Genomic DNA, 56,888 nt, shown 5'->3' on the forward strand with positions numbered 1-56,888 from the left:
TATGTGTTTTGCAAGTTTTCTACATTCATAATAATGTCCTCCTTTTAACCTGAAGACATTATTAACAAAATCCAAACCTTTTATTCATAAGAATCTTCTCTTATACCGATTCAGAAAAAAGGTTTGGATTTAAAAATAGTTGGGATAAGCCAACTCATGTATCAAAGTCTTTACATTTTGACGTTCAGAGTTACGGGGATTTAACGCAACTTCTTTTGTTAGAGTATAAGAAACTCCCTTTGCGGAACCTAGTTCTTCTTGATAGGAGATCCCCTTAAGTTCTTCTAATTCTTGTTCATACCAAGGTTCTTCTAAATCCACAAAAAGCTTCTGTGTTTTAATATTCATTGGCACCAATATATTCTCTTGATGCACCACATATTGATGGAATTTCTTCGCTTCTTCTGGACTTAAATTCACCTCTACCTCTTTGTCTTGATACTGTACAATGGCATGATCCTCTCCTACAGCTTTAATCGAAGCTAACACTAAATCTTTGTTAAAAAATATATTTCATTCCTCCTCTACATTTTTAAAACTATCTTTATATAAATCGATCATTAAGATGGTTGTTTCCCTTTGGACTCTTCCCAATCAATCCGTTTTTGGCGTTGATTTGCAATACGCTTCTCAACTGCTTCCTTCGCAACCTTCGTACTATCTAACTCTTGTAAACCCGTTGTCATTAATCCATCAAAGCCGTGATGGAAGAAAAGACCGTTCATATATTCAATTAAAATTTGTGAGTTTTTATCGGCACTGTTTGCTCCAAGACGAATCTTCGTTAATTCATCTTTTAAAACCTGATGTAAGTTGTTGCTCACCACTTCTGAAATGTATTTCAATGACCACTCATTACTCTTAGCTTCTTTATGTTCCTTACAAATTTGAGCAATAGCTTTACCCGTAAACCTAATACTATTTTCTTCCATATACGCTTGAATATATCGTTTTGTTTCTTCATTTCTAAATATTGAAGCTCTTTTAATTTCTTTCGCAAGAAAAGAAGGGATAATGCATTTTTTGCTTTTCAAATCTTCTTTTCAAGATATTGTTGTTGCTTTTGTGTCGAAACGGGTAAGTTTAACGAGATAATTTTAAACGGATCTTTATCGCCCTGGTACGTTTTGGCCAGTGTATAAATATTGCATCCTACCTCTTGGTCATGCATAGCATTGATATCAGTACTTTAAGCTGCCAGATCCCAAAAAAGCTTCCCTCATCTTTTAGCTGAAATAGCCCACTATCTGTTTGATCGATGATGGGAATAATATCAGCCACACTTTTCTTTACCTCCGGTAGTTTTTCTTTCTTTTTTTCCTTTTCAGCCTTTGGAGGTTGTAACAGAGAAAAAGGATTCTTTTTCTTTGTTTGAGCAATCCGTTTATCCATTTCCTTTTCATCAAAGAGAAGGGATTTACTTGTCTTTTTTTTCTTTAAAATAGGTTTCTCTTTTTCTAAGATTCTTTCATCAAATAATGCCATCTATCATACCCTCCTTGTAACTTTTAAATAATCTCTACTCAAAATATTAGTACCACTTACAAATAATCAAAAAGAAAGAGCATGTTTCGAAAAATATAAACGAAAACATGCTCTTAATTAAATAAAGTAAGGATTTAAATAAAATATGGATCATTTAAATCATTATTGTTAATCACTACATCTGCGCTTAATTGTGGTTGATGTTCATCTAAATAGATTTTTGACGCTGCATGATACCTTTTAATAAACATTTTCTCGGCTTTTTCATAGCTTCCAAAAGTTTGCTCTTCTCGTTTGGCCCCCCTTTTCCTAGCTAATTCAAAGTCAGTACTAACGAATATTTTAAAATCATATAGGTTGCATAATTGCTTTTTAAATAGAAAAGTTCCATCTGCAATTAAAATCATGTCCTTAGTTGCTAGTTGAATATTGGGTTTAACATATTGATCTGTCGCTAAATCTAAAGAAGCTGCTTGATAATGACCGTTACCCTTAGGTCCTAAAGGAATTAAAAGCTTATGCTTAAATGATTCATAATCATGGGCATCTTGGTAATAGCCAAGAGCTGACTCTTTTCCCTGACGGTAACGAATAGATCTCGAGTTATGAAAATGATCTATACTTGTTCTAATCACATTCTTTCCCCTATTTTGAAGTTCCTCAGTGAGTTCATTAGCAAGTGTTGTCTTTCCTGAGGATGTAATTCCACTAATTCCTACTCGTATGGGGTGTCTTGTCTTTAAGTTCAATACTTCATTAGCTAATTCAGAAATAAGTTTTTTTCTTAACATGTGATCTCCTTTCCAAACACTGATACCTTTATTTTTCTATCTATAATATGAATAACCTCTTATTATTCATCTCGGTCAATAGCACAATATGTGCTCTTTTTCCTTACCAATGTAAGTAACAGTGCCTCATACATTCGTTTTTTAGGGTTCAGTTCAGGAAGAAGGGTTCTCAGTAGGGTGGGTGCCTTTTATCGGATATGCAGCTTTTTATACATCCTTGATTTCTCAACGTTCTTTTCAAATGCATTAGCAAAATATATGAATAAAAAGTACACTTTTTATTCATATACTAAACAGCTTAAATAGTTAATTTTATATTTGGAATAGCTTCTTTTCCCCTGCTAAAATTGAGTACAGTTGCAAGGTCCCAATGAATAAAGTAATTTTCGACTTACATTTAAAGTTACTTATATATAAGGAATTGTTATAATTTCATAGGCAACGAACGCATTGAAGACATAAATTTCTATGATAATCAGTTCGGTTACTTCAAGTCGCTTCGAATAGAAGGCTTACGTTGTCTTCAACAGGAGCATAAGGCTCTGATAATAATAAAGTGGTTACTATATTTTCTTTCTTTCGAACATTTAATGTACAGTAAAAAAACCGCGGATATAATCCACGGATTTTTTTATAGCTCTTTTTCCAAGCAGTTAACTTGATTATGATGCAGCGGCTTAGTGGCATACTGTGTAAAACCAAGGCGCTCCCAAAACAGCTTGGCTCTAGGATTTTGAGACAGGACACCAAGGCGTAGAACAGAAATTCCTTCTTCTTTTAGCTTGTCTTCGAATGCTAGATACGCTTGCGTTCCGAAACTGAAATTGTGATAGGCGCTATGAATAATAAAAGCTCCAATCCACGGATGATCATCGTTAGGATTTTGCTTCATGTAATCAATAACCCCTACGTATGTATCGTCGGCTTTTATAAAATAACTGTCTGTTTTTTCGTTCACGTATTCTTTAAAAAGCTCTTCTTCCCTCCGCTCTTTCTTGCCGTTTTCTAACACGTTATAAGCTTCGTTTGAATTGATAATCTCTGACACAATATACATCGTGTCAGCTGTAACGGGTTCAAATGAAATCATATGTCTTCCCTTCTTTCTCTGTAAAGTAGCTGTATATCGTTGCTTTGTCAATTTTACCATTTTTCATTCGGGGAAAGGACGTTAAAACTCTCCATACGCGCGGGATTTTATAAGAGGATACTCGTTTTGTCAGCGCTTGTCTTACATCAGAAAGAGAAATGTTCTCTAAGACAATTGCTGCACCTACGACTTCTGAACGTTCAGCATCTGCTACGCTAAAAACGGCTGCTTCGCTAACGCCCGGTATTTGTAGTAGCAGCTCTTCAATTTCTTCAGCATATACTAAGCTTCCGCTGCTTTTGATTACATTTTTGTCTCTTCCTACGATGGTAATGTTTCCGTCTGGAAGCTGAACCGCAATATCATGCGATGTAACATATCCGTTAAAAAATGAGCGGTTCGTTTCTTCGCTGTCATTAGCAAACCCTTCAAATGCTTGAGTTGTTTTCACAAACAGTATTCCTTTGTCTCCTTTTTCTACTTCTTTTCCACGTTCGTTCAGGATTAAAACGTCTACACTGTCAACAGGATAGCCTACTGTATGAGGCAGCGTTTCAGCGGTATCTGGTGAAAGTACCGTAACAAATCCCATTTCAGAAGATCCGTAATATTCATAAAGAGAGGAGTTAGGAAACGCTTGTGAAAATTTCTTTCGAACGGAAGGCGATAATTTATTTCCTACTGAAATCACGGTCTGTGGCAAAAGTCGTTTTTCTTTCGGTCTGCTTTTTATGTACCGAAGCAAAGGAGAAATTAACGCGGGTGTAATAGACATACAGCTAGCTTCCTTGTTAAAAACAGCAGAAGGTGTAAACGCTTCTAGCATGATAGCGTGCATGCCGCTGCAAAGCGCATGCAAAACCGGATAAAGCTGCGCGGAATACGAAATATGTAAGGGGATAAGTACTTTTTCATGTTTCTGTAAAGAAAATACGTCCGACCACTCTTGAAATGATGAAGACCAAGAATGATGCGATTTTACAAATCCTTTCGGTCTCCCTGTTGACCCAGAGGTAAATCCAAATAAAAATAGATCGGACAGTGCATTCACTTGCCGTATAGGCAGGATTGGTTTTTCTTTTGTTATGTTAGTTAAAGAAGACGTTTTCCATAGCCAATTCGGGGACTGAATAGAAAAATAGGTATCTACTTCAGCCTCTGTTAGCTCATTATGTAAAAGCATCACAATTCCACCAGCTTTTAAAATCGCTAAAAATGACACAACAGCTTCTGCATTGTTTGGCATGCTTAAAGCAACGAGCTCTCCTTTTTCCATCCCTTTTTCTTTCAGCCGCTTTTCGGCTTTACATACACGATCCCACATTTGACCGTAGCTTAGCTTATTAACAGAATCCGATAGTGCGAGTCTGTCCGGCGTTTGTTGACACTGATTAAAAACTAGTTCTTCAATTCGATTCATTACTCCGTAAGCTCCTTTTTATTTTACTTTTAGTGTACCGTAAATACGGGTTTGAGAAAAGAAAAATGTAAACTTTAATAAAAATTAAGTTGACTAATTTAAGTTTAATAAGATACGATAGTCATGTTTTATCCTACATAGCGGAGGTTTACGATGAAAACAAAAGATATGACGTACGTTGCTTTATTCACAGCTATAATGGGAGCTCTAGGACTCGTCCCTCCTATTTTTTTATCTTTTACACCTGTTCCAATTACTCTTCAGCCTATGGGTGTTATGCTGTCGGGAGGAATTCTTGGCGCTAGATTAGGAGCTTTAAGTCAATTTCTTTTTTTATGTTTGCTAGCAGCTGGCGTTCCTTTACTTGCTGGAGGACGCGGAGGAATTGGGGTATTTTTGAGTCCGAGTGCTGGATATATCATTGGCTATGTGTTTGCCGCTTTCTTTATTGGCTGGACGTTAACAAAGTTAAAAAATGTAACGGTTGCAAAAGTTTTTGCTGTCAATGTGTTATTTGGGATTGTGTTAGTATACGCATGTGGCATTCCTATACAGGCAATGCAGCTTCACATTCCATTTCTAAAATCCCTTCAGCTAAGCTTCGTTTACCTTCCAGGTGACTGTATAAAAGCAGTGGTCGCGGCTTATTTAATTACAAAAGTTCGAAAAGCAGTAGCGGTACCTGGCCGTTCGAACACGGCTTCTATGTAAGGAAGTGATGACTTATCTATCAAGCAGCAATTGTAAAAGCGAAGCGTACGGTCATTGGAAAAGAAAACGGTCTACTGAAAGATTTTCATGTTCAAGAGCTAGCAGCTCCTTTATTAAAACAGCTTAGCGCTGGAATTGAACATGAAATTGATGACGTTATTTTAGGAAATGTTGTAGGTCCAGGAGGAAATGTAGCCAGGTTATCCGCTTTAGAAGCGGACCTCCCTTTTTCTATCCCGGGAATGACCATTGATCGTCAGTGCGGAGCTGGCTTAGAGGCGATTCGAATGGCCAGCTATTTGATAAAAGCAGGTGCAGGAACGTGCTATTTAGCTGGAGGCGTTGAAAGTACAAGTACTGCTCCATTTGAAAAACGAGCACGTTTTTCTCCTGATAAAATTGGTGACCCTGACATGGGAATTGCAGCAGAAAACGTAGCTCAGCGATACAATATATCTAAAGATCAGCAGGACAGATATGCTCTTTTAAGTCATAAAAGAAGCTGGGAGGCTTTTGAAAAAAGATGGTTTGAAGAAGAAACGCTTCCTCTTCCAAACGTGATGCACGATGAAGCATTTATTAAAAAACGAAACCTAACAAAGCTGCTGCAAAAAGCCAGCCCCGTCTTTTTAAAAAATGAAGGCACCGTCACCGCAGCCAACAGCTGTGGAATTAACGACGGAGCCTGCATTGCGCTTGTGATGGAAGAGCAAAAAGCACGCGCTTTAGGCTTTCAGCCCGTTTTGCGTTTTATTGACGCTGATATTTCAGGAGTGTCACCTCTTTACCCTGCTATTGCACCAGTTTCTGCGATTAAAAATATCTTGAAGCGAAATTCTCTTACGGTAGATGATATTGATTTATTTGAAATCAATGAAGCATTTGCTGTTAAAGTTGTCGCTTGCATGCAAGAACTGGGAATATCAGAAGAAAAAGTGAATATTCGCGGAGGAGCATTGACCCTAGGACACCCTTATGGAGCATCAGGAGCTATTTTAGCTACGCGTCTTTTTTATGAGAGCAAGCGCCGTGACGTGCGATATGTCATAGCAGCTTTAGGAAGCGGAGGCGGAATAGGAACAGCGGTATTATTTGAAGTCATCAAATAATACCGCTGTTTTTATGACTTTTTTATTACATTATGTTGCATCAAATATTGCTCAATATCTTTAAATGTCTCAACCGGAACAAATGAAACGTTTTGTTCGCGCAGTAAATCTTGCAAAGAATCTTTCGCAAAGGTAACATCTGCATGTTTTGCGGGATGTGAATCCGGTTCGCTGTCTCCAGCAAAATAAATCGTTTCGTATGCCTCTTTTAGTTCTTGAATAACAACAGATTTATCAATGCCGTAGCGTTCTGAATGCCATCTGTGAGCAAGATCTAGACGCAAGTGAACGTTGTTTTGATGGAAATATCCTTCATTCGAATAAACTTTCACTTTTTCAACACCGTATTTATCTAACAGCGGTTTAATATAGTACGTTGTTCCAGCGCTTAAAATATAAAAATCCCCGCCGTTTTTCTGAACAGCTTTAATAAAAGCGGGCACGTATTTATCAATTGGAATATTCGCTACTTCTTCTAAAATTTTCGGTTCTTCTTGGTGAATGGATTGAAAAACAGTAGATAAAAAATCAATATCTTTCATTTCTCCTGCTTTCCACCGGCGGAAAAGCTCTTCACCTTCTGGAAAATACTTTTCAATCACAATCCAGTAAAAATCTTTTTTTGAAATCGTTCCATCAAAATCTGATACAAACGCCCATTTTTTCATTCCTCACACATCCTTTGCTACATACTAAGCAGTTCTCGGAGCTCTTCTTCTGTCAAACTAGAAAGCATTGTTTCTCCCGGTTGAATAACCTGTTCGATGAGTTCTTTTTTCTTTTGCTGCAAGGCGTAAATTTTTTCTTCGATGGTTCCTTGAGAAATAAGCTTGATGACCTGCACAACATTTTTTTGTCCAATGCGGTGTGCACGGCCTGCCGCTTGTTCTTCAATCGCGGGGTTCCACCATAAGTCGTATAAAATAACCGTATCGGCTCCCGTTAAATTTAAACCCGTGCCTCCGGCTTTTAATGAAATTAAGAAAATGTCTTGTTCTCCATTATTAAACCGATCCGCCATTTCCACTCGTTCTTTTGATGGCGTTTGACCGTCTAAATAAAAGTATGAGAGATTTTCTTTTTGAAGCTCTTCTCGAATAATATGAAGCATGCTTGTAAACTGAGAAAAGATTAACAAGCGTTTTCCGTTGGCAACCGCATTTCTTGTAATCTCAAGCAGCTGCTCTAATTTGCTTGAATACCCTTCGTAATTTTCAACGAATAAAGACGGATGACAGCAAATCTGGCGAAGTCTTGTTAATCCCGCCAAGATCTTCATTCGGTTTTTATTAAAATCTTCACCGGCTAAAGATGATTTTAACTGCTCTAAATAGCCTACATACAACTCTTTTTGTTCTTTAGTTAGCTCAGATAAATGAGTGGTTTCAATTTTATCAGGCAGTTCTTTTAACACATCTTTTTTTACTCGTCGCAGTAAAAATGGTCTTACAATTCGGCTGACCTGCTCCGATGACATGTTTTTAAATTGGCGAAGCCCTGGAAATAAACCCGGAAGAATAGTCTGGAAAATTGACCAAAGCTCGTCAAGTGAGTTTTCAATAGGCGTACCGCTCAGCGCAAAACGTTTTTTAGCTGAAATAGTCCTAACAGCTACTGCTGTCTTTGTTGTATGATTTTTAATACTCTGAGCCTCATCTAGAATTAAAGCATGAAAATGAAGGTGCTGATACAAATCAATATCTTGACGCAGCGTTGGATAAGATGTGATCCATACGTCAGCTGTGCGTTTTAGCTTCTCCTCACGCTCACTCGGCGTTCCTGTAATGGTTTGAACCGTTAAATTCGGTGCAAATCTCTCCAATTCGTTGCGCCAGTTATAAATCAAGGAAGCCGGCACAACAATTAAAAAGGCATTGCTGTCTTCATCAAGCTCTTTTTCAGATAAGATATAGGCAATGCTTTGAAGCGTTTTTCCAAGCCCCATATCATCAGCCAGTACGCCTCCTAAAGAGTAGTGAGACAGAGATTTAAACCACTTAAATCCATTACGCTGATAATCACGCAGGGATGCCTGTAAGGATTCCGGTACTTCCCAATCCATTTCCTCTGGAGATTTGAGCTGTGTAAGTAATGTTTTAAATGCTGAGCCAAACTTAGCCGCTGATTTATCACCTGCACTCATAATTTCTTCCACTTGCATTCCTCTGTATAAAGGTACTTGCAATGAGTTATCCTTTAAATCTTTTTCCGTTACGTTCAGCTCCCGAAACAGATTTTGAATATGTTCAAAGCCCTCATTTTCAAGAGGGATAAACGCACCGTTATCTAGACGATGATAGCTTTTCTTTTCTAAGACAGATTTTAAAACATCTTGAACGGTCTGATGATCAATGTCTCCTAAATCAAAATTAATTTCTAATAGCCCATTGCTATTTTGAATGTCAACCGTTGTTACTGGCGCAGAAAAATCCGTATAAGCATAATCTTTCATCTCATCCGTAATATACACATCCGCTATTTCATCAAGCTTTGGAACAATATGAAACAAAAATTCATATAGAGAGTATTCGTCTTGATTTAAGTACAGCTGGTTTTTATAAATATTTAAAGGAGCCGTTTCAATTAAGTCCATAACGCGGTCTTCTTTTTCTAAATCTCGTATCAAGATTTTATCGTATTTTTCAGACTGGGGTGAAAATGGATTAATCGAAATCTCTCCGTAGTTGTACCGAAGCGTCACAAACAGCTGTTCATCCTCACGGTCAATAAATACTTTTGCTTTTAGTTCAGGTGCAATAATTTGATGGGATACTTCTTTTGCGATATCCACTTTCCCCACTTTTTTCAGTCCCGGAACGACGTGCGATAAAAAATTGCCCATCTGCTCTTCTGCTATAGGTACGACTGGCTTCAAAGGAGCCGTTTTCCGAAGGCCTTCAAGAAGCATACGCTGATCTTGAGATAGCTCATAAAACGTCCCTTTTAAAAATAGCCAACCGTATCGATCAAAAAATGAAGCTTGATGAAGTTCCGTAAAGTCTAGCTCAAAACCAGCTGCCGAGTGCTTATTTATTTGAAATGAAAAAGGAGCTGAACTTTCAGCAAAGATAATATTTTTATATGAATGCCCTTCATGAATAAATGTAAAGTTCCGATCTTTAAGGAGTTGAAATAACTCTTTGGCTACGATAGATGGAATGATTAGTTCTCTGTTATTTGCGGACGAACGATACATAGAATAGGAATTTTTATAAAATGATTCATTCGTCATAATATCCATCAGCAGCTCAATGATTTTCTTATCTTCTTCTATAAAAAAATGTTCTGCAGGATCATATTCGAAGCGCTTGGTAAATTCGTGAGTTTGGAATTCTTTAGCGTCTGTTAAAAATTCTTGAATGTTTTTTACTACATACGTCCGGTCGACGCCTACTTTCATTTCAAGCGCTACGTACATTCCTTCTGAACGTAAAAATTCTTCTGAGTAAGACTTGCAAATAAATTCTACTTTCAACGGATCTTTATCTGCATATTTCTTATGGTCGCTTATGGTTTGCTGATAGCTCGAAAATAAGTCGATAAAATGATTTACATTTTCGTATTCTTTGCTTTGGCGAAAAGGCTTTGTTTTAATTGGCTGCGGCTTTGCGCGCTCATCGCAAATCGTTAATAAAACAGCTACTTCGTGTTTGCATTCTGAAAACTCGTGATAAGCAGGACAATCGCAGAATGAATAAAAAGAATTTCCTTTTTGTTCAACCATTACCGTATACATTTCTGCACCTCGAACGGATGCTGTCCACGTAGTGGTCTGTTCATTGTATTCCAAATCAAGCACACGCCCCTGCTTGTAATACGTGTGTCCTCTATAGTACGTTCTGCTTGAGTACGAATCTTTTAATTGTTCTTTGTTTAATGTTTTATTTATCATCGCTTCACAATCTTCCAATCGCATAACAGTCAATGCTGTTGCTGTTTAATTTCTATTCAGAACAAATAATGTCCAACGTCATAAACGTTGAACATTATTTGTCAATTCTTCTATTATAACATGCAACAGACATTATAAAACACTCTTAAGCAGTGCAGACTGTTTTCGTTGTTTTCTTTTGTAGAGCGTCCAGCCTGCCACAGCGGTTGATAATAAAAGCAGGCTAAGTCCTAAAAAAGCAAGTCCTATACGATCATTAGCCGTAACGTACGTAAAGAAGAAAATCAATAAAATACGAATCCCTAACGTGATAAAGCGAAAACAGCTGTCGACTCTTCCCACGATAATATTCGGTATTTTTTGCATCATAAACGTATTTCGAGCTACTCTTGTACCTGCATTTGCAAAAGCAAGAAGAAACACAATAGAAAAGTAAACGGGCAGAAGCTTCATAAAGAAGATGATCGATATTCCAAGTGCAAAAAGGCTTATATTAAGCATAATGGCTAGCTCAGTGCCTGTTCTTTTCATAATAGATACAATCAATATCCCTGCCGTTAACGCCCCGAAACCATATACAGCACTTTCAATCCCGTATGCTGCTGGACTTGCGTTCAATTCTTGAGTCAGATAAATAGGAAACAAATAGTTCGTCATCATCACAGCAATGAAAGGCATAAAAGAAAGCAGTAAAAAAAGAGATACCGAGCGATTTTCTTTTATGAATGCTAATCCCTCTTTCATCGCAGTGTGTTTTTTATCGCTTCTTTCACTACTTTGTTTATATGGAATACTCAATAGAAAAAGGAATGCAGCTATATACGTAGCTGCATCTACTGTTAAAATCCATTGAAGCGACCACCGGGTAATGACTAGACTCGCTGCAGCCCCTGCAAGCATACTCGATAGCTGGCCTTGTATTTCCATAATACTGTTTAATGATTGAAACACATCTTTTGAAAAAACTTCTTGATTTAACGCAAAAATCGTTGGATAAAAAAACGTGTAGTAAAGGTTTCCGGTTCCGTACAAAATGATGTAGTGAATCGTTGAATAATCTGTAACAAAACCAACGATCACAAATAGCATGACCGTGATAAAACCTATCAATTCTACGGTTAACAACATTTTCTTTCGTGACATTCGATCAATAAGAACACCTATATACGGAGTAGCCACAAAGCTAATCACCGTCATAATCAGCATAATCGTGCCAAATAGTTTATTTCCATCTGGAGATGCAACTAACAGTAAAGGAATGGCAATCATCGTAATACCGGAACCAATAGAGGATAAAACGTTCGCAGCAACTACGGCTTGAAAGCGACGGTCCTTATAAAGCGCCTTCATCAAACATTTTGCTTAGCTTCTAAAATTTGCTTAGACACTTGTGTATACAGAGTCAGCTCATTAACTAATTCATGAATTCCATCAGCGGCGTTTTTTCGTAAAGTTCCTTTTTCCACGATGTCTGCAGGGTCTAATACCAACTGCTTAGATAGAACATTCGCATACAAAGCGCGTGTAACGGTTCTAAGGTTGTTTAAAGCATTGATACCTCCTTTTCCTCCTCCTGATACGGCTACAAGTGCGACGGGCTTATGTGCAAAATACGCACTGTTTAAAAAGTCAAACGCGTTTTTTAATGCTCCGCTCATAGCGCCGTGGTACTCAGGCGTCGCAAGTAAGATACCATCCGCTTTTTCTATTGCTTCAGTTAGCACTTTCACTTCTTCTATTTCATACTGATGAGGTTCACCGGTGAATATAGGAAGTGATAATTGACTTAAATCTAGAAAAGAACTTTGATAGCTTTTGTGAAGTTCTCTCGTTACTTGTGTTGTTCGGCCTGTTTCTCTAGGACTTCCGTTAATAATAAGTATATTCATATTTATCTACCCCTCTGTCGTTTGGTTATATGTATAGTATAGGGATGATTGAACTTTTCTTCGTCATGCTATTGATAGAAAGAAAGCTACCAATATAGACTGAGGTGAACAGAGAAAAACCTACAACTAAAGTCGTAGGTTAGGAAATTCCATGCTGAACAGCATATAGAGCAGCTTGCGTGCGGTCTTGAACCCCAAGCTTCGATAAAATATTAGACACATGTGTTTTTACTGTTTTTTCTGTAATATGTAAGGCAGCACCAATTTCTTTGTTGCTTTTGCCTTTTGCAATTTCTTTTAATACGTCTTTTTCTCGTTTTGTTAAGTGATCAATAAAATTGACTTTCTTTTCGCTGCTTTTGGTTAACCGTGTTAGCAAGTGCGTAGTGACTTTGGGATGAAGCTGATTTTCTCCGTTCATTAGCTTTCGAATAGCCGCTACAAGTTCATCTGGATCGCTTTCTTTTAGCTGATAGCCTGAAGCTCCTGCTTCTAATGCCGGTATCACGTGATCTTGATCTGAAAAGCTTGTTAGAATCATGACTTGTATATGCGGTGCTTGTTTTTTTAGTTCTTTTGTTGCTTCGATTCCATCGAGAACCGGCATCGATAAATCCATTAACACAATATGAGGCTCTAGAGATGTCGCTAACTTTATAGCTTCTTCCCCGTTAGAAGCTTCTCCTACAACTTCTAAATCAGGCTGCGTTTGTAAGAAAAAGACAAGTCCTTTTCGGACAACGTGGTGATCATCTGCAATTAAAATCTTTATTTTCATGTGCGCTCCTTTCCGTTATGAAAGAGGAATAGATACTTCCACAATCGTTCCGTTTCCTATGCTGCTTGTAAGAGATAGTTTTCCATTTAATCTTTTTATTCGCTCGTGCATAGTTTTTAGCCCAAGCGTCGGCAATTCTGCTGAAGGGCTATACATAAACCCATTGCCGCTATCCCGGACTTTCATAATTACTTGGTCTTTGCTTATATTTACGTTTAGATGTACCTCTGCCGTACCCGCATGCTTTCGGCAATTATTAAAAGCTTCTTGTCCGACTCTCCACAGTGTCTCTTCAATCACAGCAGGCAAAACGGACACTCCTTTAATTTGTTCTTTTACGTTAAGCCCTAGCATTTGACCATAGCTTTTTAACGCACTGACAATGCCGTTTTCTAATCCTTGAGGACGAAGCTGCCAAATTAAAGCTTTCATTTCCACTTGAGCATGCTGAGCGGTTTCTTGGATTAAGGAAAAAGTCTCTTTTAACTGCACATCTTTTGCTAAGCTGCTTCCGGCTTTGGCTGTGACATTAATTGAAAACAACAGCTGATTAACAGAATCGTGAAGGTCTTTTGCCAGCCTGTTTCTTTCTTCAATAAGTTTTACTTCCTGCTGAGATTGAGTCAGCTTAATCCGCTTGATAGCCGTGCCAATTTGAAGAGCAACGGATCCTAATAAATCAAGCTCTCGCTGTTCAAAATGAATTTTATGAGGGGCAGCTACATTTAATAATCCAAAGCGTTCATCCCCTGCTTGTAAAGGAACCGTTGCATGATGAGTAATGTCATGTGTATCTCCCCACTCATGAATGACGGAATCTTCAAGTCTCTTACACTCCATAATATTAGACGCTTTTTGAAGCCGGCCATCCATATACCGGTCAACACACCAGCAGCTTCCATTACACATAGGCTGAGCGGTTTTATTTAATAAAGCCGGCGGCAAATGCTGAGCGGCAATCATCTCATGCTTTCCATTTTCATCAATAAAAAAGATCCATCCTGTTTGTAAATCTGTGATTTGCAGCAGTTTTAAAAGCGCATCATGAAGCATGGTATGTAAATTAGTGCCTTCATTTAAAATCTCGGCAATGTCTTTTAAAATCTTCAGCTCTGAAATATGATCTTTTTCCATAGCCTCTCTCCTATATTATATGATGTATTTTCCATTTTTTATTTTATCACAATTAAAGCTGGTTCCGACTCACAGAACGGTATTTTTAAAGCATTTCCGCTTAGATATGTAAGACCTTTTAACATCAATAATAAAATTTTCAAAAAGTATGTCAGGTAGTTTAACAATTAGCTAGAGTCTTTACGTAAAACGAACTATACTACAGATAATTCAAGTAAGAACAGAAAAAATGAAGGGAAATGAGAAGAAAAAAATATTAAAATTAATACATTGAAAACGCTTCCAAATATGAAGGCATAGTGCTATTATATAATTATTAACAGAATAGGGATGTGAGAAAGATGAATAAATTATTTTTAGAAGAGTTACGATACATTATCTTGTGTGAAGTGCCTATGACAAAGTACCGAGTAGAGCAGCTTCAAGACAAATTTGATCAAAGCCCATACTTAATTAATGAACTTTATCAACTCCTATTCGAAAAGCGTCACATTTTAGCTTTTGTTGATGATATTGAATCATCCCTGTATGACTATATTGTGAATAAAGAAATGATGGATGCTAAAACGTATTACGGAGCTATTGCACATGCAGCAAATCTTTTCAGCGAAACGCCTACATATATAAAATGCAAAATAAAAAAATATAGAGAGTCTTCGATTTCAAGTATCAGTGCCTAAAAGTTGCGCACAGCTGATTCAAATAAAAAGCAAAAAAGAAATCCTAGCACAAGGGTTTCTTTTTTGTACCACTAACATATAGGGAGGAAAATAAGATGAAGACATTTTTTATCACGAATCGCTATTCGTTTCTTGAAACGCAAGTAAATGAATACATGCAATCTTTACTGGTGAAAACGCCTGAACAAGTTATTTTATATTTCGAAAGACAAATTCGAAAGTATAAAGTATATTTACAGAAAAAACATCATTATCCAGAGTGTATGGTTCAATCTATCCACCGTTTAATTGAAGAATATTCATTAAGTATCATTAAAGTAAAAAAATATATTAGCTACCAAAACAAGCTGATGAATAAACAGCTATTAGAGCCGCAGTAAAACGAATCATTTTTTATGGTTCGTTTTACTGCGGCTCTGCCGTTTTATTCCTCATATTTTAGCAGTAAATGCAGAACAGCGGGACGATCTTCAAGATTTTTGTATGAGTGTACATGACTTCCTTCAAATTTTATAGAGTCAAATTGTTTTAGTTCGTATAGCTCTTCTTCTATTTTCATTTCAATTCTGCCTTCCATTACCGTTGCTACTTCAATTAATCCTTTATGATGAGGTTCAGGACAGTATGTAGCAAGAGGTGAAAGAAATGCTCGGTACATTTCAATCGTCGAATCCATTTGATTTTGAAACATAAACTCAATTTTCCAAGCTTCATCTGGTCCTTTGAGAGAAAACCCCTCTCCGCACTTAGATAGAGATACTGAGGGTTCTACTGACACTAATTTGGTTAAAGGAATATTTAAACCTGTGGTTATTTTCCACATCACCCCTAAAGTAGGATTGGTCTCTCCTCTTTCAATTTTTCCTAATGTGAGTTTGCTGACTCCTGTCTTGTCAGCAAGTTCATCCAGCGTCAAATGATTTTGCACCCTGATTTTTCGTAATTCACTGCCTACTTTTTTAATCATCTCTTCTGTATGCATTTCTTCCTTCCTTTCTTATGTATATTATGATAAACTTTTTTAGGTAATTAACATATTATAATATATTTAATAAGGAGGGTAAACAATGAAAGCAATAATATGGGGACTATTATCTTCTATGTTCTTTTCCGCTACGTTTATTGTCAACCGAGCAATGAATGTATCTGGAACGAGTTGGGCATGGACTGCATCCCTCCGCTTTTTATTCGCTATTCCTATTTTACTCATTTTAGTGCTGATGCAAAAGAAATTTACGCCTCTGTGGAAGGAAATGAAAAAACATCCGTGGGCTTGGCTTGGCTGGGGTACACTTGCAGGAGTAGGCTTTTATTCTCTCTTAAGTTTTTCCTCACTTTTCGGACCATCATGGCTAGTGGCGGGAACGTGGCAAGTGACCATTCTAGCAGGAGCTCTTCTTTCTCCGTTGTTTTTTATAAAAGTTCAAACTGCAGAAGGATATAAAAAAGTAAGAGGGAAAATTCCGCTAAAAACGCTTAGTGTTTCAGCGTTTATTTTAGTAGGCGTGATTCTTATGCAGGTAAAAGAAGCAGAAAATATTACGGCTATGCAGTTTATTCTAGGGTTTCTACCTGTTGTTGTCGCTGCATTTTTATATCCGCTTGGAAACCGAAAAATGATGGAAATATGCAGCGGAAAGCTCGATACGTTCCAACGTGTATTGGGAATGGCATTAGGAAGCATTCCGCTAAGCATTATTTATGCAATATACGGCTTCTTTGCTACAGGTATTCCGAGTGCTCCTCAATTTTCTCAAGCCTTCATCTTGGCAATGAGTTCAGGTGTAATTGCTACGATGACGTTCTTTTACGCAACAGACTTGGCAAAAGAAAATTTAGGTTTGCTTGGAGCGGTCGAAGCAACTCAATCGGGCAGCATGATTTTTACCGTTCTTGGCGAAGTGTTTTTATTAAATGGCCGTATGCCAACAGGGATCGCGTTAGCTGGTATGACGATAATTGTAATGGGAATGATCATAAATAGTATGTTAAACAAAAAAACAAAACTATCTCAGACCGCGTCGTCACCCACTCTATCAAAATAAGAAAAGAAGAGATGAAAGTCTGTAAACAGATTTTCATCTCTTTTTTTAGTATTCGAGGTGATTGTTCCAATAGCGACTCCAAAGCATAGGGAATCGCATCTGTAAACCGTCCTCATCATCTTCATCCCAATCAAGATCCAAATCTTGCTCATCGTACCACATTGGGTCAAACTGGTCATATTTATCATAATAATAGTCGTTATCTAAACCTGTCTTTTCTTCGTAAGCTTCGCACGCTACAGCAAGTAATTCTTCTAATTGAGGAGCATAGCCTTCTGCTTCTAGTGGTTGAAGAACAGAAATCATGGTCTCAGGAGATTCAATTGCTTTATAATATATGTCTTTTCCTTGATATAAAAGCCAGGCTCTAAAATAATCAAAACAATCATCTGAACAACCGCCCATTACAATATAAGCTGCTGCCCACAAGGAAGAATTAAAGGATTGATCAAAATGCTGATTTAATAGCTGATCAAAGCGGAAAATGTCTTTTTCAGAACGCTTTGCTAGCGTTGAGCGGAGCCATTCCATTTGCTCGTCGACATCTAATTTTGTCTTCGCCTTTTTTATCAGTTCCCAAAAGAGAGCCTCTGACATCGTACTGTTTTTCATTACTTGCATTGAACAAGTTAAAGGCTTATATCCTTTCTTCAATTTTGCACGAATCAGCTTTTCAGCTTCCGCTTCACAAGCTTCTGCGGAAGCAAACTCTTTCACTTGCATGCGACCGGCTGTATCAACTTTTCCAAAGTGAATGATTAACTTGCTGTCTCTTCTTTCAACTTTCCAAAATTTATTCGATTGCTCATCTTTATACACTAAGGTTATTTGCATGATACATTCCCCTTTTTCATCCTACTACTATTGTGAATATTTCTCTTTTTACAAGTTATGTAGAGCCATGGCGCTTCATAATCCCTTTTCTTTGCTTTTTTAACATGTTTCAGTTGATTTTACTATTGCTGAGGTTGTTTAAACAGTGAGCAATGACTACAAATTTGTGTAATATGTTCATTAGTTGTTTTTTTGTTGCATTTACAACATTTTGTTTTTCCTTTATACTCTTTTATATCAGATATCTTTATTATACAAAAAAGAATCATAAATTCGCAGCAAAGGAAGGATTTTCGATGAAAATTAAGCAAGTTACAACAAAAGAGCAGCTTGAAGAAGTATTTCATATACGTAAAACAGTCTTTGTTGAAGAACAAGGCGTGCCATTAAAAGATGAATTTGATGAACATGAGCAAACGGCAAAACATATGTTGATTTACTATAACAATGAACCGGCAGCTTCTGGTAGATTCCGCATAGTAGACGATTACGCCAAAATAGAGCGGATATGCGTATTAAAGGAATTTAGAAAATACGGGCTCGGAAAAGAAGTGGTGGCCAGCTTAGAAGAAGCAGCGAAAAAAGAAGGATTAACTCAAGCTAAGCTTCACGGTCAAGTTCAGGCTGAACCTTTTTACCATAAATTAGGCTATAAGACTGTTTCAGATGTCTTTATGGAAGACGGTATCCCACACGTTATCATGAAAAAAGAATTTTCGTGTTAAAAATGCTTCTTTGCACAGTTACTTTAGTAAAGAAAAAGGCTCTCTGCTGAGAGCCTTTTTTTGCTATTAGATTTTCATAATTCCGCCCGTGCTTGCAGAAGTTACAAGTTTAGAATATCTTGCAAGATAGCCTTTTTTCACTTTTGGCTCAAAGCCTTTCCAGTTTGCTTTTCGTTCTGCCCAAACATCTGGAGAAACTTGAACATTCATCGAACGATCTTCAATGTCAATCACGATGTGATCGCCATCTTCGACAAATGCTAGCGGTCCGCCTTCAGCAGCTTCTGGAGACGCGTGGCCGATTGATAATCCACGTGAAGCGCCAGAGAAGCGTCCGTCTGTTAATAGTGCTACTTTTGCACCTAGTCCCATTCCCATAATTTGAGAAGTTGGAGCTAGCATTTCAGGCATTCCCGGTCCGCCTTTTGGTCCTTCATAACGAATGACTACAACATGTCCTTCTTTTACTTTTCCGTTCGCAATACCGTGCAGCGCCTCATCTTGAGACTCAAATACAATTGCTGGTCCTTCGTGGCGAGTAATGCCGTCTTGAACACCGCCTGTTTTAATGATCGCGCCGTCTGGAGCTAAGTTACCAAACAATACAGCAAGTCCGCCTTTTTCAGTGAACGGCTTATCGATTGGATGGATAACGTTATAGTCTTTTACATCGCATCCGGCAATGTTTTCACCTAGCGTTTTTCCAGTAACTGTCATCGTATCTAAATGAAGAGCCCCTTCTTTTTTAGATAGCTCGTTTAAAGCGGCTGATACGCCTCCTGCTTCGTGTAAGTCTTCAATAAATACATCAGAAGCCGGAGCCAGTTTTGCCAAGTGAGGCACGCGTTCTGCTACTTCATTAATACGCTCTAATGGGTACTCAATTTCAGCTTCATTCGCAAGAGCTAGCGTATGAAGAACTGTATTTGTAGAACCGCCTAACGCCATGTCCAAAGCAAACGCGTTGTCGATTGCTTTTTCTGTTACGATATCACGTGGTTTTAAATCTAATTTAATTAATTCCATAAGCTGTTTAGCTGATTTCTTAACGAATTCTCTACGTTCAGGAGCAACTGCTAAGATTGTACCATTTCCAGGTAAAGCAAGTCCTAACGCTTCAGCTAAGCAGTTCATTGAGTTCGCTGTAAACATCCCTGAACAAGATCCGCATGTCGGACAGCCGAATTGTTCTAATTCAAGTAATCCTTTATCATCAAGTTTACCAGCTTGATGAGCTCCTACGCCTTCAAATACTGAAGAAAGAGAAATCTTACGACCGTCGCTCGTTACGCCAGCCTTCATTGGTCCGCCGCTAACAAAAACTGTCGGAATATTCAGACGCAATGAAGCCATTAACATCCCAGGCGTGATTTTATCACAGTTTGGAATACATACCATTCCATCAAACCAGTGAGCAGATACTACCGTTTCAACTGAGTCAGCAATGATTTCACGACTTGGTAATGAATAGCGCATACCGATATGTCCCATCGCAATACCGTCATCTACCCCGATAGTGTTCATTTCAAAAGGTACGCCACCAGCTTCGCGAATCGCATCTTTTACGATTTTACCAAACTCTTGTAAGTGAACATGACCTGGTACAATATCAATATATGAATTGACAACCGCAATAAACGGTTTGCCGAAATCCTCTTCTTTTACACCAGCTGCACGCAGTAGGCTGCGGTGCGGTGCTCTGTCGAATCCTTTTTTGATCATGTTACTTCTTAATTCTGCCACAATAATTCCCTCCGTATTCATCTAACCTATTAAAAATTGAATCTTTTTAAATTGTTTAATAATTTTTAATATAAATACTAATTTAACAAATCACACAAAGGTTTGTAAAGGTTTATGACAAAATAATCATTTTTTATTTCAAAATAGTAAAATCACCTGTATAAATTAGTATAATATATACATATATCCCTTATTTTACAGGAAAGCAGAAGGTGGATGCTGAGCATGAAACAATCCTTTTACTACAGAGGTCATCAGGAAAAAGAAATATTTGCACAAAAATGGGATCTTGAAAACAATTCTGCAAAAGGCGTTGTTCAAATAGCCCATGGGATGGCCGAACATATTGGGCGCTACGAATACTTTGCTAATGTATTAACTCAACATGGCTACATCGTATATGGAAATGACCACCGAGGTCACGGTCAAACAGCTTTAAAAGATGAAGAAAAGCGTTTTTTTGCTGAAGAAAATGGTTTTGACACCGTAGTTTACGACATGATTGCTCTGACTAAGCACATTTCAATGGAACACTCCGGCTTACCAATCTTTCTTTTCGGTCACAGCATGGGTTCTTTTCTAACGAGAAGATATATTCAATTGAATACAGAGCACATTCATGGTGTGATGCTCTCAGGTACTGGCAGCATTCCTTCCCTTTCACTGAAGGGCGGCATATTAGCTGCGATAATAGAGAAAAAAAGAAAAGGATTACGATCTGCTAGTCCATTGCTTGACAAACTTTCTTTTGGACAGTATAACAAATCCTTTCATCCTGCTCGAACACCTTTTGATTGGTTAAGTCAAGATAATGAAGCTGTAGATTTATATGTAAATGACCCTTACTGCGGAGGAGTTTTCACAGCGGGATTTTTCTATGACTTATTAACAGGAATCAAACAAATCTCTAACTTAGCTAATATAAAGCTAGTACCATCAAACCTGCCTGTTTATTTAATATCTGGAGAACATGATCCAGTAGGCAGCTATACAAAAGGTGTACGCAAAGTGTATAACGACTTTAAAAAAGCCGGATTGCAGGACGTAAGCTATCGCTTTTTTACACAGTGCCGTCATGAGTTGCTTAATGAATTAAATAAAGATGAAGTGATAGACGACATACTAAATTGGCTTGACGTGCAAATGGACAAAAAAACGGTTCGTGTCTAAACACGAACCGTTTTTTTATTAAGCAAATACAGATGTTAATACAGGAACTACCTGCTTTTTACGTGATACAACGCCTTCTAAGACAGCTGTATTGTTTTCAAGCGTTACGTTGTATGCTTCTTCTACTTTTGAAGCAGCAGAACCTAGTGCTAATGCAGTAGAGTTGCTGTTTAAAATATCTGTAACAACTAAAAGGAATAATTGTAATCCTTTTTCTTCGATTGTTTTAGTAATAGCTTCTTCCAATTCAACTTTGCGCACTAAAACATCGTTTACATCAATTGCATTCACTTGTGCAATTTCTACTTTACTTGTACCCATGCTGAATTCTTTAGCATCTAATGAAATTAATTGTGAAGCTGTTTTATCGCCTAAGTCAGCTCCAGCTTTCAGCATTGCTAATCCGTACTCTTCTGCATCTACACCTGCAATTTCCGCTAATTCTTTAGCAGCTGCAACGTCTTGGTCTGTGCAAGTTGGTGATTTGAATAATAAAGAATCAGAAATGATAGCTGATAGCATAAGACCTGCGATGTTAGGTTCAATTTCTACGCCGTTTTCTTTATACATCTTGTTTAAGATCGTTGCCGTACATCCAACTGGCTCTGCACGATAGTATAAAGGATCTGCTGTTTCAAAGTTAGCAATACGGTGATGATCAATTACTTCAAGCACACGAACTTGATCAATATCGTTTGCACTTTGCTGACGTTCGTTGTGGTCCACCAAAATAACTTCATTTGTTTCTTTAGATACTTCATCAACGAAACGTGGTAGTTCAGCGTTGAACTTTTCAAGAGCAAATTGCGTTTCACCGTTAATATCGCCTAATCGAATTGGTTCAGCGTCTACACCTAATTTATTCTTTAAATCAGCGTATGCAATTGCAGAACAGATTGTATCTGTGTCAGGATTTTTATGCCCAAAAATTAACGTCTTTGCCATCTTAAATCTCTCTCCTTCTTACGTATGTAAATAGCATTCTTGCGTAAAGTTAGTTAATTCGTTCACGCAACATTGCCATTTTAACATAAACTTTTACATTATTTTAATTTTTTTGCGAAAAATGATGTTCATCCGCAGATATTTTGCCATTTTGTATCTTTTTCATAGTAAAAACACCTCTATTTCCGATATAAATAGAGGGTTTTATACGCTCATTATATAAAAGTTAGCGATAAAACACAACCCGCCTCTTCATCACTTGATAGCTAACTTAAACGCAGTATCTTGCCACTTTTGATAAAGAAAAAGTAAGGAAGCAGTGACTATTATTAAAGAGAAAATGTATTATTTTGTCCTTGTTTATATAAGATAACCTAAAAAAGCCCCCTTGTTAAAGGGCGCTTTTTTGGTTATCGTCGCAGTGTAAAGTTGAAATGTTCATTTACTTTAGCTCCTAGCTCTTCAAGAAACTGCTGGGCAGTCATTTCCTCTACGCTTTGAGTATACCAAGCAAGCTGAGATTTTTTATGAACATTGTTGTAATATACATCTCTTGACCAATATGTTTTTGATCGGTATGTATAATTAAAGTGAATGAATAGTTCACTCCCGTCTGGACACTGCAACAATACGCGGTAATGTGGATTACGACGATTTTTATCTAAACTCATTTCTTTGATCTGCGCTAACATTATTCACCTCTAAAGCCATTACTTAATCATTTAAAGGTAAATGCCACACCACGCTATGTCCTAGCTCTGCCATCAACTAGAAAATCATATATTTTCTAAAATTCTACACGATATAGGACAAAAGAGGAAGAGATAATTTATTGGTGGACGTGTAAAGTTTCATATAAATCTTTTAGCTGCTCAGGGTATTGAGACCTTACGTAATAACCCGTAGGACGGTGCTCGATTAAATGAGAAGCAAATAAATAGCCGATGAGTACGTGCATTTGTTCATCTGAGGCTTCTTGGTTTAATTCTCTTTCGAGTCGTTCAGCTAAGTGTGAAGCCAGCTGTTTAATTTTTTCATCATGTGATAAAAAAAGCATTTTGTTCTCCCCCTTATAACGAATAAGTAATGCTGTGAATTTCAATAAAGAAAAAGTATTGCTTATATAAGGATAATTATATTTTATTTTACAATAAAAGTATATAAATAGTTCTAAATATTCAAAAAATAACTTGTTTCTTTTGAACTATTCGGCAGCAAACAAAAAAAGAAGCGGGAGCTGTCCCGCTTCTTTTACGTAAAAAGATATTCGATTACCGAAATTTATTCTACTTCCACTGCCCAGCCGAATGGATCTTCCACTGTACCATTTTGAATACCTGTTAGAGTGTCATACAGTTTTTGTGATACTTCTCCCGTGTTTCCATCGTTAATGACCATTTTCTCGTTATTCCAAAATAGTTCGCCAATTGGAGAAATAACTGCAGCTGTACCTGTTCCAAATGCCTCTTCTAGTTTGCCTTCGGAATAAGCTTGCTTAATTTCTTCCATAGAAATACGGCGCTCAGTTACAGGCATATCCCAGTGTTTTAGCAGCTCAATGATAGATTTACGCGTAATTCCTTCCAAAATGCTTCCGTTCACAGATGGCGTTACTACTTCTCCATCGATTTTGAAGAAAATATTCATGCTTCCTACTTCTTCAATGTACTTGCGTTCAACTCCGTCTAACCACAGTACTTGTGAATAGCCTTTTGAGTCAGAAAGCTGCTGAGCTTTTAAGCTTGAAGCATAGTTTCCGCCTGTTTTAGCCGTTCCTGTCCCTCCGGCTACAGCACGAACAAATTCACTTTCAACCGCAATTTTTACAGGAGCAATCCCTTCTTTGTAATATGAACCAACTGGAGAAAGAATAATGATAAATTGATAGCGGTCAGATGGCGCTACGCCTAAGTAAGGCTCTGTTGCGATGACAAACGGGCGAATGTATAGTGATGTACCTTCAGCAGTAGGAATCCATTCGCGGTCAATTTTAATCAGCTGTTTTAACGCTTCTAGCGCTAAGTCTTCATCAACATGAGGAATACAAAGACGATCGTTTGATTTATTTAAACGTTTGAAGTTCTCATCTGGTCTAAATAATAATACTTGCTCTTTTTTTGTTACATATGCTTTTAGTCCTTCAAAAACAGACTGCCCGTAATGAAAGATCATGGATGCCGGATCTAATGTGATAGGTTGATAAGGTACAATACGAGCATCGTGCCATCCTTGGCCTTCTGTATAATCCATAATGAACATATGGTCCGTGAAGATTTTCCCGAATTGCAATTGATCAGATTGCGGCTTTTCTTTTTTTGTTTGACTTAGTGTTACATCGATTGAATAAGTTGTCATAGTTGTTTCTCCTTGCTCTTTATATTTACGGGTTTTTCGCTTAAACCTCTATATAAGTTACATTGTACAACTTTAGGGAAGCGTGTCACAATAGTTAGAGACGAAAAATTCTAAAAATTTTATGAAAATTATAAAGAAATAGCACCTAATCGAATTAAGTGCTGAATTGAAAAGGTTTTCTTTCTAAAAAAACTATTTCTACATTTTATTTACAACTATTTATAAACCAATTTTCACTCGAAGCTTTTCATCTTGTATTGAAAATTGTTTGATTTTCCCCACTGGAATGACCTTCACTTTATCAATTTCATTGAGATTGATATGAATTTGTTTTTCTTCATACGTAGTAACAGGCGGCTTGTGAAAAATTCGATAGTTGATCCAATTTTGATTAAGAGGTTTCATTTCATGGATTTTGAATAGAAGCGTACGTTCTTTTGCCTCAAGAGGTTCTAGTACAATGGAAAATGGAATTCTCACCAGAAATTTTTTAATAATTCCATTCACGTGAATATAGGAGTCTTGAAATGAAATAGAAAATTGCTGAATTTGATCTTGCTTTGTCATTTGCTTTTGAAAAATTCGCATGAGCATAGAAGCGGATATAGGAACGGTTACCCCACTTTCAGCCATCTTTTCTTTCATTTTTGCCTGCACATCATCACTAATTATATCGTTTAGCTTTCTCTGTACCCAATCCTTCATGGTGCACCTCCGCTATGAAGTTATCTTGCTGTTTCCTCTAACGCACGAATTGAAGCTGTTAAATGGTTTGACACGTCCTCAAGGCGATCCTTTGTCAGTTTATCTTCCCCAAGGTAGATAGGTTTTCCAAAGGAGATAACAATAGGAACCTTCGAAAATAGTTCTTTTACATTTGCAGGTCCTTTGTACACTACGGGTACAATAGGAACCTTTGCCATGCTCGCTATAGTGACTGCCCCTCTTTTCAGAGGAACGTCTTCCTCTGTTCGCGTGCCGCTAGGGAAAATCCCGACGATATGTCCTTCTTTTGCTAATTTAATAGGTATTTTAATGCTGCTGGGTCCCGGGTTGTTACGATCTACTGGGAATGCGTTGAGTTTTTTTAATACATTAATAGTGAGTATATGATTAAAAAGCTCCTTTTTTGCCATAAAATGAATTTGGTGAGGCAAAACAGCCGCACCAAGCGCTACAACGTCTACCCATCCCTTATGCGAACAAGCGATCACAAAACCCGTGTCTGTTGGTAAATGCTCTTTATTCCTTATGTAAAGCTTACCTCTTCTTTTTAATAAAAATTTACATACGTGAGCTGCAAGATTATACATACACATTTCCTCTTCTCTCTATTATTTGAAAATATATACAAAATTATATCACTTACTATTAAGAGTTGGTACTAAAACTAATGTAACATCTTTTTACACAATATCTTCACTGTTGCTCTCTATATTGTATAAAATTAGATATTATCCATTCTGTTTTTAGTCAACTTAACTAATGACATCCCTTAAAAAACATTTTACTATTAATGTATCATTTCAAATGTAATATTTATTAACATTACATGTGATATAATTAAAGGAGGTTTTTAGGTGGATAACCAAAATCGACCGTTTCGACTAGCTTCATTGGGATTACAGCACGTACTTGCTATGTATGCGGGTGCCATTCTCGTTCCGCTGATGGTGGGACGCGCCTTAAAACTGAATGCACATGACTTAGCCTATCTCGTAGCTATTGATTTACTAACATGCGGACTAGCTACGCTGCTGCAGGCATGGACGAACAGGTGGTTTGGGATTGGTCTTCCTGTTGTACTCGGAAGCTCATTTGTAGCGGTGACTCCTATGATTGCAATTGGAACTCAGTATGGAATTAGCGCTGTTTACGGAGCGATTATTGCCGGTGGTATTTTCATCGTCCTCGCAGCAAGTTTTTTAGGAAAAATTATTAAATTTTTCCCTCCCGTTGTCACCGGAACAGTTGTGACGATGATTGGTTTATCGCTTGTACCATCCGCTGTCCGAAATATGGCAGGAGGAGTGGGAAGCAAAGATTTTGGTTCTCTTTCTAATCTTCTTCTTTCTTTTGGTGTTCTAGCGCTTATTTTAATTTTAAATCGATTTTTCAGCGGTTTTCTTCGTTCTCTTTCTGTGTTGATTGGAATTGTAGCCGGAACAATAGCCGCTGTATTAATGGGAAAAGTTGATTTTACTAATTTTAATGAAGCTTCTTGGCTGCACGTTCCCACTCCTTTTTATTTTGGGATGCCCACTTTTGAAATCGGCCCTATTTTAACAATGATTCTCGTATGCTTGGTCATTATTATTGAGTCTACAGGCGTATTTTTAGCGTTAGGAAAGCTGTGTGATCGGGAATTAACGGAAAAGGATTTTACAAAAGGCTACCGTGCAGAAGGAATTGCCATTGTCCTTGGAGGGCTATTTAACGCTTTCCCTTACAATACATTCGCTCAGAATGTAGGACTGGTTCAATTATCGAAAGTAAAAACAAAAAATGTAGTGGTAGTAGCCGGCTTCATTCTCGTATTACTGGGGATTGTTCCGAAAATAGCTGCTTTTACAACCATTATTCCCACCCCTGTTTTAGGAGGAGCAATGGTTGTGTTGTTTGGTTTAGTTATTTCATCAGGCATCAAAATGCTAAGTGCTGTTGATTTGTCAAAACAAGAAAATTTGCTGATTATCGCATGCTCTCTTTCACTCGGCCTTGGCGTAACGATAGTGCCTGATTTATTCACTCAGCTCCCAAGTGCTTTGCGCGTGATTGTAAGTGATGGGGTTATTACGGGAAGTTTAGCTGCCATTTTATTAAATCTCTTTTTTAACGCATCAATTGAACGAAAAGTACCTTCTGTCTCTTTGGAGAAGACAGATTATTCAGAAATAAAATAAAGGTGGTGTAGTATGAATAACGTATCTGTGCAGTATGTAAATCAGCTTAGCAAGCAGCATTTTGTTTCACTAGTTGGTGATATATTTGAGCATTCACCTTGGGTTGCAGAAGAGGCTTATTCTAAAGGCCCTTTCTCTTCCGTTGAACAACTTCATGGCATGATGAAAAAAATTGTAGCGCAAGCGTCTGTAGAAAAACAGCTGAAGCTGCTGCAAGCTCACCCAAATCTAGGTGAAAATATTGCCATGACATCTGCTTCTACTGAAGAACAAACCAAAGCAGGCTTACAAAACTTAACGCAAGATGAGTATGAACAGTTTTCTTCTCTTAATGGAACGTATATGGAGAAGTTTCCGTTTCCTTTTATTTTAGCAGTACGAGGTAAACAAAAAGAAGATATCTACGAGGCAATGCAAAGTCGTTTACTAAATACCGAGCAAACGGAGTTTGATACAGCATTAGAAGAAGTATATAAAATTGCTTTCTTTCGCTTAACTGATAAAATCACCGAAGATAAGGAGGCAAAGAAACGAGCATGACTAAAATCACAACGCATATTTTAGATCTTACCCACGGATGTCCGGCTGCTTTTGTCAAAGTTGATTTTTATCATATTCAGTCGGAAAGTAAACGAATAAAAATTTCACACGGTACTACAAATGAAGACGGGAGGTTAGTAACTCCGCTCTTCTCTTCTGAAGAGTTTGAATCAGGAGATTACGAACTTCTGTTTCATATTGGGGAATATTATAAAAAACAAGAGGTCCAAACAACAAATCCGCCCTTTTTAAATCAAGTTTCTGTTCGAGTCGGATTGTCTTCTGAACAAGAACATTATCACGTCCCTTTGCTTGTGTCACCGTGGGGATACCAAATTTATAGAGGAAGTTAAAAAAAGAAACGGCGTCTTTAAACGTCGTTTCTTTTTTAGTTCAGCAATTTAGACATATAGTACTCATCAATGAACAAACCGCCAATTCGCAGTGAATGTTTTTTTGTTCCTTCAATTTCGAATCCTACTTTGTCATATAAAGAAAGAGCCTTTTCATGCTGTATAGCGACTGTAAGTTCAAGACGATGAATATGGTGTTCTCTCGCCCATTCTTCAAGTGCACCGATTAAAGCCGTCCCAATCCCTTTATTTTGAAACGTCTTTCGAATGCCTAATGTCAAAGAAGCGATGTGAGCGTTTCGGTTAGCTTCACCCCCTGTTGCAGCTATATATCCCACAAGCATCTCGCTTTCTTCTGCGACAATAATCGTAGAGTTTGGCTGTTGCTTAAAGATTTCGATGTTTTTCTCCTGCTGATCTGTACTCAGCTTTCGCTCTCCGCTTTCAAACAGCATAAACTTACTTTCTTCTTCAATCTGTTTAAGCAAATCTACAAAGTTTGCAGCATCATGTAATTCTAGTTCTCTAATTTCCATGCTGATCCCCCTTTTTCTGTGTCCCTTTTGTTTGTATATGTATTGGTTCACCTTTATAAAATATAGCTTTACAGTTTCTTACGGAAAATACGACTTTTTAAGAAGTGGAGGTAGAACAAAAAACCTACTAATCTCCTTGTTTTGAAATGCTTTTTTCCTTTGTATAATTTTAAATCACTTATCAACTTCTGTAAATTCTTTAGATTTCCTCTTTTAATTTCCATTTATCTTCCTTTTCTATAGGTTTGATTTTGATCTAAGGAGACCTTTTATAGAAAACGTATGACTATTATCCTGTTTTTTGTGAAGAAAGAAAGCAATAAATGTAATTTCACTTGTAATCGTTTAGAATAGAAAAAGTGGAAATTTTATGTGCCTATCCTCCTTAATTATTGGTCTGCGAAAGGAAATTATTATGAAAGTACAACCCGCAAAATGTGGTGTATATGTCTTAAGCGGTCTAGGAGCTGTTATAGTGTTCTTCTTACTTTTACTTAAGAATAGTGCTTTCTTTCTAGAGGAAGAATACGATCAAAACAAACCTGAAGCTGCGCTTGCGGTCAACGAACATACCTATCACCTTCACAAAGGTTCTATTAACTGGTCAAACGGCCGTTCAACAACAAAAAAAGAAATAAATGTATATGATTTATATACATACATATCGCAGCAAGAAAGTATCCCATTGCAGCAGCAACAATCAGTTAAGCTCCATTTTTCGAACTTAGACGGTGCTTATATTCGTAGTGTGAGTGTGCATATATGGAGAGATAACGGTGAAAAAACCAAGCTGTTTGTCAAAAATAATGAGTTTAAGGTTCCTAAAAATCAAGGTTTGTACGTTGTTGATATTGCGATTAACTCTACAAGAGGAACAATGCAATATGCGGCAAATGTGCAAATACAGTAAGTTTTATATATATTTACGTTTGGTCGAGAAAATCAGATAAGAAAACTCTTGTTGCAAGCAGGAAACGATGTGCGGAATAAAAAAGAAGTATTAAAAACATAGTGAAAGCATTCAAATAAAAGTCCTTAACTCTTTCAGAAAATAATCCCACAAAAAAAGAGAGCGCTAGCGCTCTCTTTTTTATAAAATGAAAAAGACGTCCACGCAGGACGTCTTTGATGCGTTTGTGGCGGGGACCGTGTGACCACATTCACACGTTTAGCTCGAAAGCATGTCCTTCGACTTACACAAATTAGCTCATCGCTTTATTAATATAACATCCGCCACAGAAAAAAGCAATCAATTTTTAAATAGTTTTTTCTATTTATACATATTTCACGAGAATCCACAAAATAATATGCATGCGTAGCTATTCACTCTCTACATTTTCAGTCTATTCTAACTCATGTACGAATATACTAATAGACCAACCTATGCGCAGTTTTTGAAAAAGGATGTGAATAGCTTGTTTCAAATCACTGATTTCCCTGAATTTTCATGGTCGTACTCCAGACATAAAATGGTCGCAGCGTGCAAACGAAAGTATGCCTATCATTATTATGTCTCACATAACGGATGGCTTGACAGCGCTTCTGCTCAGTCTCAGAGCGCTTATCGTCTAAAAAAGGTTTCCACTTTATCTATGTACGCCGGACAAGCCGTTCGTCAAGTGATTACAGAGGCCATTTCTGACTATACCTCTACACAGATTGTTCCGGATGAACAGAGCTTAACGGAGAAAGCGCAGCAGCTACTAAATAACGCACTGCGTGATTCTACTGACTATGGAGAGCTTTGGTATCATAAGCCCGCTCAGTATAAGATGCTTTTAGAATTCTACGAAAACGGCTATATTTCTAAAAAAGATCTTAAAGACATGCAAAAAAGGGTACACATTTGTGTACATCACTTTTTACAAAGTAAATCGTTTGGCGACATCGTATCTTCACCTTTTTTAGAAGTGGAGCCCCATCAGTCGTTTCGTTCTATAAATGTGTATGATCATAAAGTATATGCGCCTTTTCATTCTCTTTTTAAAAATCCAGTCACAGACGAATTTACGATTGTTGATTGGAAAACAAGTAAACAAACAAAAGATGATTTGTTTCAACTGGCGATATACGCCCTCTATGTGCTAGCCGAATATAATATTTCCGTGGATCAGATAAAAGTCCGGAACGAATACTTGCTTTCAGGCAGTGCCCGTACGTATCAGCTTACTCTTCACGAAATTGAAGCTGTTCTTCAGCAAGTTGATGCAAGCATTGATTATATGAAAACGTTTTTGGAAGACTCAGAGGTAAATCAGCCGCTTCCGCTTGAGCATTTCCCTCAAACAGATACGCCTGCCTCTTGTCACGGCTGTGCATTTAAAGAATTGTGCCAAACGGGATAAAAAACAGCTGAAGATGATCTATATTTTTTGCTAAACTTTTTTATTGTCAAAAGAACCTTTGCTAGCATATAATTTGCATTAAGGAAACATTTTATACTTCATATAAAAAAATTAGCTTGGGCTATTTATTGTTCATCAAAGAAAGGAGCACTAGACATGAAAGATCAAAACGGCAGTAAAGCATTATCAGCTATGCAGCTAAGTGCTCAAGACGTATTGTCGGGTAAAACAAAAGGAATTAAGCGATTATTACCTTTCTTAGGGCCTGCTTTTATCGCAGCGGTTGCTTATATTGATCCAGGTAATTTTGCTACTAACATTGCAGCAGGCTCTCAATACGGATACATGTTGCTTTGGGTTGTATTAATTTCTAACTTAATGGCTGTCTTAATTCAATCGTTATCAGCTAAATTAGGGATTGCAACGGGCTTGAATTTACCCGAGATAGCACAGGAACACTTCCCGTCCTTCGTTTCTTTTGGGCTTTGGATACAAGGGGAATTGGTCATTATGGCGACGGATTTAGCAGAATTTATCGGGGCTGCTCTTGGAATTTATTTATTATTTCATATTCCTTTGTTCCCAGCTGCACTTATCGCAGCGGTAGGCTCTTTTGCTATTTTAGAGTTACAAAGACGAGGTGTTCGACTGCTAGAAGCAGCGATTGCGGCGATGGTTTTTATTGTGGTATTAGCTTTTGGGACTCAAATGTTTCTTGCGCATCCAGACGGTGCAAGTGTTGTCCACGGCTTATTTGTCCCTCAGTTTCACGGGACAGACAGCGTGCTGTTAGCTTCTGGGATTTTAGGCGCTACAGTTATGCCACACGCAATTTATTTGCACTCAGCTCTTACGCAGCGCCGCGTGGTAGGAACTACAGAATCGGAGAAAAAAGCGATTTTCCGCTTTGAATTTATTGATATTGTGATTGCCATGATTATCGCTGGCGCAATTAATGCAAGCATGCTGATTGTCGCAGCCGCTCTATTCTTTAAAAACGGACTAAACGTGCAAGATTTGGACGTGGCTTTTACACAATTTGAACATTTAATTGGTCCCTTTGCAGCTATTGCTTTCGGAGTTGGATTATTATCTTCAGGACTTTCAAGTTCTTCGGTCGGAACAATGTCTGGAGATGTCATCATGCAAGGATTTATTAAACGCAGAATTCCTTTATATCTTCGCCGGTTCATTACAATTATTCCACCGCTTTTGATTATTGGGTTTGGCGTAAATCCAACAAGTGCACTAGTTGTCAGTCAAGTTATTTTATCGTTCGGAATTGCATTTGCGCTCGTTCCTCTTATCATGTTTACAAGCAACAAAAAAATCATGGGCGGATTAGTTAATCATAAAGCTACAACGGCTGTAGCTTGGGTGATAGCAGCATTAGTTGTTTGTTTAAATATCTTTTTGATTTACCAAACATTCGCATAGTAAATAAATCAAACTTTCAAGAAAAAACAAAAAAGAGACCCTGAAAAGTTAGATATAGTCTAACAATTGGGTCTCTTTTTTATTATTTTTTTATTAAACGATAGTAAAAATGAAGTAGACGAGAGTTCCAATAATGGCCGACAGTACTAAGCAACCCAGTGGATATAAATAAGAATAGTTTTCTTTACGGATTGAAAGAAGGCGATCCACAATAAAAATAAGAATGACGCCCAGCATTCCGAATTCAAACATTAACAACCCAAAAATGGCGTGAAATATGAATGACATGATAAAATCAATTTTTTTACTACGGTCTTTTACAAAAGCATTGACTAATAAATCAACGATAACCGTGCCTAACGTCCCCATTATTAAAAAGAAGGGTGTAAAAAATAAAAGGTATAAAGGAAATAAATCAATGAAATTCGGACTGGTTTTTTTTATAGAAAAATTAGGAATTGATTCTTTTATACCTGGCATAAAACAAAAAAGTAAAGTAAAAAGAAACGCAGCTATAATGGCGGCTGATAGCTTTCTATTTAAATGCATGTTTATTTTTTTATTACTAAATTCAGTAGTTGTTTTTGTATGTTTATGATTCATATGTCTTTAACGTGATGTACGCACCTTTTCCTTTCTCATAACTTTTTTATTTATATTTTATGTCTATCTTTTGGTACCAGCAGTTACAATGATACACGTTCTTTTTGAACTTGACTACACTAACGCGTTTTATGTCTATTCTCTTTTTCTTTTTATGTCTATCGTTTGCTCTTTCTATGAGAAACAAGATAGTTTTACAAAAAAACGCCTTCTTTTTCTATACAACAAAAGATAGGCGTTTTTTTCTGTATGTAATTAATAATCTTGTTTGGCTTCTTCAAACTTAAACACATCTGCTCGTTCTGATTGCTGTGTAATTAACAGGTTATACGTATGGTTGGCCTTTTTTGGAATTTTAAATGCAACATCGAGGTTAAGTGGTTCATCGTCAGATAGTGACGGTGATGAAAAAGCTGTCCACAGGGTGTGCGGGGTTTCTGTCGATAAATTTCCTCCATCAGACGGTTCGTAGGTTTGATAAGTTGCTGTGTCTTGTAATGTAAACGTTGTGTCGTTTAATACTACAGCCGAATGTTCATTAGGTGTTCGCTGAAACTGAACGGATACGACAATGTACTGGGTGTTTACTTGTTTAGCTCCTTTAACAGGATAAAATTGCGCATCCGTTGTGGACACATAATATTGACCGTGTTTTGATCGTTCTCCAAATGCTAATCGATCATCGGTTTCATCTTCTTGAGCTACCTGACTTACAGGGACCATCGTTTCATCTGTTGCTGAAATGGTATCTGCTCCCGGGGCATGTTTAGGTTGAGGGGTTTTGTAAGTGACGTGAGTATCGCTTTGTTTGTCTTCACAAGCGGCGAGACTTGTGAACAAAACAGCCGCTACAAGGCTTCTGGTAACTATTTTCTTCATGTTATTCCTCCAATGACTAGTCTATATACTATGCTACATGGTATTTACCTGGTAATCAAGGATAAGATTGGTACAACGTGAATGAGATCAGTGAGATTTGGAACGGATATAGGACCTGCAAAGACCGCTTGCAAAGACCGCTGTGCTTATTTTCACAACAAAAAAAGAGACGATTTCCGCCTCTTTTTTTGTTTGTTCGTATTATGAATTTAGTTCATCTAAAATTGAATGCAGTTCACTTAAATGGGTAATTTCATAAGTAGGAATGACTTCATTTCGCTCTTTATCGTGACGATTAATCCATACAGATTTCATTCCTACGCGAGAAGAACCCAGTATATCAGTCATTAAATTATCTCCAACCATAATCGCTTCATCTTTCTTTAAATCCATAAGTGATAAAGCATGGTCGAAAATAGATGGATCAGGTTTACCGCGGCCAAATGCACCTGAAATCACAATCTCATCAAAATATGGAACTAGTTCTGATGTAATATCCAATTTGGTATTTTGTAAGTCAGGTGAACCGTTTGTTAACAGCAGCAGCTTGTACTTTCCTTTTAATTGATCAAGCACTTCAAACGTTTCTTCGTACACAAAAGGTGTTTTGCGGCGCTCTAACGGAAAACGCTCGGCTAGTTCCGCTCCAAAAGCATCATCGTGAATTCCTAGGGCACGAAGACCTCGAGTCCATGCTTCTTTGCGATAAGTAGGAACAATATCTTTCATTTTGCGAAATTCATCATGATCGTCTAAAAAATCCCCCCATAATCCTTCAAACGGATTAATGCCGATCATTTGCGTAAATTCATAGGTTTCATACGAAGCATATAATTCTCTTGCTTCCTTACGCACTGCTTCTTCTAGTTCTTCAGGTTTCAGATTATATTTCTCACTTGCATATGTACATGTTGCAACGAATGCTTCTTTTACGCTTTTTTGATCCCAAAGTAGCGTGTCATCTAAGTCGAAAAATACCGCCTTAATCATGGATGTGTGTACCCCCTACTGTTTTTGAAAAGTTTAACTATTCTTACACTAGATTACAAGGATACACACAATAAGTCTAGTGTATTTGCAATTTATTCTACAAATTTATTTTTATAAGTCGTCACCTTTACAAACAAATTTACAGAAATTAAAAGAGCTGATATAATCACAGCAGGTATGTATGCAGGAGGTTTTATATGGAATCGTTAGAAGAAATATTCGGCATTCCCACAGTTCGTACAAGTAAGCGCTTAAGCAGAGTGGTTGCCGCACGCTTGCGTCCTTTTGGAATTACGCCAGAACAGTGGACCGTTTTAAAACGCGTATCAGAAGCTGAATATAGTACGCAGAAGCAATTAGCTGAGCGAGCAGATAAAGATCAAGCGACGCTGACTAAAATTTTAGATTTACTAGAAAAACAAAATTGGATTCAGCGTGTTAGAAACCCAGAAGATCGCCGCTCGTTTTTTATTCAAATAACAGAAGACGGCCTGCGTTTAAAAACAGAAGTGACGCCTGCTGTAGAACAGGTATTTTCCGAATTAACATCCCAGCTAAACGAGCAGCAGGTGAAAATTTATACCGACACTTTACAAAAACTTGAATTCCGCGCCGAACAATTGCTTCAAGACGCAGAAGACCTGCGTTAAATACCCAAAACCCCACAGGTAAAATTCTGCGGGGTTTTATACGTAGTTGGCGATGCATAGTACTTCTTTAATTTTTGAAATCACTTGTTTGGTTTCATCTGTTAAAGAGGTGAATTTAAAAGCGATGGATTCTGCGTTTGGATTAATGAAGGGTTCTTTGTTCGTATCTTTGCGGTAGTCTTCAATTTGTTCTAAACAATATTTTAAAATAAACGACAAGTTCGCACGTCGAAACCTCAAGCTGACAGTAGAAGGCCACCTTTTTTGAAACTGATTGCTTCCTTCATACTGAATAGCTCCGATATAGCGTTCTCCCGATAAAAAAGACTCTTTGCTTCGGTATAGCTGAACGGTTTGGGCTGTTCCGCTCCAGTCAATATAAATACCTGCTGTTTCACAAACTTCATATATGTAATGAAAAAGCTCCGTTACTTCTCCGAAATGGTAGTGAAGCGGATGTTTAGCCGTCATAGGTAGCTCCCTCCTTTATCGACTTTCTACCATTATATTGTAGGAAAAGTAACTTATTCATTTATCCAACTTATTTCATACGCATAAGCAGTAAAAATGAAAATATATTTGTTTTTAGTTTACATAAAAATATTATAAGTAATTAGCGATAGCCCGATTTCCGAAAAGCGTCGTATACCGTATCCTCTTGAAGTTTTTCAAGATAAACGTTCGTTGTAGCAATAGAAGAATGCCCCACTACTTGCTTCACAACCGCAAGCGGAACGTCATTAGCTAAACTGTTTGTAATAAAGGTATGACGAAACCAATGAGGAGAAATAGATGCGTTTCCTTTTACTTTATAAACAGCTGATTTAATCGTTCGATACAAAGTTGTATAGGATAATCGTTTTTTTTCGCCGGTACGATAGTATTCTTTAATGGAGTAAAAAAGCGGTTCGGTATCAAAAGGACTTAGTCCAGTGCTTTCATTTAACGCTTGCCGATAAGCGAAAAGTGTTTCTTTCACATCATCAAACACAGGGATCGTGCGTTCTTTTTTCCCTTTACCAATCACATCTACAACCAAATTTCCGCGGCGGTCTTCTCGGAAGCTTCCCCAATTTAAACTCAGCAGTTCACTTGAACGCATTCCACTCATATACAAAAGCATTCCCATTAAGCGGTTGCGCGCTTTGTATTCCTTTTCATGCTGGCGAATGCGCACGACGGATTCTAACGCATTTACAATTACTTGGGCTTCGCGATCGGTTAGCTCTCGGTACTCGGTGCGATTTTGTTTTTCCTTGTCGCTGTAATGCCCTTTTGCAATAGATGGTTTTTCAATCCACGTCGTATACAGCGAAGGATAAAAATGAGTAGCGTGTCCAAACTCTAGCATTCTTCTAAAAAATTCTAGTTTTCTTGCAGCGGTGCGATTGGCATATTGATTCATCATTTCTTCATTAAATAATTTGACTTCCATAAATCCAATCGATTTTAATGTAATCTCTCGTTCATAGAAAAAAGACAGAATCGTTTTCATGTCTTGATTGTAAGATCTGATTGTATGAGGAGAAAGTGATTTTTTGATAATACGCATTGAAAAAAAGAGCTGAATAAATTCTTCATCTGAAACGTGCTTTAAATTTAAGTTGTTATCTTCATCTAACAGCTCTGCCTCTTCCCACTGCTCTTTTAGCTGGCGAAACGAATTTTTCGCAGGAGACAATTCAAATTCTTCCATTTTACCCCTCCTAATGATTAAAAACAAAGATATCCCTTTAAAACGATCCAGGATTTTATATAACGAATTTTCATCAATTCGCAACAAATACCATTAAAAGTTTTTAAAAACCTCTCAAAACTCAATTTAAAAAGCCGTTTTTAAAAGATTTTAATAAAACATCCATTATATGTAAAAATAATTCTGTTTTCTGCTTATTTATCTACTTTATCATACGAACGCTTGATAAGGAAGAGTTATCTTGCGTTAGTTAACTAAAGGATTTTGATTGTGTTAGACAGCAATGTTTTGGGAACACTAGTAGGAGTTTAAGTAATAATTGGAGGTACCGAATTTGGATAATCAGAAAAATAGATTGACGTCATCAGAAATTACAAGTTTATGGGCACAATACATCCAAGACACCATGTCTGTTTGTATTAGTAAATATGTGTTAGCAAAGGTTAAAGATTCTGAGGTTTATTCTCTTTTTGAATTTACTTTAGAACTGGCTGAAAAACATTTGCACGTGCTTAGAAATATTTTTAAAGCTGAAAAATTAGATTTGCCGATCGGCTTTACTGATAAAGATGTAAATCTAGATGCTCCTCCTTTGTTTACGGACACCTTTTGGTTAGTATATATACACGAAATGACCATGCACGGGTTGGCTGGATATAGTATATCTTTTAGTGTTTCAGCACGCAAAGATATACGTGACCATTATTATCAATGCAATATTGATGCGATGGATCTTTATAATAAATCTATTGAAATTCTTATATCAAAAGGTATTTATCAACGATCTCCCTACTTTTCTAAAACAGAAAGAGGTCACTCGATTACAGAATGGGGATATGTCATGGACCTATTCGGAGACAAAAGACAGTTGAACTCAATGGAAGCTGGAAATATTTATTTTAACTTAAAAAAGAGTATCGCAGCTAAAGCGCTTGTGATTGGCTTCAAACAGGTAACGAAAGATAAAGATATCCATAGCTTTATGGAAGAATGTTTGCACACAGCCAGTAAGAATATAAACATTTTTTCTTCCTTACTTCAACAAGAAAACCTGCAGTCTCCACGCTTGATGGATGCTGAAATTACAAATTCTGACGTAGCCCCATTTTCTGATAAACTAATGGTATTTCATGCGGGATTTTTGTTTCATTTAGCTACTACATATTATGCTGCAGCTATGATAACTAGTATGAGAATAGACGTAGCCGGACATTGTGATGCTTCTATTTTAAGGGATTTAAAAACCATCTCTTCTTTTGGCCGAATAATGATCAAAAAAGGATGGATCGAAAAACTGCCAAGAGCAGATGATCGGAAAGAATTATCTTGATATCCTACGAACTTATCTGTAAATAAAAAACATCACGCAGAGCGTGATGTTTTTTAAAGTGATTCAATTTTAGTCAGGTGCAGCTGTTTATTGCTGTAGGAAACGGTATAGGTTCGATAATACTCTTTTTCCTGACTTTGACCGTTCGTTGTAATTGAAATGACTTCTTTCGTTTGAATTGTATAGACCGCTTCGCCCTCTTCTTCACTCACAGATTCCACGTCCAATACTGAATAATCAATGAGTTCTTCTCGAATGTCTCTTTCGTACAGCATTTTCACAAGCTGCTTTTGATCATTCCACAAAACACTATCCCGCTGGATATAAGGCTGTACGTGTTCAAATTTATTCGTGTTAATGGACTTTGTTAAATCTCGTAAATAATGTTCAATAAAAATATCCGCTGTTTCTTGATCAACTTTTTGGATGTTTTTTAAATTAAAATCTTTTTCTTCCTTCTCTTCTTTTTCTTTTTCATCTTCTTTAAAATCGTCGATTCGCTGAGAGCTGTTTTTGCTGATGCCATACGTTTTATTATTCTCTTTGAAAACCAAGATTTTTTCCTTTTCACCTTTTTCATTTGTGCGGGTCGTTTTACCTTGGTATGAAATATCACTAGAAGGATTAATTGACTTTACGTATTCGATATATTCATCGGCCGTAATGTTGAGGTATTTTTGATGATAGGTAACTTCATCCCACTCATTTAACTTCCAGTTCTTATTAACGTATTTAAAATTCATGTAAATGGTCAGTCCGCCGCTTCCTTCTTTACTAATTGGCTCAATAGCCGAGATCGAAAATTGCCCAGCATGATTGTTAATAAGTTCAAATCGAATCAGATGAGTTACATCAGGAAAAAAGCTCATATTGCATTCTTTGCAGTAATAATTAGTAGAAATACTTTTTAGCTTCGTTGCAATTAAAGATGAAGTTGCGTATGGTGTTAACGCTTTTTTTAGCGTTTCATAATCAGCAGGGTTAGATTCGTTTTCCCATTCGTACTCTTCGCCTAATTCTTTATAGGTACTTGAAATTTTGTTCATCGTCTCAACCGCAGTTTTTTCTGCTTTTTTTTCTGATACAAGATCAGGCGGAAGAGATGACTTAGCTTGATCTTTTGGAATCACTTCATCTGAGGAAGGTTCGGTTGGTTTGGATAACTTAACTGTTTCTTTTTCTTCACAGGCCGTCAAAACCATTAGCAGCAGTAGAACGAATGCAATCGTCCATTTTTTATGCATAAGGTGTCCTCCTCAATGCCGAATTTAGTCTGTTTTTAAAATGATCTTTAATTCTCAAACGTATCGAGCACGTAATCACCGCTTGGAATTCCCCACTTTGCCTTTTTATTTTGATCTGTTTTAGCAAGTAATGAAATGGAATTTTCTTTGAGCGTAATAACAATGGTTCCTTTATTTCCTTGTCCATCATTTTCATATTCAATGGCTGCTTGGTTATTTTCAAAGCGAATATTTTTTTGTTCAACGGTTGACACGCGGATTTTGCTAGGTGGCTGGTACGAATTTATTTTAATCGTTGCTTCCGAGTTGGATGTAGCAAGAAATTGAATGATAGGAGATCCGTTATCATTGCCAGTGGTCCATTTTCCATCGTAGTCGTGTAAATCTGTTGTTTGTGTAGTGGGAGTTTCAGTGCTTGCATTTGGTTTAGATGAAAAGTCAAATGGTTCTACACTCGATAACTTTAACGTATCGTTTTGATAAACGGCTGTATAAAGGCGGTCACAAATTTTAGTATAAGGATCTTTACCCGGCTGCTTTAATAAGCTTTCTTCGTGGGTTTGTATTTTGAACACATGTTTAGGTTCTTCATACCAATTGACAATATGAAACGTTTGCTTCTTCTGCTCGATGCCTTGGCGTGTGAAATTTTCAACAAGAAGACTTTGCTCTTTATAAAAAGAACTGTCCGCTTTCAAAAAAGCTTTTAAATCATCAAAAGAGTTTTGATCCACTGCTTTTCCAAACGCTGAAAAGTAATCAGTCATCCAGGCTGTAATAAATTTCCCACTCATTGCTTCTTTATTTAAATCAATCGATTGAATGCTTTCTACCTGTGTTTTTGGTTCGTTTAGTACTTTTTTTGCATCTTTTTCTACTATCATTGTATTTCCGTCTTTTAATGTTTCTTCTTGCTGACAGGCTGATAACAGAATAGATGAAACAACCGTGATAATGATTGTATTACGTTTGTTCATCATAATTGCCCCTTCTTTATCTAATATAAATGTATGTATATTCTTCCAACAAACAGACCTAGTATATCATTCTACAAAAAAACGCTCAACCCTTTAATTTCACAAGAAAAACGGCTTGCCTTTACAGCGAGCCGTTTTTCTTCCTATTTAATGGATGCTTCTTGATATGAATTGGCTGCTTCTTTTTTGAGCTGTCTAGAGCCATAAAAGACATAGTAAATAATTGAAAGAAGGAAAATTCCAAGAATCACATAAATTAAAGGTAGAGAAACGCCAAACAGCATTAAATTTGTTGTAAGAACACTGTATTTTATGATGCTGTACAAGCACAGAATCCCTAATACTAAGGCAATGCTTGGCACGACCGGGTAGTTCACTTTAAAAGGACGGGACAGGTTAGGTTCTTTTTTGCGTAAAATAAAGAGAGAAACTAAACTGATGCAGTACATCATCATTGCTCCGAATACAGACAAGATAATAAGAGCATTGGCAAACGTGGCAGATCCAGCACAAATCACACCGATTGCTCCTGGAATCAACAAACCGCCGACAGGAACTCCTTTTTTATTCGTTTTGGCAAGAAATTTAGGAAAGTAACCATCTCGTGCAAGCGCGTAGGTTTGTCTTGAAAACCCCATGATGATTCCATTTAAACTAGCAATTAATCCGAATAATCCAATAATAGCAACAACCGTTGAAATGCCGTTTCCGTATACAGAAGACAGCGCCTGTGGAAGTGGATAATCAGCTAGCTTCCCGCTTCCTCCGCCAAGTCCTGCTGTTACAAATAGTGTAAACAACGTTGCGGTTGCTAGAGTAATAATCGCTCCAATAAATCCTTTAGGAATGTTTTTCTTAGGATTTTCCACTTCTTCCGCTGCCATTGCTCCTCCTTCTATTGCCAGATAAAACCAAACAGCGAATGGAATAGCTGCTAGTACCCCTGTTGGCCCGTTAATAAATGAATAATCATTAAAAATATTCGATGTTTGTACATGAGGCAAACCAGCTACATAAAAAATAGATAAACCAATTAGTGCAACAATGGTAGCTGTAAGCTCAATCACCGCTACTTCTTTTACCCCGATTAAATTTAATAAAACAAAGAAAATAAAGGCACCTACCGTTGCGTATACAGGGTTAACGGCTGGAATGAGAAAATGCAGGTATGCTCCTGTTGACACTGCAATAGCAGGAGGAGCAAAAATAAATTCAAGCAAGCAGGCAATTCCTGCGATATATCCCCCAAAAGGTCCAAGTGCTCTTCTTGCATAAGCTGAAGGTCCACCAGCTTGCGGGATAGATGTTGAAAGCTCTGCATAACTGAACATAAACGTTGTGTAAAACACAGTTACAATTAGGCTTGCAATTGCAAGCCCAATAATCCCGCCTTGTTCAAACCCGTAATTCCACCCAAAGTATTGTCCTGAAATAACCATGCCCACTGAAATAGCCCATAAATGAATAGGTTTTAATTGTTTTTGTAACGCCATACGTTCTCCTCCTTTTGATGTTTAGACAATAAGATGTACACCGCTTGTTTGCTGCTTAATCATTTTGTCAATCATGGTACCGATATGTGCGGCTGCCTCAATAGGAGGCGTCCCTCTTTTATGAATATTAGAAATGACCATACGATCAGACTCTTTTTTGCCTTTGCTAGGTTCATAGCACATGTAAGCACTCATTGATTCAGCACTGACCAGTCCAGGTCGCTCTCCAATCAATAGCACAAGTGCTTTTGGCTTTATGATCTCGCCAATTTCATCCATACACGCAACCCGTCCCCCTTTTACAAAAAATGAAGTCCCGATATGAAGTCCATATGATTGCAGGGAGTCAATTAAAGCTGGATACACGTCACTTATGTTTTCTTCGATTGCCTTGGCACTCAGTCCATCTGAGACTACTACTTGTACATCAGGCTGACCCACGCAGTTTTTAAAAATTTCTTTTTTAGCGTTATCTGCTAATAACCTTCCTTGATCCGGCCGTTTTAAATAATGTTCTTTTGACTCCACGCGTGTATTCACAGAGAAAAGGTTAAACTCGGTTAAAATATCTTCTGCAACTACTCCATATACAGAGTCTACGGCTGCAGCATGATCCGTGCGAAAAGATAAAACGTCTTTTGTTAGCGGCCTTGTTCCTGTACGGCCGACACCTATGCGGGCAGGGGTAAATTGTTTAAGTGTTTCAAGCGGATCGCGATTTGACTTTGGTATCATAGTAAGCACCTTCCTTAAATCAAATTCATAAAAATAGTTGGGTCTCCGGCTCTAGATGTAAAGTGCCCGTTGTCCATAATACGCTGATCTTCAAGCCACTTTTGAAATAACGGCGTTGGGGTACGCCCTAACACATTACGTACCGTTGCAATGTCATGATAACTAAGAGACTGGTAGTTTAGCATGCAGTCATCAGCCATGGGCACTCCTATGACAAAGTTCACTCCAGCTGTTCCCAGAAGCATACTTAAATTATCCATATCATTTTGATCAGCATCCATGTGGTTGGTGTAACATACGTCTACTCCCATAGGCAGGCCATGCATTTTACCCATGAAATGATCTTCTAACCCAGCTCGTAGAACTTGTTTGCTGTTATATAAGTATTCAGGTCCAATAAATCCAACAACTGTATTAACTAAGAAAGGCTTGTAGTGACGAGCTAAGCCGTAGCATCTGGCTTCGAGCGTTACTTGATCAATGTTATAGTGAGCTTCTGCTGACAGTTCAGAACCTTGTCCTGTTTCAAAATACCAGCGGTTTGGACCTTTTGCCGTTCCTTTTTCATGAATTAACGCTGTCGCTTCATCGAGCATAGACAGTGAAATTCCAAATGAATCATTACCAGCTTCTGTACCTGCTAAACTTTGAAAAATCAAGTCAGCAGATGCTCCTTTTTCAATTGCTCTCATTTGACTCGTTACGTGTGATAATACACAGTTTTGAGTAGGAATTGACCATTCGTTGATTATATTTTTTGTTTCATTTAAAAGCGCGTAGATATTATCCGTTGTGTCAATAACAGGGTTAATTCCGATAACCGCATCTCCAATTCCATAGCTTAACGCTTCGTATAGAGATGCTCTCATTCCTTTTAAATTATCTGAAGGATGATTAGGCTGGGCTCTAGAAGCCAATACTCCTTTTTGGCCGATAGTCGTTTGACAAGTAGTTTGCACTTCTATCTTGGCAGCTCCTTGAATTAAATCTAAATTGGACATAATTTTAGTAGCCGCCGCAATCATTTCGCTGCTTAATCCTTGGCTAAGTGCAAGAAGGTCTTCTCCGCTATGCTGATCGGATAAAATATATTCTCTTAAATCCCCTACTGTCCAATTTTTAATAATATCGTAAACAGATGAATCAATCTGACTTTCGATTAATGCCGAGACGTTGTCTTCATCTGCGCTGAGCAGCGGATAGTTTCTGATATCAGCAAGTGTGATATCAGCTAGGACTTGCTTTGCTGCCATTCGTTCTTTCATTGACTCAGCGCTAACTCCTGCGAGCTGATCTCCAGAACGCTCTTCGTTTGCTTTGGCCATGATTTCTTTTAAGCTATAAAATGAAAATGTTTCTCCTAACAATCGTGTAGTTTTAAACATCGTTTCCTCCTTGTATATTTAGTAGATTATGATGAAAAAGCGAGCGTTTTAACGGAAACGGAGATCGCTTCTCCAGCTACTGGTAACCCTAGATCAATGTAATCTCCGTGTGTAAAATCAATTTGATCTAAACAAATAATTTCTAACTCTTTCCTCTGTTTAGCTAATGCTTGTCCTAAAGCTTTTGCAATATCTTGCTCGCATAGAACAACGAGGCACTTAGCTCCTTTAAAACAAGCAATAAATTCAGCGCTTATTACTTTTGCTAATTCTTGAAGCATCTTATAGCTGCAGTAAGGAAAATGAGATAAAGCAATAGCAGCGGGGGGATCTTCTGCGCTGAAAATAGTTGAAGCCTGCATACATGCCGCTCGAGCTCTTTCTTGAAACATCAGCGGATTCCATTTCTCTTCTTGCTGAACAGGTATCTCTACAATCGGGATATTTTTTAACGGCAGCCGCTTTGACCCAATGTATACAGTTGATCCGCTAACTTCTGTATTTTGCATACCAGCCCCAATTACAGTAGCGCGCGTTGTCTCAGCGGCTTGAGATACTTGGATGGATTGAAAATGATATGCTAGAAGCGGACCAACGTCTCCATGTATGGCCACTTCCTTCACTGTTTTTGGCTTTTGCTTCTCCATCATTGCTCCTACTCCTCCTGAAACCATGATCATTTCGGGGATAGAAGATCTTGTATGAGGAGAAACGATCAGCGAGGAATTTTGATTCAGCGCATTTACATAATTCACGGTTTCTTCAGCTAGTAATTGACAGATAGACGAGAGCTTTTCAAATGTTGCTTTTTCACCTTCTCGCAGTGTTAAAGAATTATTTTTCAAAAATTCAGTTAAATGAGAAGAAACGTAGGTAACAAAACCTTCTGAATTCAGACGAATTAATCTTCCTCCCACATGCAGTGTAAACGTTTCTATAACTTTTCCATTTTGACATAAAGCGATGTTAGCAGTTCCTCCTCCTACATCAATATTGGCAATTACTGCATTTGTTTCAGCAGAACGTTCGATTGCTCCTGATCCTTTTGCTGCTAATATTCCTTCTAAGTCAGCGCCGGCTGTTGCAACAACAAAATCCCCAGCATGTTCGGCTAGATAGTGAACGATACTTTCTGCATTTTTCTTTCTGGCCGTTTCTCCTGTGATGATCACAGCACCTGCCTCCACTTGATCTAAGGAGATTCCTGCATTCTTATACTCTTGTTCTAGTAGTACCGTTAATCGTTGAACATCGATTTCAACATCGTTTAGCATAGGAGTGGTATAGATAGAACTTGCATACGTTACGCGACGATCAATAATTTGACAGCCTGGCAGCGTAAACTGATTTTGTTGATTTGCTATTAACAGCTTGCTTACAATCAGTTTTGTTGTACTTGTTCCAATATCTAAACCTATGCTCGTGATCCATTTCTGTAGCATGCTATCAATCCCTTATCTCGTTTGAATATGGTGATTATCATAAAACAGTTTTTTGAATATTTCACTAACTATGTTATCAAACCTGACACACTTTTGTGTAAACAAAGGTGACAAATGACAAAAAAGACTAAATCTTGGTAGATTTAGTCTTTTTGCTTATGATGAGTGTGATTTAGTTATAATCATTCTTGATGCCGATGGAATTAATAGTGAAAGAATGATTAAGCAGGCTATTAGTGATCCTACCATTGAAATCCCGTTCATTGAAAAAGAATACCATAGAGCGGACATGCCCTTTGGCGCATATGATCCCCAGAAAATAATACCCGCAATAAAGTGCCAGAAATACCGTGCGAAGCTGCCGATAATAAGGGATAAAATAATCAAAACAAAAGCTTTTGATCTGTTATTGTTAGCTAAATTAGTTTTAATAGATTGCGAAAAAATACCTCCAAAACCTATAAAAGCAAAAGCCACAATATATTCAATAAACGTTTGCAGCGCTGTTAAAATATAAGCTGTTCCTGTTGCCAACTGTAAAAGCCCCCATAATAGACCAGATAGAGCCCCGCCTTTTACTCCCCAGCGAAAGCACATAATAAAAATGGGCACCATGGAGAACGAAATACTCACAGCCGTTGCAATCTTAATGGAAGGCAAAAGATCAAGTAGAAGTGCCAATGCTGCAAAAATAGCTATTTCAATTTTAGCCTGTAAAGGTAATGCTTTATTCACGTTTCTCACTCCTGTTTTTGAATCATTCATATCAAACGGTTTACACAGGAGTAAGCAAATATATGCTACTATTCCCACATTCCTACGCTAGCGTTAACTAACAGGTTCGAAGGGTCTGAACAATTTGTTCACTCTCAGCACGGCGGCTCCCCCTGTGGTACGTTCGGATATTTATGTAGTATTATGACAACATCCATTATATCATATGTAACAAAATAGATTCGAGAGATTTCAAAGATGTTTCTATTTTCTGAATCTATTTTTTATAATGACAATCGTTTTAGTATTTGGTATACTTCTTTTATGTCAAATGAATATAAAAAACCCTCATCCTAATCGATGAGGTAGAGGTCGCAGTTTTTAATAGTAAAGCAACGGAAATGCAGAGAACATTGAGGATGTTGCTTGAAAGGAAAAATTGCCGAAGTTTAGATCACTTCTCGGTTGATTTAAGCTGGGGCTGTCTCCGAACAGGAACAGAACTGTCACATCATGCGAGTGATGTGAAGAGCTATCTTCACGGAAGGTTGACGCGGTTTTCAGATTTAAAAGCGCGCACATATACTGCGGGCTTTTTTTATGTTATCCCGTCTCTTTCCGTACATTCGAAAGGAGTATTTATCTATGCAAGAGCAGCAAGAATTAAAACGTGGGTTGAAATCTCGCCACTTAACGATGATTTCATTAGGAGGAGCCATCGGAACCGGCTTATTCCTAGCAAGTGGTGGAGCAATTCACACAGCAGGACCTGGGGGAGCGCTTTTAGCTTACGCTATCATTGGTGTCATGGTTTACTTTTTGATGACCAGCCTAGCGGAGCTCGCAGCTTATATGCCTGAAGCCGGTTCGTTTAGTACGTATGCGTCTCGGTTTGTAGATCCATCCTTTGGTTTCGCTCTCGGCTGGAACTATTGGTATAACTGGGCTATTACGATTGCCGCTGAATTATCGGCTGGAGCCCTTATTATGAAATTTTGGTTCCCAAACTCTTCTTCTATTTTATGGAGTGCCCTGTTTTTATTAATTATGTTTGGGCTTAACTACCTTTCTGTAAAAGGATTTGGTGAATCTGAATTTTGGTTTTCGTTAATTAAAGTAGTAACGGTTATCATCTTTTTAGTTATTGGTATTATGATGATTTTTGGTATCTTTAACAATGAAGCACCAGGTTTTAAAAACTTCACGCTTGGTGATGGACCCATTCACGGTGGATTCTTTACTGTCTTAGGTATTTTTATGGCTGCTGGTTTTTCATTCCAAGGAACAGAGTTGCTTGGAGTCGCAGCTGGAGAAAGTGAAGATCCGGAAAAAACGGTTCCTCGCGCAGTTAAACAAGTCTTCTGGCGCATCTTGTTATTTTATATTTTAGCTATTTTTGTTATCGGGATGCTTATTCCATACACAGCGGATTCATTAGCAAGTGATGATGTGCGGGTAAGTCCATTTACTTTAATATTCGAACGAGCAGGTCTGGCGTTTGCAGCATCAGCTATCAATGCCGTTATTTTAACAGCCGTTTTATCTGCTGGTAACTCAGGTATGTATGCTTCTACGCGTATGCTTTGGAACTTAGCAAAAGATGGAAAAGCACCGAGGTTCTTAGCAAAAGTAAATAAACGAGGCGTTCCGGTTAATGCTTTAATCGCAACGGCACTTGTCGGTACACTTGCATTTGGTGCTTCATTTTTTGGAGACGGTGCGGTATACACGTGGTTACTTAACGCTTCTGGTATGTCTGGTTTTATTGCTTGGTTAGGAATTGCCATCAGCCACTATCGTTTTAGAAGAGCATTTGTTGCTCAAGGTCATGATTTGAGTGAACTTCCATATCATGCAAAACTTTTCCCGTTTGGTCCTATCTTTGCCTTTATTTTATGTGCTGTTGTCATTTTAGGTCAAAACTATTCGGCGTTTACGGGTGATTCGATTGACTGGTACGGTGTACTTGTTTCTTATATCGGACTTCCTTTATTCTTAATTGTTTGGTTAGGATACAAATGGACGAAAAAGTCAAAACTTATTCCGTTAAAAGAATGCCAAGTAACAGTAAAAAAATACGAATAAAAAAAGCTCTCTATTCTTTTGAATAGAGAGCTTTTTTATGTGATCTGATCAGCAAAATGAAGAGATATATAGGCGGGCTGATTTTTCATAACAAGCATATAACCTTTGAGGGGGCGATTACAGTAATCAGCAGCTTCTATATAATAAATATGCTGAATTAACCTGCTTAAATGGGTTACAAAAGATGGAAGTTGATGAGTAGGAATGCTTTGGATGTAGTCTATGATTTCTTGTTGAGTTTGAAGGCCTGAATGGGTACATTCTAACAGATAAAAAAGCGGATCTGCTGCTATAGTAGATAGTTCAGAGTTGTGTTTGATTCTATTCAGCTGGATATGCAGTTCTTTTTTTGACCATCTTTTTGGAATAGCTCTTAGATACTGATATTGAAAATGTGTATTCATGATAGCTAACACCTTTCGTATTAAAATAATAAAACGACTTATTATTTTAATAACCTTTACACATGAAACTAAAACGTTACAATGTGTAAAGGTGTCATACATCTTATAAAATAAGCTGATAAAAAAGAACATCTTGCCACTGATTAAATTTCCAGCCTACTTCTTTAAATTCTCCGCAAAATGTAAAATTAAATTGCTCATGCATTTTGATACTGATATCATTCCCTTTTGTAATCCCTGAAATAACAACGTGATGGTTGAGTTCTTTAGCTAATTCCAAAATTCGCTTCATAAGCTTTTTTCCAATGCCATGCCCCTGCTGGTTTTTATCAATATAAATCGATAGCTCTACCGTTTGAATGTACGCCTCTTTATCTCGATAAGAAGAAAGCGAAGCATAGCCCGCTACTACCCCATCTTTTTCTGCGACAATAAGCGGAAAAAGTTCATTGCTAATATGATTATTAAACCAGCTCCTTCTATGCTCTACTGTTACAGGCGTTAAGTCAAAAGTAGCAGCACTTGTTTGAACAGACTGGTTATAAATTTCAACAAGCATAGGTAAATCTTCTTCTTTAGCATAACGAATGATCATATGTACAAACTCCTTATAGTATAGAATTATCTTTATTTTACTTCTTTTAATAAACATAATCTACATAAAAAACCGATGTGCACATGCACATCAGTTGTGATTTTGAGCATATTGAAAGGTTTGAAGAACTTGAAGTGTCTCTTTTGTAGAAACGACCGTCGCAAACTCCTCATGCAAAGAAGACAGTGCGAATGTATGTACATCTTCTGCAGAAAGCCTTGTTTTTCCATCGTAGGACATACCATCAAAGCAAGCTGTTGCATCGTTTACAACGTACGTTCTGTACCCTAGATTTCCAGCCATGCGGGCAGTCGTGGAGACGCAGTGATTAGTAGTTAGTCCTATTAAGATAAGCGTATCATAACCATTTGCTTTTAAATAACTGTCTAGCTCTGTTCCAATGAAACAGCTGTTCACGTGTTTGCGAATTAAGTATTCGTCTTCTTGTGGACCAAACCCTTCTTTGAACTGAAACCCCTTCGAACTGGGGTGTAAAGGAGAATCTGGATTTTCTGATGCATGCTGTACGTGAATAACAGGATAGTCTTGGCGCCTCCATGCTTGCAGTAGCGTCAGCATATGTTTTTCTGCATCTAGATTGTTTCTTTCCCCCCACTGTGGTGAATAAAATCCTTCTTGTACATCAATAAGCAGCAGCACTGGCCGGGAACGTAGCATAAGCATCATCTTCTTTCATCTTTATTTTAAAATGGAAATAACGTATGTGCACCCATCAGGACCGGCTTTTGACGAATGAACCGTCTGTTTCGGTAAATGTATCCGATCTCCTGCCTGACATAGAACCGTATCATGTTCAACTGTAAAGTAAATAGATCCTTCAAGTATATGAAGAATTTCATCAGTTGGATGGGTATGAGATGGGTGCGTTTGAAAAGCAATATCATGCTGTACTTCAACGTATCCAGTATACGCCGGAAGCAGTTCTTTAATTACTTCTTCAAACTTTCCGCCAACTCCTTTTTTAATAGAGGCTTTTTTTACGTCCATGCTGCTCACTCCTTTTTAATTTAAACGGACACTGTCCGGTAGTATAGTTGTTATCATCGTGTAAAAAATATTGCTTCCACTCTCGGTTTTCCTGCTGTCCATACCATCCTAACTCAGGGTGAGCTGATACGTCATCATATGTTTTTAACCGATCGCGGACCACCTTTTGTACGTGCCGCCCTATTTTTGAATCTCCTGTCATACCTTCAAACACCCACCGAGGTTGAAATGTAATCATAAATCCCCTGCTCTTACGGCTTTTACGTAAAGAATGAGCAGGCGTATTACAGACGACAAAAATAGGTTCTCCGTGAAAGCAAAATTCCCATAATAGATCTTTTGGATCTTTTGGAATGTCTTGCGGCCATTTCTTTTGATCAATTTGATGAAGAAACGTCAACGTATCCCAAAACATCGTTTCGTACTCTTCCATTGAACGTTCTTTATGTTCAGGCTTAAAGAATAACACAAAGGATGTATAGCGACCTATGGTTTTAAAAGTATCTATGTATTCTCTAAGTGCCGACGCTGCATTCCTAATATCTTGGTAGTTATAAGGAGTAGTCACAAATGAAAACCGCAGTAAATCTTTTTTAAAGCCTTCTACCCCTAATATACAAGGAAATGGATTTTCTTCTGATAATATATCGCTTCGGAAATATTGAAAAGCATCTTTTCCCCAAAACGGGACGTGCGTTGACTCTAAAATCTCATTGGCTCGAAAAAGCATTTTTGATGCCATTAAAACCCTCCTTATGGAACTCAACGTTACATGTGTATTAAAGAAAAGAAAGTTTATGAGCATTTTTAACTAAATGTCGCTTCTAAATTATAAAACTCTAATCTATATATATATAAGCTACTATTGGACAAGTTAGAAAGGAGGCTGTGTTTGTGGAGTGGTTTTTGATTGCTATAAAACAAATAATTCTAGGTATTAGTCTCGCAGCACCGGTAGGTCCAATTAATATAGAGATGATTAAAAAAGGCCTGACGAAAGGTTTTTGGGCTTCTTGGCTAGTTGGTTTAGGAGGCATGACGGCCGACATTTTATTTATGCTCCTCATTTTAATAGGGTTAACGCCTTTTGTTCAGATGCAGGCTGTTACTGTTACCCTGTATGCAACTGGTTTTGTCATGCTCACATTTGTTGGCTTTCAAAGTATGAAACAAGCTGTTTCTCGCTCCTTTTCAATAGATGTAAATAAACCCTCTATTAAAAGAGATAAGTCGTTTTTTACAGGTTTCTTCATTGCTCTTATGAATCCTTTAAATATTGTGTTTTGGTTTGGTGTATTTGGGTCAAGCTTAAGCGAAAGCCTCCAAAGTCAAACATGGCTATCTGTCTTTTTTCACAGTTTCTTTATTATCTTTGGCATCCTTCTTTGGAATTTAAATATTGCCAGCAGCATTCATTTTACAAGAAAATTTATCACGCCTAAGCTTCTTCGTTTCATTACGTTAGGTGCCGGGTTTTTACTTTTTTTATTTGGCTGCCAGTTCGGTTTTAAATGTATATCCTTACTTGTAGGCTGAGCTTTTAGCGATGAGTTCAATAAGAGTGTCATTTACTTTCTCACGGTCATCATAAAAAAGGCCGTGTCCACTGTTTTCAAATGGAAGAAGTGTAGAAAATGAAATATGACGATTCATAACTTTTGCAAGATCAAATGGACAAATTTGATCTTTTTTCCCGTGTAATATATATGTCTCAGCGAAAATTTGACTTAAATCTTCCCGTAAGTCTTCGTCTCGTAAAGACACCGCAGTTTTAATCGTTCCATGACCGGATGCCTCTAAACCTAAATCTTGAAACCACCCTCTAAAAGCTGAACTGGTTGGCTGATTAAAAAACTTTTTCCCAAACTCTTCAAGCATGTTAGGACGATCTCTATACGTATTTTGAATAATTGTATTTACTTCTTCAGAAGGAAGTCCATATGGAAAATCAGTTTTTCGAATAAAACTAGGAGCCGCTGCTCCTAATAAAATTAACTTCTTCACGCCATATCCTAAATGTCTGCTCATATATCGAATGGCAATGGCTCCCCCCATAGAAAAGCCTACGAGCGTATAATTTTTAAGCTCCAGTCTTTCTACTAACATGCGAACATCATCCGCTAATTGATTATAAGAATAGCCGGTGAAAGGTGCATCTGATTTTCCGAATCCCCGAAGATCAGGAGCGATACATCGAATACCTCGGGCCGGCAACGTTGTAAATTGGTATTCGTACATTTTAGCGTTAACCGGCCACCCGTGAAGGAAAAGAACGGGTTCCCCTTTTCCAATATCTCGAACAAAAAGTTTAGTCTTAGGAGTTACGTGAATAAAGTAGTTCATCTATAACACCTCCTAGTTGTTCTTTTATATATATGTGTAGGACAATTGGAACATTCAAAAGTTTCTTAGAGGCTTGTGTAGAAGATGTATAATGTTTATCTGGGATAATGAGTAGGGAAATTCTTTTATATTGTTTATTTAGAACATAGTTTAATTTAAAAATATTAGACAAAAAAAGTAGTAAAGTTTTTAACACTTTACTACTTTTTTGTTATTTTTCTTCCAGCCACACATCAATTAAATTGCCAGCTTCACTTTGGTCCAATACGAATGAACCGTTGCTGTATCGGTCGCTAGCTCGCATTGTAGACGGATCAACCTGCTCGATTTGACCTTTGGATGATTCTACTATCATGTAATGTTCTTTAGAAATTGCTTTTACTTTTGCAATTTGATGCGGATTAGATTTTAGTTCTCGGACCATCACTAGCCCTCGTTTTGCTCGTGCTGATTCTTCAAACTCAGTAATTTTTGTCTTTTTCACAGCTCCTCGCTGCGTGGCGATAAATAATTCAGTTGATAGAGCTTCATCTTCATCGAAGATAACGCCGCTTACAACATAATCATCGTCTTTTAAGTTAATTCCTTTCACACCAGAAGCGCGAGTTCCTACAATATTGATTTCTTCTTCCGGAAAACGCAATCCGTAGCCAGAACGAGTGGCAATAAACACTTGTTTTTTACCATCCGTTTGATATACATCAATTACTTCATCATCGCCTTTTAAATTAACCGCGACAAGGGCTTTGGAGTAGCGCTGTGCTTTATATTGAAGTAATTCTGATTTTTTGACCATACCATTTTTGGTAAAGAAAAGCAGATACTGATTTTCTTTAAATTCTTTCACCGGTATCGCCCGTACAATTTGCTCTTCTTTATCAATTGGAACAATGTTCATGATATGCTGCCCCATGTCTTTCCACCTGATATCAGGAAGTTCGTGCACTGGCATATATAAATAATTCCCTTTGTTTGTGAAGATGAGCAGCGTTTCGGTTGTATTAATTTCATACTTCGCTAAAATTCGGTCCGTATCTTTCATACCGAAGTCTTGTCCGTTAGACGCGGCGTAAGAACGAAGGCTTGTTCGTTTTACGTATCCGTCTTTTGTGACTGTCACCATCACTTCTTCAGATGGAACCATCACTTCTAGATTAATCTTAATTTCTTCGATTTCCGCTTCAATTTTTGAGCGGCGTTCTGTACTATATTGCTTCTTTACACGGCGTAATTCTTTTTTGATTACATTAAAAAGTTTTTTCTCGCTATGTAAGATTTCTTCTAACTCGTTAATTTTAGCACCTAGCTCTTCGGCTTCCGCTTGTAGAGCTGTGATGTCCGTATTTGTCAAACGGTATAATTGAAGCGATACAATCGCCTCTGCTTGAGGTTCTGTAAATTCATATTTGGCAATTAAATTATTTTTAGCGTCGCGCTTATCTTTAGAAGCTCTAATCGTCGCAATAACTTCATCTAAAATCGACAGGGCCTTAATCAATCCCGCTACAATATGTTCACGTTCACGTGCTTTTTGCAGTTCATATTTAGAACGATTTGTTACCACTTCTCTTTGATGATCAATATAAGCATCAAGAATGTTAGCCAAGCTCATAAGCTTTGGTCGCTTTTTAGCAATAGCAACCATGTTAAAATTATACGGTACTTGCAGATCCGTATTTTTATAAAGATAGTGAAGTACTCCTTGAGCATTTGCATCTTTTTTTAATTCTACTACGATGCGCAGACCCGTACGATCCGTTTCATCGCGAACTTCAGCAATACCTTCCACTTTTTTATCTAAACGAAGCTCATCCATTTTCTTAACAAGGTTGGCTTTGTTTACTTCAAACGGAATTTCTGTAATGACAATTTGCTGTTTTCCGCCGCGAATGGACTCCACTTCCGTTTTTCCGCGAATAATAATTTTTCCTTTACCTGTCTCGTAGGCTTTCTTAATCCCGTCTACCCCTTGAATGATTCCTCCCGTAGGAAAATCAGGACCTTGAATAGCCGTCATCAACTCTTCAATTGTACACGTTGGTTTATCAATTCGCATGATCGTTGCGTCAATTACTTCACCTAAATGATGAGGAGGAAGTTCTGTAGCATAACCAGCTGAAATACCCGTGGATCCATTTACTAGCAAGTTAGGAAACATAGCCGGTAACACAGTTGGTTCACTGCTTGTATCATCGAAGTTAGACACAAACTCAACCGTTTGTTTGTCAATATCTCGTAGAAGTTCTGCAGCAATCGATGAAAGGCGAGCTTCTGTATAACGCATTGCTGCTGGGGGATCTCCATCAATACTTCCGTTGTTTCCATGCATTTCGATTAATACATTTCTAACTTTCCATTCTTGACTCATTCGAACCATGGCATCATATACAGATGAATCACCATGAGGATGATAGTTACCAATTACATTCCCTACAGTTTTGGCTGACTTGCGAAAGCCTTTTTCTGCTGTATTTCCATCTACGTGCATTGCATATAAAATACGGCGCTGAACGGGTTTTAACCCATCTCTTGCATCCGGCAGTGCACGCTCTTGAATAATATATTTACTGTATCGACCAAAACGGTCGCCTAGTACATCCTCAAGAGGTAAATCTAAAAAGCGTTCTGTTTGTGTCATTGTACGTCCTCCTCTGCGACCGTTAATACATTTTCATTATCTAAAATATTTGGATCTTCTTCTAATCCAAACGCTACGTTGCTTTCAATCCATTTTCTGCGAGGTTCTACTTTATCGCCCATCAAAGTGGTCACACGACGATCAGCGCGGGCAGCATCGTCAATACGAACACGAATCAGCGTACGCGTCTCTGGGTTCATTGTTGTTTCCCACAGCTGATCTGCGTTCATTTCACCGAGACCTTTATAGCGTTGAATCATATACCCTCTTCCTACCTTATCGATAGCACCTTGCAATTCTTCGTCACTCCATGAATATTCAACCACTTCTTTTTTACCTGAACCTTTACTTACTTTATAGAGCGGTGGAAGAGCAATAAATACTTTTCCTGCTTCCACAAGCGGTTTCATATAGCGGTAGAAAAACGTTAGCAGAAGCACTTGAATATGAGCGCCATCCGTATCCGCATCGGTCATGATGACTATTTTATCGTAGTTAATATCATCGATGGTGAAATCTGCTCCTACTCCTCCGCCTATCGCGTGGATGATCGTACTAATTTCTTCGTTTTTAAAAATATCTTGAAGCTTAGCTTTTTCGGTATTGATAACCTTCCCTCGCAGTGGCAGCACAGCTTGAAAGCGGCGATCCCTTCCTTGTTTTGCTGAACCTCCGGCGGAATCCCCTTCGACTAAGTACAGTTCGTTTCGCTGAGGATTTCTTGATTGCGCAGGCGTTAACTTTCCGCTTAGAACGGTTTCTTGACG

60 protein-coding genes and 2 riboswitches (1 of these 62 running past the window's edge) are annotated in these 56,888 nt (G+C 37.7%); of the genes, 17 read left to right on the forward strand and 43 right to left on the reverse strand.

Annotated elements, in window-relative coordinates:
* Window positions 1-129: 129 nt before the first annotated feature.
* From AC1D0Y_RS21015 to AC1D0Y_RS21045, 7 genes are all read right to left on the reverse strand, one after another.
* Window positions 130-420: a hypothetical protein gene (locus tag AC1D0Y_RS21015; protein ID WP_477707925.1), complete on the reverse strand. Its 291-nt coding sequence runs from the start codon at window positions 418-420 to the stop codon at window positions 130-132.
* Between the two features lie 140 nt (window positions 421-560).
* A complete protein-coding gene (locus AC1D0Y_RS21020) occupies window positions 561-932 on the reverse strand; it encodes a hypothetical protein (protein WP_235593576.1) in 372 nt (123 codons plus the stop codon).
* 220 nt (window positions 933-1,152) lie between these two features.
* On the reverse strand, window positions 1,153-1,485 hold the full coding sequence (locus AC1D0Y_RS21025; protein ID WP_060745546.1) for a hypothetical protein: 333 nt from the start codon (window positions 1,483-1,485) through the stop codon (window positions 1,153-1,155).
* Window positions 1,486-1,619: 134 nt separating this feature from the next.
* Window positions 1,620-2,276: a hypothetical protein gene (locus tag AC1D0Y_RS21030; RefSeq protein ID WP_477707885.1), complete on the reverse strand. Its 657-nt coding sequence runs from the start codon at window positions 2,274-2,276 to the stop codon at window positions 1,620-1,622.
* Window positions 2,277-2,338: 62 nt separating this feature from the next.
* Window positions 2,339-2,449 carry a DUF5592 family protein gene (locus AC1D0Y_RS21035; protein ID WP_224980586.1) on the reverse strand — a complete coding sequence of 37 codons (111 nt, stop codon included), beginning with the start codon at window positions 2,447-2,449 and terminating at the stop codon, window positions 2,339-2,341.
* 458 nt (window positions 2,450-2,907) lie between these two features.
* Complete coding sequence (locus tag AC1D0Y_RS21040; protein WP_033579085.1) at window positions 2,908-3,366, reverse strand: GNAT family N-acetyltransferase; 459 nt, start codon at window positions 3,364-3,366, stop codon at window positions 2,908-2,910.
* Window positions 3,353-4,786: a class I adenylate-forming enzyme family protein gene (locus tag AC1D0Y_RS21045; protein WP_060745544.1), complete on the reverse strand. Its 1,434-nt coding sequence runs from the start codon at window positions 4,784-4,786 to the stop codon at window positions 3,353-3,355. Before AC1D0Y_RS21045 ends, AC1D0Y_RS21040 begins: the two co-directional genes overlap by 14 nt.
* A gap of 153 nt (window positions 4,787-4,939) precedes the next feature.
* Between AC1D0Y_RS21045 and AC1D0Y_RS21050 the strand changes: the two genes are divergently transcribed.
* Both AC1D0Y_RS21050 and AC1D0Y_RS21055 read left to right on the forward strand, forming a co-directional pair.
* The gene (locus AC1D0Y_RS21050; RefSeq protein WP_060745543.1) at window positions 4,940-5,497 is read left to right on the forward strand and encodes a biotin transporter BioY; all 558 of its coding nucleotides are present in this window, start codon (window positions 4,940-4,942) and stop codon (window positions 5,495-5,497) included.
* 14 nt (window positions 5,498-5,511) lie between these two features.
* On the forward strand, window positions 5,512-6,606 hold the full coding sequence (locus tag AC1D0Y_RS21055) for an acetyl-CoA C-acyltransferase (protein ID WP_477707923.1): 1,095 nt from the start codon (window positions 5,512-5,514) through the stop codon (window positions 6,604-6,606).
* 11 nt (window positions 6,607-6,617) lie between these two features.
* On the opposite strand, the gene AC1D0Y_RS21060 is transcribed toward AC1D0Y_RS21055, so the two are convergent.
* From AC1D0Y_RS21060 to AC1D0Y_RS21085, 6 genes are all read right to left on the reverse strand, one after another.
* Window positions 6,618-7,274 carry an MtnX-like HAD-IB family phosphatase gene (locus AC1D0Y_RS21060; protein ID WP_477707886.1) on the reverse strand — a complete coding sequence of 219 codons (657 nt, stop codon included), beginning with the start codon at window positions 7,272-7,274 and terminating at the stop codon, window positions 6,618-6,620.
* A 17-nt stretch (window positions 7,275-7,291) separates the two neighbouring features.
* Window positions 7,292-10,498, reverse strand: coding sequence for a DEAD/DEAH box helicase (locus AC1D0Y_RS21065; protein ID WP_060745540.1), 3,207 nt, complete (start codon window positions 10,496-10,498; stop codon window positions 7,292-7,294).
* 132 nt (window positions 10,499-10,630) lie between these two features.
* Complete coding sequence (locus AC1D0Y_RS21070; RefSeq protein WP_060745539.1) at window positions 10,631-11,848, reverse strand: MFS transporter; 1,218 nt, start codon at window positions 11,846-11,848, stop codon at window positions 10,631-10,633.
* Window positions 11,848-12,387, reverse strand: a complete 540-nt coding sequence (locus tag AC1D0Y_RS21075; protein ID WP_048019267.1) for an NADPH-dependent FMN reductase — start codon at window positions 12,385-12,387, stop codon at window positions 11,848-11,850. The genes AC1D0Y_RS21070 and AC1D0Y_RS21075 overlap by 1 nt, the downstream gene beginning before the upstream one ends.
* Before the next feature lie 139 nt (window positions 12,388-12,526).
* Window positions 12,527-13,165 carry a response regulator gene (locus AC1D0Y_RS21080; protein ID WP_033579092.1) on the reverse strand — a complete coding sequence of 213 codons (639 nt, stop codon included), beginning with the start codon at window positions 13,163-13,165 and terminating at the stop codon, window positions 12,527-12,529.
* Between the two features lie 15 nt (window positions 13,166-13,180).
* On the reverse strand, window positions 13,181-14,299 hold the full coding sequence (locus tag AC1D0Y_RS21085) for a GAF domain-containing sensor histidine kinase (RefSeq protein WP_060745538.1): 1,119 nt from the start codon (window positions 14,297-14,299) through the stop codon (window positions 13,181-13,183).
* Between the two features lie 341 nt (window positions 14,300-14,640).
* On the opposite strand from AC1D0Y_RS21085, the gene AC1D0Y_RS21090 reads away from it, so the two are divergent.
* The gene (locus tag AC1D0Y_RS21090; protein ID WP_060745537.1) at window positions 14,641-14,979 is read left to right on the forward strand and encodes a hypothetical protein; all 339 of its coding nucleotides are present in this window, start codon (window positions 14,641-14,643) and stop codon (window positions 14,977-14,979) included.
* Window positions 14,980-15,074: 95 nt separating this feature from the next.
* A complete protein-coding gene (locus AC1D0Y_RS21095) occupies window positions 15,075-15,359 on the forward strand; it encodes a hypothetical protein (protein WP_028408390.1) in 285 nt (94 codons plus the stop codon).
* A gap of 44 nt (window positions 15,360-15,403) precedes the next feature.
* Here the strand turns inward: AC1D0Y_RS21095 and AC1D0Y_RS21100 are convergent, their stop codons facing one another.
* Complete coding sequence (locus AC1D0Y_RS21100) at window positions 15,404-15,961, reverse strand: helix-turn-helix domain-containing protein (RefSeq protein WP_060745536.1); 558 nt, start codon at window positions 15,959-15,961, stop codon at window positions 15,404-15,406.
* 85 nt (window positions 15,962-16,046) lie between these two features.
* On the opposite strand from AC1D0Y_RS21100, the gene AC1D0Y_RS21105 reads away from it, so the two are divergent.
* Complete coding sequence (locus AC1D0Y_RS21105) at window positions 16,047-17,024, forward strand: DMT family transporter (protein WP_060745535.1); 978 nt, start codon at window positions 16,047-16,049, stop codon at window positions 17,022-17,024.
* Between the two features lie 45 nt (window positions 17,025-17,069).
* Here the strand turns inward: AC1D0Y_RS21105 and AC1D0Y_RS21110 are convergent, their stop codons facing one another.
* The gene (locus AC1D0Y_RS21110) at window positions 17,070-17,858 is read right to left on the reverse strand and encodes a DUF4240 domain-containing protein (RefSeq protein ID WP_060745534.1); all 789 of its coding nucleotides are present in this window, start codon (window positions 17,856-17,858) and stop codon (window positions 17,070-17,072) included.
* Between the two features lie 296 nt (window positions 17,859-18,154).
* On the opposite strand from AC1D0Y_RS21110, the gene AC1D0Y_RS21115 reads away from it, so the two are divergent.
* Window positions 18,155-18,583 (forward strand): GNAT family N-acetyltransferase, encoded by a 429-nt coding sequence (locus AC1D0Y_RS21115; RefSeq protein WP_028408386.1) that lies wholly within the window; start codon window positions 18,155-18,157, stop codon window positions 18,581-18,583.
* Between the two features lie 66 nt (window positions 18,584-18,649).
* On the opposite strand, the gene ilvD is transcribed toward AC1D0Y_RS21115, so the two are convergent.
* Window positions 18,650-20,326 carry a dihydroxy-acid dehydratase gene (gene ilvD, locus AC1D0Y_RS21120; protein ID WP_028408385.1) on the reverse strand — a complete coding sequence of 559 codons (1,677 nt, stop codon included), beginning with the start codon at window positions 20,324-20,326 and terminating at the stop codon, window positions 18,650-18,652.
* A gap of 225 nt (window positions 20,327-20,551) precedes the next feature.
* Between ilvD and AC1D0Y_RS21125 the strand changes: the two genes are divergently transcribed.
* A complete protein-coding gene (locus tag AC1D0Y_RS21125) occupies window positions 20,552-21,496 on the forward strand; it encodes an alpha/beta hydrolase (RefSeq protein WP_060745533.1) in 945 nt (314 codons plus the stop codon).
* Window positions 21,497-21,514: 18 nt separating this feature from the next.
* On the opposite strand, the gene AC1D0Y_RS21130 is transcribed toward AC1D0Y_RS21125, so the two are convergent.
* From AC1D0Y_RS21130 to AC1D0Y_RS21155, 6 genes are all read right to left on the reverse strand, one after another.
* Window positions 21,515-22,441 (reverse strand): manganese-dependent inorganic pyrophosphatase, encoded by a 927-nt coding sequence (locus AC1D0Y_RS21130; RefSeq protein ID WP_014459925.1) that lies wholly within the window; start codon window positions 22,439-22,441, stop codon window positions 21,515-21,517.
* 410 nt (window positions 22,442-22,851) lie between these two features.
* Complete coding sequence (locus AC1D0Y_RS21135; RefSeq protein WP_028408383.1) at window positions 22,852-23,133, reverse strand: hypothetical protein; 282 nt, start codon at window positions 23,131-23,133, stop codon at window positions 22,852-22,854.
* Between the two features lie 137 nt (window positions 23,134-23,270).
* Entirely contained in the window at window positions 23,271-23,498 is a 228-nt protein-coding gene (locus AC1D0Y_RS21140; RefSeq protein WP_060745532.1) for a hypothetical protein, read from the reverse strand.
* 224 nt (window positions 23,499-23,722) lie between these two features.
* Window positions 23,723-24,796, reverse strand: coding sequence for a branched-chain amino acid aminotransferase (locus AC1D0Y_RS21145; protein WP_028408381.1), 1,074 nt, complete (start codon window positions 24,794-24,796; stop codon window positions 23,723-23,725).
* Window positions 24,797-25,015: 219 nt separating this feature from the next.
* Window positions 25,016-25,501, reverse strand: coding sequence for a hypothetical protein (locus AC1D0Y_RS21150; RefSeq protein ID WP_477707887.1), 486 nt, complete (start codon window positions 25,499-25,501; stop codon window positions 25,016-25,018).
* A 20-nt stretch (window positions 25,502-25,521) separates the two neighbouring features.
* A complete protein-coding gene (locus AC1D0Y_RS21155; protein WP_060745531.1) occupies window positions 25,522-26,109 on the reverse strand; it encodes a lysophospholipid acyltransferase family protein in 588 nt (195 codons plus the stop codon).
* Window positions 26,110-26,376: 267 nt separating this feature from the next.
* On the opposite strand from AC1D0Y_RS21155, the gene AC1D0Y_RS21160 reads away from it, so the two are divergent.
* Genes AC1D0Y_RS21160 through uraH form a run of 3 tightly spaced genes read left to right on the forward strand, consistent with a single transcriptional unit; the run spans window position 26,377 to window position 28,592 of the window.
* A complete protein-coding gene (locus AC1D0Y_RS21160; RefSeq protein ID WP_060745530.1) occupies window positions 26,377-27,699 on the forward strand; it encodes a nucleobase:cation symporter-2 family protein in 1,323 nt (440 codons plus the stop codon).
* A gap of 12 nt (window positions 27,700-27,711) precedes the next feature.
* The gene (uraD, locus tag AC1D0Y_RS21165; protein ID WP_028408378.1) at window positions 27,712-28,239 is read left to right on the forward strand and encodes a 2-oxo-4-hydroxy-4-carboxy-5-ureidoimidazoline decarboxylase; all 528 of its coding nucleotides are present in this window, start codon (window positions 27,712-27,714) and stop codon (window positions 28,237-28,239) included.
* Window positions 28,236-28,592, forward strand: coding sequence for a hydroxyisourate hydrolase (uraH, locus tag AC1D0Y_RS21170; protein ID WP_028408377.1), 357 nt, complete (start codon window positions 28,236-28,238; stop codon window positions 28,590-28,592). Before uraD ends, uraH begins: the two co-directional genes overlap by 4 nt.
* A gap of 35 nt (window positions 28,593-28,627) precedes the next feature.
* On the opposite strand, the gene AC1D0Y_RS21175 is transcribed toward uraH, so the two are convergent.
* On the reverse strand, window positions 28,628-29,128 hold the full coding sequence (locus tag AC1D0Y_RS21175; RefSeq protein ID WP_028408376.1) for a GNAT family N-acetyltransferase: 501 nt from the start codon (window positions 29,126-29,128) through the stop codon (window positions 28,628-28,630).
* Window positions 29,129-29,543: 415 nt separating this feature from the next.
* On the opposite strand from AC1D0Y_RS21175, the gene AC1D0Y_RS21180 reads away from it, so the two are divergent.
* From AC1D0Y_RS21180 to AC1D0Y_RS21190, 3 genes are all read left to right on the forward strand, one after another.
* A complete protein-coding gene (locus AC1D0Y_RS21180; protein WP_028408375.1) occupies window positions 29,544-30,038 on the forward strand; it encodes a hypothetical protein in 495 nt (164 codons plus the stop codon).
* Window positions 30,039-30,534: 496 nt separating this feature from the next.
* Window positions 30,535-31,473, forward strand: a complete 939-nt coding sequence (locus AC1D0Y_RS21185; protein WP_253352958.1) for a PD-(D/E)XK nuclease family protein — start codon at window positions 30,535-30,537, stop codon at window positions 31,471-31,473.
* Window positions 31,474-31,629: 156 nt separating this feature from the next.
* Window positions 31,630-32,910, forward strand: coding sequence for an Nramp family divalent metal transporter (locus AC1D0Y_RS21190; protein ID WP_060745528.1), 1,281 nt, complete (start codon window positions 31,630-31,632; stop codon window positions 32,908-32,910).
* A 93-nt stretch (window positions 32,911-33,003) separates the two neighbouring features.
* On the opposite strand, the gene AC1D0Y_RS21195 is transcribed toward AC1D0Y_RS21190, so the two are convergent.
* The 3 genes from AC1D0Y_RS21195 to AC1D0Y_RS21205 form a co-directional block, all read right to left on the reverse strand.
* Window positions 33,004-33,513, reverse strand: a complete 510-nt coding sequence (locus AC1D0Y_RS21195) for a hypothetical protein (protein WP_060745527.1) — start codon at window positions 33,511-33,513, stop codon at window positions 33,004-33,006.
* Window positions 33,514-33,768: 255 nt separating this feature from the next.
* A complete protein-coding gene (locus tag AC1D0Y_RS21200) occupies window positions 33,769-34,392 on the reverse strand; it encodes a hypothetical protein (protein WP_060745526.1) in 624 nt (207 codons plus the stop codon).
* 201 nt (window positions 34,393-34,593) lie between these two features.
* Window positions 34,594-35,382, reverse strand: coding sequence for an HAD family hydrolase (locus tag AC1D0Y_RS21205; protein WP_029714917.1), 789 nt, complete (start codon window positions 35,380-35,382; stop codon window positions 34,594-34,596).
* 197 nt (window positions 35,383-35,579) lie between these two features.
* Here AC1D0Y_RS21205 and AC1D0Y_RS21210 point away from each other — a divergent pair, with 197 nt between their 5' ends.
* Complete coding sequence (locus AC1D0Y_RS21210; RefSeq protein ID WP_060745525.1) at window positions 35,580-36,032, forward strand: MarR family winged helix-turn-helix transcriptional regulator; 453 nt, start codon at window positions 35,580-35,582, stop codon at window positions 36,030-36,032.
* Between the two features lie 36 nt (window positions 36,033-36,068).
* Here the strand turns inward: AC1D0Y_RS21210 and AC1D0Y_RS21215 are convergent, their stop codons facing one another.
* Entirely contained in the window at window positions 36,069-36,503 is a 435-nt protein-coding gene (locus AC1D0Y_RS21215) for a hypothetical protein (protein WP_013083346.1), read from the reverse strand.
* Between the two features lie 142 nt (window positions 36,504-36,645).
* Entirely contained in the window at window positions 36,646-37,728 is a 1,083-nt protein-coding gene (locus tag AC1D0Y_RS21220) for a tyrosine-type recombinase/integrase (RefSeq protein ID WP_060745524.1), read from the reverse strand.
* Window positions 37,729-38,062: 334 nt separating this feature from the next.
* Here AC1D0Y_RS21220 and AC1D0Y_RS21225 point away from each other — a divergent pair, with 334 nt between their 5' ends.
* Entirely contained in the window at window positions 38,063-39,058 is a 996-nt protein-coding gene (locus tag AC1D0Y_RS21225; RefSeq protein ID WP_060745523.1) for a DUF3231 family protein, read from the forward strand.
* Window positions 39,059-39,111: 53 nt separating this feature from the next.
* On the opposite strand, the gene AC1D0Y_RS21230 is transcribed toward AC1D0Y_RS21225, so the two are convergent.
* The 7 genes from AC1D0Y_RS21230 to thiT all read right to left on the reverse strand — a co-directional run bounded on the left by AC1D0Y_RS21230 (window position 39,112) and on the right by thiT (window position 47,099).
* The gene (locus AC1D0Y_RS21230) at window positions 39,112-40,302 is read right to left on the reverse strand and encodes a TcaA NTF2-like domain-containing protein (protein ID WP_477707888.1); all 1,191 of its coding nucleotides are present in this window, start codon (window positions 40,300-40,302) and stop codon (window positions 39,112-39,114) included.
* 47 nt (window positions 40,303-40,349) lie between these two features.
* Window positions 40,350-41,282, reverse strand: a complete 933-nt coding sequence (locus AC1D0Y_RS21235) for a TcaA NTF2-like domain-containing protein (RefSeq protein WP_060745521.1) — start codon at window positions 41,280-41,282, stop codon at window positions 40,350-40,352.
* A 140-nt stretch (window positions 41,283-41,422) separates the two neighbouring features.
* Entirely contained in the window at window positions 41,423-42,772 is a 1,350-nt protein-coding gene (gene eat / locus AC1D0Y_RS21240) for an ethanolamine permease (RefSeq protein ID WP_477707889.1), read from the reverse strand.
* A 21-nt stretch (window positions 42,773-42,793) separates the two neighbouring features.
* On the reverse strand, window positions 42,794-43,507 hold the full coding sequence (eutC, locus tag AC1D0Y_RS21245) for an ethanolamine ammonia-lyase subunit EutC (protein WP_060745519.1): 714 nt from the start codon (window positions 43,505-43,507) through the stop codon (window positions 42,794-42,796).
* A 14-nt stretch (window positions 43,508-43,521) separates the two neighbouring features.
* Window positions 43,522-44,892, reverse strand: a complete 1,371-nt coding sequence (locus tag AC1D0Y_RS21250; RefSeq protein WP_060745518.1) for an ethanolamine ammonia-lyase subunit EutB — start codon at window positions 44,890-44,892, stop codon at window positions 43,522-43,524.
* A gap of 26 nt (window positions 44,893-44,918) precedes the next feature.
* Window positions 44,919-46,334 (reverse strand): ethanolamine ammonia-lyase reactivating factor EutA, encoded by a 1,416-nt coding sequence (locus AC1D0Y_RS21255; protein ID WP_028408361.1) that lies wholly within the window; start codon window positions 46,332-46,334, stop codon window positions 44,919-44,921.
* A gap of 156 nt (window positions 46,335-46,490) precedes the next feature.
* Window positions 46,491-47,099, reverse strand: a complete 609-nt coding sequence (thiT, locus tag AC1D0Y_RS21260) for an energy-coupled thiamine transporter ThiT (protein ID WP_060745772.1) — start codon at window positions 47,097-47,099, stop codon at window positions 46,491-46,493.
* A gap of 32 nt (window positions 47,100-47,131) precedes the next feature.
* A riboswitch (TPP riboswitch) is annotated at window positions 47,132-47,232 on the reverse strand.
* A 174-nt stretch (window positions 47,233-47,406) separates the two neighbouring features.
* A riboswitch (Lysine riboswitch) is annotated at window positions 47,407-47,591 on the forward strand.
* 102 nt (window positions 47,592-47,693) lie between these two features.
* On the opposite strand from thiT, the gene AC1D0Y_RS21265 reads away from it, so the two are divergent.
* Window positions 47,694-49,133, forward strand: a complete 1,440-nt coding sequence (locus AC1D0Y_RS21265; RefSeq protein WP_050689739.1) for an amino acid permease — start codon at window positions 47,694-47,696, stop codon at window positions 49,131-49,133.
* Window positions 49,134-49,168: 35 nt separating this feature from the next.
* Here the strand turns inward: AC1D0Y_RS21265 and AC1D0Y_RS21270 are convergent, their stop codons facing one another.
* From AC1D0Y_RS21270 to AC1D0Y_RS21290, 5 genes are all read right to left on the reverse strand, one after another.
* On the reverse strand, window positions 49,169-49,537 hold the full coding sequence (locus AC1D0Y_RS21270; RefSeq protein ID WP_060745516.1) for a hypothetical protein: 369 nt from the start codon (window positions 49,535-49,537) through the stop codon (window positions 49,169-49,171).
* 103 nt (window positions 49,538-49,640) lie between these two features.
* Window positions 49,641-50,132: a GNAT family N-acetyltransferase gene (locus tag AC1D0Y_RS21275; protein WP_060745515.1), complete on the reverse strand. Its 492-nt coding sequence runs from the start codon at window positions 50,130-50,132 to the stop codon at window positions 49,641-49,643.
* A gap of 90 nt (window positions 50,133-50,222) precedes the next feature.
* Complete coding sequence (locus AC1D0Y_RS21280) at window positions 50,223-50,810, reverse strand: cysteine hydrolase family protein (protein ID WP_060745771.1); 588 nt, start codon at window positions 50,808-50,810, stop codon at window positions 50,223-50,225.
* 21 nt (window positions 50,811-50,831) lie between these two features.
* A complete protein-coding gene (locus AC1D0Y_RS21285; RefSeq protein ID WP_034651653.1) occupies window positions 50,832-51,140 on the reverse strand; it encodes a cupin domain-containing protein in 309 nt (102 codons plus the stop codon).
* Window positions 51,115-51,882 carry a YqcI/YcgG family protein gene (locus tag AC1D0Y_RS21290; protein WP_060745514.1) on the reverse strand — a complete coding sequence of 256 codons (768 nt, stop codon included), beginning with the start codon at window positions 51,880-51,882 and terminating at the stop codon, window positions 51,115-51,117. The genes AC1D0Y_RS21285 and AC1D0Y_RS21290 overlap by 26 nt, the downstream gene beginning before the upstream one ends.
* A gap of 152 nt (window positions 51,883-52,034) precedes the next feature.
* Between AC1D0Y_RS21290 and AC1D0Y_RS21295 the strand changes: the two genes are divergently transcribed.
* Window positions 52,035-52,676 carry a LysE family transporter gene (locus tag AC1D0Y_RS21295; RefSeq protein ID WP_060745513.1) on the forward strand — a complete coding sequence of 214 codons (642 nt, stop codon included), beginning with the start codon at window positions 52,035-52,037 and terminating at the stop codon, window positions 52,674-52,676.
* Here AC1D0Y_RS21295 and AC1D0Y_RS21300 read toward each other — a convergent pair.
* The 3 genes from AC1D0Y_RS21300 to parE form a co-directional block, all read right to left on the reverse strand.
* Window positions 52,662-53,483 carry an alpha/beta fold hydrolase gene (locus AC1D0Y_RS21300; protein WP_060745512.1) on the reverse strand — a complete coding sequence of 274 codons (822 nt, stop codon included), beginning with the start codon at window positions 53,481-53,483 and terminating at the stop codon, window positions 52,662-52,664. The genes AC1D0Y_RS21295 and AC1D0Y_RS21300 overlap by 15 nt on opposite strands.
* A gap of 211 nt (window positions 53,484-53,694) precedes the next feature.
* Entirely contained in the window at window positions 53,695-56,121 is a 2,427-nt protein-coding gene (gene parC, locus AC1D0Y_RS21305) for a DNA topoisomerase IV subunit A (protein ID WP_060745511.1), read from the reverse strand.
* Window positions 56,118-56,888: the final stretch of a DNA topoisomerase IV subunit B gene (gene parE, locus AC1D0Y_RS21310; protein WP_013057241.1), read on the reverse strand. 1,206 nt of this gene lie beyond the right edge of the window; only the last 771 of its 1,977 coding nucleotides appear in the window; the start codon falls outside the window, past its right edge — the gene reads right to left on this strand; its stop codon occupies window positions 56,118-56,120. Before parE ends, parC begins: the two co-directional genes overlap by 4 nt.

It is taken from the genome of Priestia sp. P1_B12_1 (genome assembly GCF_056406695.1).

Excerpts from the sequence above, each read along its gene's own strand:
- AC1D0Y_RS21020 (WP_235593576.1), bottom strand. The coding sequence starts at position 932 with ATGGAAGAAAATAGTATTAGGTTTACGGGTAAAGCTATTGCTCAAATT.
- AC1D0Y_RS21025 (WP_060745546.1), bottom strand. The coding sequence starts at position 1,485 with ATGGCATTATTTGATGAAAGAATCTTAGAAAAAGAGAAACCTATTTTA.
- AC1D0Y_RS21030 (WP_477707885.1), bottom strand. The coding sequence starts at position 2,276 with ATGTTAAGAAAAAAACTTATTTCTGAATTAGCTAATGAAGTATTGAAC.
- AC1D0Y_RS21040 (WP_033579085.1), bottom strand. The coding sequence starts at position 3,366 with ATGATTTCATTTGAACCCGTTACAGCTGACACGATGTATATTGTGTCA.
- AC1D0Y_RS21045 (WP_060745544.1), bottom strand. The coding sequence starts at position 4,786 with ATGAATCGAATTGAAGAACTAGTTTTTAATCAGTGTCAACAAACGCCG.
- AC1D0Y_RS21050 (WP_060745543.1), top strand. The coding sequence starts at position 4,940 with ATGAAAACAAAAGATATGACGTACGTTGCTTTATTCACAGCTATAATG.
- AC1D0Y_RS21060 (WP_477707886.1), bottom strand. The coding sequence starts at position 7,274 with ATGAAAAAATGGGCGTTTGTATCAGATTTTGATGGAACGATTTCAAAA.
- AC1D0Y_RS21065 (WP_060745540.1), bottom strand. The coding sequence starts at position 10,498 with ATGATAAATAAAACATTAAACAAAGAACAATTAAAAGATTCGTACTCA.
- AC1D0Y_RS21070 (WP_060745539.1), bottom strand. The coding sequence starts at position 11,848 with ATGAAGGCGCTTTATAAGGACCGTCGCTTTCAAGCCGTAGTTGCTGCG.
- AC1D0Y_RS21075 (WP_048019267.1), bottom strand. The coding sequence starts at position 12,387 with ATGAATATACTTATTATTAACGGAAGTCCTAGAGAAACAGGCCGAACA.
- AC1D0Y_RS21080 (WP_033579092.1), bottom strand. The coding sequence starts at position 13,165 with ATGAAAATAAAGATTTTAATTGCAGATGATCACCACGTTGTCCGAAAA.
- AC1D0Y_RS21085 (WP_060745538.1), bottom strand. The coding sequence starts at position 14,299 with ATGGAAAAAGATCATATTTCAGAGCTGAAGATTTTAAAAGACATTGCC.
- AC1D0Y_RS21090 (WP_060745537.1), top strand. The coding sequence starts at position 14,641 with ATGAATAAATTATTTTTAGAAGAGTTACGATACATTATCTTGTGTGAA.
- AC1D0Y_RS21095 (WP_028408390.1), top strand. The coding sequence starts at position 15,075 with ATGAAGACATTTTTTATCACGAATCGCTATTCGTTTCTTGAAACGCAA.
- AC1D0Y_RS21100 (WP_060745536.1), bottom strand. The coding sequence starts at position 15,961 with ATGCATACAGAAGAGATGATTAAAAAAGTAGGCAGTGAATTACGAAAA.
- AC1D0Y_RS21105 (WP_060745535.1), top strand. The coding sequence starts at position 16,047 with ATGAAAGCAATAATATGGGGACTATTATCTTCTATGTTCTTTTCCGCT.
- AC1D0Y_RS21110 (WP_060745534.1), bottom strand. The coding sequence starts at position 17,858 with ATGCAAATAACCTTAGTGTATAAAGATGAGCAATCGAATAAATTTTGG.
- AC1D0Y_RS21115 (WP_028408386.1), top strand. The coding sequence starts at position 18,155 with ATGAAAATTAAGCAAGTTACAACAAAAGAGCAGCTTGAAGAAGTATTT.
- AC1D0Y_RS21125 (WP_060745533.1), top strand. The coding sequence starts at position 20,552 with ATGAAACAATCCTTTTACTACAGAGGTCATCAGGAAAAAGAAATATTT.
- AC1D0Y_RS21130 (WP_014459925.1), bottom strand. The coding sequence starts at position 22,441 with ATGGCAAAGACGTTAATTTTTGGGCATAAAAATCCTGACACAGATACA.
- AC1D0Y_RS21135 (WP_028408383.1), bottom strand. The coding sequence starts at position 23,133 with ATGTTAGCGCAGATCAAAGAAATGAGTTTAGATAAAAATCGTCGTAAT.
- AC1D0Y_RS21140 (WP_060745532.1), bottom strand. The coding sequence starts at position 23,498 with ATGCTTTTTTTATCACATGATGAAAAAATTAAACAGCTGGCTTCACAC.
- AC1D0Y_RS21145 (WP_028408381.1), bottom strand. The coding sequence starts at position 24,796 with ATGACAACTTATTCAATCGATGTAACACTAAGTCAAACAAAAAAAGAA.
- AC1D0Y_RS21150 (WP_477707887.1), bottom strand. The coding sequence starts at position 25,501 with ATGAAGGATTGGGTACAGAGAAAGCTAAACGATATAATTAGTGATGAT.
- AC1D0Y_RS21155 (WP_060745531.1), bottom strand. The coding sequence starts at position 26,109 with ATGTATAATCTTGCAGCTCACGTATGTAAATTTTTATTAAAAAGAAGA.
- uraD (WP_028408378.1), top strand. The coding sequence starts at position 27,712 with ATGAATAACGTATCTGTGCAGTATGTAAATCAGCTTAGCAAGCAGCAT.
- uraH (WP_028408377.1), top strand. The coding sequence starts at position 28,236 with ATGACTAAAATCACAACGCATATTTTAGATCTTACCCACGGATGTCCG.
- AC1D0Y_RS21175 (WP_028408376.1), bottom strand. The coding sequence starts at position 29,128 with ATGGAAATTAGAGAACTAGAATTACATGATGCTGCAAACTTTGTAGAT.
- AC1D0Y_RS21180 (WP_028408375.1), top strand. The coding sequence starts at position 29,544 with ATGAAAGTACAACCCGCAAAATGTGGTGTATATGTCTTAAGCGGTCTA.
- AC1D0Y_RS21190 (WP_060745528.1), top strand. The coding sequence starts at position 31,630 with ATGAAAGATCAAAACGGCAGTAAAGCATTATCAGCTATGCAGCTAAGT.
- AC1D0Y_RS21195 (WP_060745527.1), bottom strand. The coding sequence starts at position 33,513 with ATGAATCATAAACATACAAAAACAACTACTGAATTTAGTAATAAAAAA.
- AC1D0Y_RS21200 (WP_060745526.1), bottom strand. The coding sequence starts at position 34,392 with ATGAAGAAAATAGTTACCAGAAGCCTTGTAGCGGCTGTTTTGTTCACA.
- AC1D0Y_RS21205 (WP_029714917.1), bottom strand. The coding sequence starts at position 35,382 with ATGATTAAGGCGGTATTTTTCGACTTAGATGACACGCTACTTTGGGAT.
- AC1D0Y_RS21210 (WP_060745525.1), top strand. The coding sequence starts at position 35,580 with ATGGAATCGTTAGAAGAAATATTCGGCATTCCCACAGTTCGTACAAGT.
- AC1D0Y_RS21215 (WP_013083346.1), bottom strand. The coding sequence starts at position 36,503 with ATGACGGCTAAACATCCGCTTCACTACCATTTCGGAGAAGTAACGGAG.
- AC1D0Y_RS21220 (WP_060745524.1), bottom strand. The coding sequence starts at position 37,728 with ATGGAAGAATTTGAATTGTCTCCTGCGAAAAATTCGTTTCGCCAGCTA.
- AC1D0Y_RS21230 (WP_477707888.1), bottom strand. The coding sequence starts at position 40,302 with ATGCATAAAAAATGGACGATTGCATTCGTTCTACTGCTGCTAATGGTT.
- AC1D0Y_RS21235 (WP_060745521.1), bottom strand. The coding sequence starts at position 41,282 with ATGATGAACAAACGTAATACAATCATTATCACGGTTGTTTCATCTATT.
- eat (WP_477707889.1), bottom strand. The coding sequence starts at position 42,772 with ATGGCGTTACAAAAACAATTAAAACCTATTCATTTATGGGCTATTTCA.
- eutC (WP_060745519.1), bottom strand. The coding sequence starts at position 43,507 with ATGATACCAAAGTCAAATCGCGATCCGCTTGAAACACTTAAACAATTT.
- AC1D0Y_RS21250 (WP_060745518.1), bottom strand. The coding sequence starts at position 44,892 with ATGTTTAAAACTACACGATTGTTAGGAGAAACATTTTCATTTTATAGC.
- AC1D0Y_RS21255 (WP_028408361.1), bottom strand. The coding sequence starts at position 46,334 with ATGCTACAGAAATGGATCACGAGCATAGGTTTAGATATTGGAACAAGT.
- thiT (WP_060745772.1), bottom strand. The coding sequence starts at position 47,099 with ATGAATGATTCAAAAACAGGAGTGAGAAACGTGAATAAAGCATTACCT.
- AC1D0Y_RS21265 (WP_050689739.1), top strand. The coding sequence starts at position 47,694 with ATGCAAGAGCAGCAAGAATTAAAACGTGGGTTGAAATCTCGCCACTTA.
- AC1D0Y_RS21270 (WP_060745516.1), bottom strand. The coding sequence starts at position 49,537 with ATGAATACACATTTTCAATATCAGTATCTAAGAGCTATTCCAAAAAGA.
- AC1D0Y_RS21275 (WP_060745515.1), bottom strand. The coding sequence starts at position 50,132 with ATGATCATTCGTTATGCTAAAGAAGAAGATTTACCTATGCTTGTTGAA.
- AC1D0Y_RS21280 (WP_060745771.1), bottom strand. The coding sequence starts at position 50,810 with ATGCTACGTTCCCGGCCAGTGCTGCTGCTTATTGATGTACAAGAAGGA.
- AC1D0Y_RS21285 (WP_034651653.1), bottom strand. The coding sequence starts at position 51,140 with ATGGACGTAAAAAAAGCCTCTATTAAAAAAGGAGTTGGCGGAAAGTTT.
- AC1D0Y_RS21290 (WP_060745514.1), bottom strand. The coding sequence starts at position 51,882 with ATGGCATCAAAAATGCTTTTTCGAGCCAATGAGATTTTAGAGTCAACG.
- AC1D0Y_RS21300 (WP_060745512.1), bottom strand. The coding sequence starts at position 53,483 with ATGAACTACTTTATTCACGTAACTCCTAAGACTAAACTTTTTGTTCGA.
- parC (WP_060745511.1), bottom strand. The coding sequence starts at position 56,121 with ATGACACAAACAGAACGCTTTTTAGATTTACCTCTTGAGGATGTACTA.